This is a genomic window from Lentzea sp. NPDC051208 (genome assembly GCF_040682435.1).
Classification (GTDB): Bacteria; Actinomycetota; Actinomycetes; order Mycobacteriales; family Pseudonocardiaceae; genus Lentzea; species Lentzea kristufekii.
On sequence record NZ_JBFBAW010000002.1, the window covers coordinates 488,694 to 543,159 of the forward strand.

66 protein-coding genes, 1 pseudogene and 2 riboswitches (2 of these 69 only partly in view) are annotated in these 54,466 nt (G+C 69.3%); of the genes and pseudogenes, 32 read left to right on the top strand and 35 right to left on the bottom strand.

Features of this window, described 5'->3' with window-relative positions:
* The 3 genes in view from pnuC to AB0M48_RS06680 are tightly spaced (at most 40 nt apart) and all read left to right on the top strand, a layout consistent with a single transcriptional unit that may run on beyond the window.
* Positions 1–48, top strand: partial view of a nicotinamide riboside transporter PnuC gene (gene pnuC / locus AB0M48_RS06670; RefSeq protein WP_363836410.1) — the 3' portion only. The gene continues 522 nt to the left of window position 1, outside the view; only the last 48 of its 570 coding nucleotides appear in the window; the start codon falls outside the window, past its left edge; the stop codon is at positions 46–48.
* Positions 45–1,106 (top strand): AAA family ATPase, encoded by a 1,062-nt coding sequence (locus AB0M48_RS06675; protein ID WP_363836412.1) that lies wholly within the window; start codon positions 45–47, stop codon positions 1,104–1,106. Before pnuC ends, AB0M48_RS06675 begins: the two co-directional genes overlap by 4 nt.
* A 40-nt stretch (positions 1,107–1,146) precedes the next feature.
* On the top strand, positions 1,147–2,478 hold the full coding sequence (locus AB0M48_RS06680; RefSeq protein ID WP_363836629.1) for a YibE/F family protein: 1,332 nt from the start codon (positions 1,147–1,149) through the stop codon (positions 2,476–2,478).
* On the opposite strand, the gene AB0M48_RS06685 is transcribed toward AB0M48_RS06680, so the two are convergent.
* Positions 2,399–2,752, bottom strand: coding sequence for a DUF1304 domain-containing protein (locus tag AB0M48_RS06685; RefSeq protein ID WP_363836415.1), 354 nt, complete (start codon positions 2,750–2,752; stop codon positions 2,399–2,401). The genes AB0M48_RS06680 and AB0M48_RS06685 overlap by 80 nt on opposite strands.
* Positions 2,753–2,798: 46 nt before the next feature.
* On the opposite strand from AB0M48_RS06685, the gene AB0M48_RS06690 reads away from it, so the two are divergent.
* The gene (locus AB0M48_RS06690) at positions 2,799–3,635 is read left to right on the top strand and encodes a fused MFS/spermidine synthase (protein ID WP_090072466.1); all 837 of its coding nucleotides are present in this window, start codon (positions 2,799–2,801) and stop codon (positions 3,633–3,635) included.
* A gap of 6 nt (positions 3,636–3,641) precedes the next feature.
* Here AB0M48_RS06690 and AB0M48_RS06695 read toward each other — a convergent pair whose 3' ends face one another.
* The 3 genes and pseudogenes from AB0M48_RS06695 to AB0M48_RS06705 form a co-directional block, all read right to left on the bottom strand.
* Entirely contained in the window at positions 3,642–4,268 is a 627-nt protein-coding gene (locus AB0M48_RS06695; protein ID WP_363836418.1) for a hypothetical protein, read from the bottom strand.
* A 92-nt stretch (positions 4,269–4,360) separates the two neighbouring features.
* A pseudogene (hisS, locus tag AB0M48_RS06700) lies at positions 4,361–5,617 on the bottom strand (histidine--tRNA ligase); the annotation flags it as partial.
* Positions 5,614–6,327: an MBL fold metallo-hydrolase gene (locus AB0M48_RS06705; RefSeq protein ID WP_363836420.1), complete on the bottom strand. Its 714-nt coding sequence runs from the start codon at positions 6,325–6,327 to the stop codon at positions 5,614–5,616. The gene AB0M48_RS06705 and the pseudogene hisS, both read right to left, overlap by 4 nt.
* A 114-nt stretch (positions 6,328–6,441) precedes the next feature.
* Between AB0M48_RS06705 and AB0M48_RS06710 the strand changes: the two genes are divergently transcribed.
* Positions 6,442–7,299 carry a peptidylprolyl isomerase gene (locus AB0M48_RS06710; RefSeq protein WP_363836422.1) on the top strand — a complete coding sequence of 286 codons (858 nt, stop codon included), beginning with the start codon at positions 6,442–6,444 and terminating at the stop codon, positions 7,297–7,299.
* A gap of 70 nt (positions 7,300–7,369) precedes the next feature.
* Here AB0M48_RS06710 and AB0M48_RS06715 read toward each other — a convergent pair whose 3' ends face one another.
* The 3 genes from AB0M48_RS06715 to AB0M48_RS06725 all read right to left on the bottom strand — a co-directional run bounded on the left by AB0M48_RS06715 (position 7,370) and on the right by AB0M48_RS06725 (position 12,040).
* Entirely contained in the window at positions 7,370–9,661 is a 2,292-nt protein-coding gene (locus AB0M48_RS06715) for a bifunctional (p)ppGpp synthetase/guanosine-3',5'-bis(diphosphate) 3'-pyrophosphohydrolase (RefSeq protein ID WP_319987020.1), read from the bottom strand.
* A 116-nt stretch (positions 9,662–9,777) separates the two neighbouring features.
* Positions 9,778–9,885 (bottom strand): DUF397 domain-containing protein, encoded by a 108-nt coding sequence (locus tag AB0M48_RS06720; protein WP_363836424.1) that lies wholly within the window; start codon positions 9,883–9,885, stop codon positions 9,778–9,780.
* A 43-nt stretch (positions 9,886–9,928) separates the two neighbouring features.
* Positions 9,929–12,040 (bottom strand): Scr1 family TA system antitoxin-like transcriptional regulator, encoded by a 2,112-nt coding sequence (locus tag AB0M48_RS06725; RefSeq protein WP_363836426.1) that lies wholly within the window; start codon positions 12,038–12,040, stop codon positions 9,929–9,931.
* Between the two features lie 211 nt (positions 12,041–12,251).
* Between AB0M48_RS06725 and AB0M48_RS06730 the strand changes: the two genes are divergently transcribed.
* The 3 genes from AB0M48_RS06730 to AB0M48_RS06740 all read left to right on the top strand — a co-directional run bounded on the left by AB0M48_RS06730 (position 12,252) and on the right by AB0M48_RS06740 (position 13,255).
* Entirely contained in the window at positions 12,252–12,527 is a 276-nt protein-coding gene (locus AB0M48_RS06730; RefSeq protein ID WP_363836428.1) for a hypothetical protein, read from the top strand.
* A 92-nt stretch (positions 12,528–12,619) separates the two neighbouring features.
* A complete protein-coding gene (locus tag AB0M48_RS06735; protein WP_363836430.1) occupies positions 12,620–12,961 on the top strand; it encodes a hypothetical protein in 342 nt (113 codons plus the stop codon).
* 12 nt (positions 12,962–12,973) lie between these two features.
* Positions 12,974–13,255, top strand: coding sequence for a hypothetical protein (locus AB0M48_RS06740; protein WP_363836432.1), 282 nt, complete (start codon positions 12,974–12,976; stop codon positions 13,253–13,255).
* A 55-nt stretch (positions 13,256–13,310) separates the two neighbouring features.
* Here AB0M48_RS06740 and AB0M48_RS06745 read toward each other — a convergent pair whose 3' ends face one another.
* From AB0M48_RS06745 to ruvA, 6 genes are all read right to left on the bottom strand, one after another.
* Complete coding sequence (locus AB0M48_RS06745; protein WP_090072444.1) at positions 13,311–13,802, bottom strand: adenine phosphoribosyltransferase; 492 nt, start codon at positions 13,800–13,802, stop codon at positions 13,311–13,313.
* Between the two features lie 23 nt (positions 13,803–13,825).
* Positions 13,826–14,980 carry a protein translocase subunit SecF gene (gene secF, locus AB0M48_RS06750; protein WP_363836435.1) on the bottom strand — a complete coding sequence of 385 codons (1,155 nt, stop codon included), beginning with the start codon at positions 14,978–14,980 and terminating at the stop codon, positions 13,826–13,828.
* A 1-nt stretch (position 14,981) separates the two neighbouring features.
* Positions 14,982–16,769, bottom strand: coding sequence for a protein translocase subunit SecD (secD, locus tag AB0M48_RS06755; RefSeq protein ID WP_363836437.1), 1,788 nt, complete (start codon positions 16,767–16,769; stop codon positions 14,982–14,984).
* Positions 16,770–16,899: 130 nt separating this feature from the next.
* Positions 16,900–17,244 (bottom strand): preprotein translocase subunit YajC, encoded by a 345-nt coding sequence (yajC, locus tag AB0M48_RS06760; protein ID WP_319987032.1) that lies wholly within the window; start codon positions 17,242–17,244, stop codon positions 16,900–16,902.
* A gap of 93 nt (positions 17,245–17,337) precedes the next feature.
* Positions 17,338–18,351 carry a Holliday junction branch migration DNA helicase RuvB gene (gene ruvB / locus AB0M48_RS06765; protein ID WP_363836440.1) on the bottom strand — a complete coding sequence of 338 codons (1,014 nt, stop codon included), beginning with the start codon at positions 18,349–18,351 and terminating at the stop codon, positions 17,338–17,340.
* A complete protein-coding gene (gene ruvA / locus AB0M48_RS06770; protein WP_363836442.1) occupies positions 18,348–18,929 on the bottom strand; it encodes a Holliday junction branch migration protein RuvA in 582 nt (193 codons plus the stop codon). Before ruvA ends, ruvB begins: the two co-directional genes overlap by 4 nt.
* 105 nt (positions 18,930–19,034) lie before the next feature.
* Between ruvA and AB0M48_RS06775 the strand changes: the two genes are divergently transcribed.
* On the top strand, positions 19,035–19,310 hold the full coding sequence (locus AB0M48_RS06775; protein ID WP_363836444.1) for a hypothetical protein: 276 nt from the start codon (positions 19,035–19,037) through the stop codon (positions 19,308–19,310).
* An 88-nt stretch (positions 19,311–19,398) separates the two neighbouring features.
* Here the strand turns inward: AB0M48_RS06775 and ruvC are convergent, their stop codons facing one another.
* Complete coding sequence (gene ruvC, locus AB0M48_RS06780; protein ID WP_266040685.1) at positions 19,399–19,968, bottom strand: crossover junction endodeoxyribonuclease RuvC; 570 nt, start codon at positions 19,966–19,968, stop codon at positions 19,399–19,401.
* Positions 19,969–20,105: 137 nt separating this feature from the next.
* On the opposite strand from ruvC, the gene AB0M48_RS06785 reads away from it, so the two are divergent.
* The 3 genes from AB0M48_RS06785 to AB0M48_RS06795 are packed head-to-tail and all read left to right on the top strand — an operon-like array spanning position 20,106 to position 22,841.
* A complete protein-coding gene (locus tag AB0M48_RS06785; RefSeq protein WP_363836447.1) occupies positions 20,106–21,590 on the top strand; it encodes a GGDEF domain-containing protein in 1,485 nt (494 codons plus the stop codon).
* Positions 21,587–22,018 (top strand): cupin domain-containing protein, encoded by a 432-nt coding sequence (locus AB0M48_RS06790; protein WP_363836449.1) that lies wholly within the window; start codon positions 21,587–21,589, stop codon positions 22,016–22,018. The genes AB0M48_RS06785 and AB0M48_RS06790 overlap by 4 nt, the downstream gene beginning before the upstream one ends.
* A 19-nt stretch (positions 22,019–22,037) precedes the next feature.
* Entirely contained in the window at positions 22,038–22,841 is an 804-nt protein-coding gene (locus AB0M48_RS06795) for an alpha/beta hydrolase (RefSeq protein ID WP_363836451.1), read from the top strand.
* A 176-nt stretch (positions 22,842–23,017) separates the two neighbouring features.
* Here AB0M48_RS06795 and AB0M48_RS06800 read toward each other — a convergent pair whose 3' ends face one another.
* Positions 23,018–23,893, bottom strand: coding sequence for a hypothetical protein (locus tag AB0M48_RS06800; RefSeq protein WP_363836453.1), 876 nt, complete (start codon positions 23,891–23,893; stop codon positions 23,018–23,020).
* 82 nt (positions 23,894–23,975) lie between these two features.
* Between AB0M48_RS06800 and AB0M48_RS06805 the strand changes: the two genes are divergently transcribed.
* Positions 23,976–24,401 (top strand): MarR family transcriptional regulator, encoded by a 426-nt coding sequence (locus AB0M48_RS06805; RefSeq protein WP_363836455.1) that lies wholly within the window; start codon positions 23,976–23,978, stop codon positions 24,399–24,401.
* Here the strand turns inward: AB0M48_RS06805 and AB0M48_RS06810 are convergent.
* Positions 24,388–25,005, bottom strand: coding sequence for an alpha/beta fold hydrolase (locus AB0M48_RS06810; RefSeq protein WP_363836457.1), 618 nt, complete (start codon positions 25,003–25,005; stop codon positions 24,388–24,390). The two genes, AB0M48_RS06805 and AB0M48_RS06810, sit on opposite strands and share 14 nt — an antisense overlap.
* A 9-nt stretch (positions 25,006–25,014) precedes the next feature.
* Complete coding sequence (locus tag AB0M48_RS06815; RefSeq protein ID WP_363836632.1) at positions 25,015–25,698, bottom strand: SDR family NAD(P)-dependent oxidoreductase; 684 nt, start codon at positions 25,696–25,698, stop codon at positions 25,015–25,017.
* 50 nt (positions 25,699–25,748) lie between these two features.
* Here AB0M48_RS06815 and AB0M48_RS06820 point away from each other — a divergent pair, with 50 nt between their 5' ends.
* A complete protein-coding gene (locus AB0M48_RS06820; protein WP_363836459.1) occupies positions 25,749–26,783 on the top strand; it encodes a serine hydrolase in 1,035 nt (344 codons plus the stop codon).
* Positions 26,784–26,896: 113 nt separating this feature from the next.
* Here the strand turns inward: AB0M48_RS06820 and AB0M48_RS06825 are convergent, their stop codons facing one another.
* From AB0M48_RS06825 to AB0M48_RS06835, 3 genes are read right to left on the bottom strand one after another with little or no spacing between them, the layout of a single operon-like run.
* Positions 26,897–27,703: a sugar phosphate isomerase/epimerase family protein gene (locus AB0M48_RS06825; protein WP_363836461.1), complete on the bottom strand. Its 807-nt coding sequence runs from the start codon at positions 27,701–27,703 to the stop codon at positions 26,897–26,899.
* Positions 27,685–28,704: a dihydrodipicolinate synthase family protein gene (locus tag AB0M48_RS06830; protein WP_363836463.1), complete on the bottom strand. Its 1,020-nt coding sequence runs from the start codon at positions 28,702–28,704 to the stop codon at positions 27,685–27,687. The genes AB0M48_RS06825 and AB0M48_RS06830 overlap by 19 nt, the downstream gene beginning before the upstream one ends.
* On the bottom strand, positions 28,697–29,839 hold the full coding sequence (locus tag AB0M48_RS06835; protein WP_363836466.1) for a Gfo/Idh/MocA family oxidoreductase: 1,143 nt from the start codon (positions 29,837–29,839) through the stop codon (positions 28,697–28,699). Before AB0M48_RS06835 ends, AB0M48_RS06830 begins: the two co-directional genes overlap by 8 nt.
* 123 nt (positions 29,840–29,962) lie before the next feature.
* Here AB0M48_RS06835 and AB0M48_RS06840 point away from each other — a divergent pair, with 123 nt between their 5' ends.
* The 3 genes from AB0M48_RS06840 to AB0M48_RS06850 all read left to right on the top strand — a co-directional run bounded on the left by AB0M48_RS06840 (position 29,963) and on the right by AB0M48_RS06850 (position 33,426).
* On the top strand, positions 29,963–30,979 hold the full coding sequence (locus tag AB0M48_RS06840) for a LacI family DNA-binding transcriptional regulator (protein ID WP_363836468.1): 1,017 nt from the start codon (positions 29,963–29,965) through the stop codon (positions 30,977–30,979).
* 114 nt (positions 30,980–31,093) lie between these two features.
* Positions 31,094–32,404 carry a hemolysin family protein gene (locus tag AB0M48_RS06845; RefSeq protein WP_363836470.1) on the top strand — a complete coding sequence of 437 codons (1,311 nt, stop codon included), beginning with the start codon at positions 31,094–31,096 and terminating at the stop codon, positions 32,402–32,404.
* Positions 32,401–33,426 (top strand): hemolysin family protein, encoded by a 1,026-nt coding sequence (locus AB0M48_RS06850; protein WP_363836472.1) that lies wholly within the window; start codon positions 32,401–32,403, stop codon positions 33,424–33,426. Before AB0M48_RS06845 ends, AB0M48_RS06850 begins: the two co-directional genes overlap by 4 nt.
* Here AB0M48_RS06850 and AB0M48_RS06855 read toward each other — a convergent pair.
* Positions 33,423–33,617 (bottom strand): SRPBCC domain-containing protein, encoded by a 195-nt coding sequence (locus AB0M48_RS06855; RefSeq protein ID WP_363836474.1) that lies wholly within the window; start codon positions 33,615–33,617, stop codon positions 33,423–33,425. The genes AB0M48_RS06850 and AB0M48_RS06855 overlap by 4 nt on opposite strands.
* A gap of 1 nt (position 33,618) precedes the next feature.
* On the opposite strand from AB0M48_RS06855, the gene AB0M48_RS06860 reads away from it, so the two are divergent.
* Genes AB0M48_RS06860 through AB0M48_RS06870 form a run of 3 tightly spaced genes read left to right on the top strand, consistent with a single transcriptional unit; the run spans position 33,619 to position 35,208 of the window.
* On the top strand, positions 33,619–33,783 hold the full coding sequence (locus tag AB0M48_RS06860; RefSeq protein ID WP_363836634.1) for a DUF2848 family protein: 165 nt from the start codon (positions 33,619–33,621) through the stop codon (positions 33,781–33,783).
* Positions 33,780–34,589 (top strand): hypothetical protein, encoded by an 810-nt coding sequence (locus tag AB0M48_RS06865; protein ID WP_363836476.1) that lies wholly within the window; start codon positions 33,780–33,782, stop codon positions 34,587–34,589. Before AB0M48_RS06860 ends, AB0M48_RS06865 begins: the two co-directional genes overlap by 4 nt.
* Positions 34,534–35,208, top strand: coding sequence for a hypothetical protein (locus AB0M48_RS06870; protein WP_363836478.1), 675 nt, complete (start codon positions 34,534–34,536; stop codon positions 35,206–35,208). The genes AB0M48_RS06865 and AB0M48_RS06870 overlap by 56 nt, the downstream gene beginning before the upstream one ends.
* A gap of 52 nt (positions 35,209–35,260) precedes the next feature.
* Here the strand turns inward: AB0M48_RS06870 and AB0M48_RS06875 are convergent, their stop codons facing one another.
* Entirely contained in the window at positions 35,261–35,917 is a 657-nt protein-coding gene (locus AB0M48_RS06875; RefSeq protein WP_363836480.1) for an SDR family oxidoreductase, read from the bottom strand.
* An 82-nt stretch (positions 35,918–35,999) separates the two neighbouring features.
* Between AB0M48_RS06875 and AB0M48_RS06880 the strand changes: the two genes are divergently transcribed.
* Together AB0M48_RS06880 and AB0M48_RS06885 are read left to right on the top strand one after the other, a co-directional pair.
* Positions 36,000–36,428, top strand: a complete 429-nt coding sequence (locus AB0M48_RS06880; protein WP_363836482.1) for a helix-turn-helix domain-containing protein — start codon at positions 36,000–36,002, stop codon at positions 36,426–36,428.
* A gap of 10 nt (positions 36,429–36,438) precedes the next feature.
* Entirely contained in the window at positions 36,439–36,684 is a 246-nt protein-coding gene (locus tag AB0M48_RS06885; RefSeq protein WP_084401880.1) for a hypothetical protein, read from the top strand.
* On the opposite strand, the gene AB0M48_RS06890 is transcribed toward AB0M48_RS06885, so the two are convergent.
* Entirely contained in the window at positions 36,681–37,118 is a 438-nt protein-coding gene (locus tag AB0M48_RS06890; RefSeq protein WP_363836485.1) for a DUF1801 domain-containing protein, read from the bottom strand. The genes AB0M48_RS06885 and AB0M48_RS06890 overlap by 4 nt on opposite strands.
* 19 nt (positions 37,119–37,137) lie before the next feature.
* Here AB0M48_RS06890 and AB0M48_RS06895 point away from each other — a divergent pair, with 19 nt between their 5' ends.
* Together AB0M48_RS06895 and AB0M48_RS06900 are read left to right on the top strand one after the other, a co-directional pair.
* Entirely contained in the window at positions 37,138–38,010 is an 873-nt protein-coding gene (locus AB0M48_RS06895) for a 3-methyladenine DNA glycosylase (protein ID WP_363836488.1), read from the top strand.
* A gap of 63 nt (positions 38,011–38,073) precedes the next feature.
* Positions 38,074–39,780 carry a substrate-binding domain-containing protein gene (locus tag AB0M48_RS06900; protein WP_363836492.1) on the top strand — a complete coding sequence of 569 codons (1,707 nt, stop codon included), beginning with the start codon at positions 38,074–38,076 and terminating at the stop codon, positions 39,778–39,780.
* Positions 39,781–39,798: 18 nt separating this feature from the next.
* Here AB0M48_RS06900 and AB0M48_RS06905 read toward each other — a convergent pair whose 3' ends face one another.
* Entirely contained in the window at positions 39,799–40,614 is an 816-nt protein-coding gene (locus tag AB0M48_RS06905; protein ID WP_363836494.1) for an aldo/keto reductase, read from the bottom strand.
* On the bottom strand, positions 40,602–41,573 hold the full coding sequence (locus AB0M48_RS06910; RefSeq protein WP_363836498.1) for a YafY family protein: 972 nt from the start codon (positions 41,571–41,573) through the stop codon (positions 40,602–40,604). The genes AB0M48_RS06905 and AB0M48_RS06910 overlap by 13 nt, the downstream gene beginning before the upstream one ends.
* A gap of 49 nt (positions 41,574–41,622) precedes the next feature.
* On the opposite strand from AB0M48_RS06910, the gene AB0M48_RS06915 reads away from it, so the two are divergent.
* The 4 genes from AB0M48_RS06915 to AB0M48_RS06930 are packed head-to-tail and all read left to right on the top strand — an operon-like array spanning position 41,623 to position 43,473.
* Positions 41,623–42,000 (top strand): DUF3224 domain-containing protein, encoded by a 378-nt coding sequence (locus AB0M48_RS06915; RefSeq protein WP_363836501.1) that lies wholly within the window; start codon positions 41,623–41,625, stop codon positions 41,998–42,000.
* 2 nt (positions 42,001–42,002) lie between these two features.
* Positions 42,003–42,662: a maleylpyruvate isomerase family mycothiol-dependent enzyme gene (locus tag AB0M48_RS06920; RefSeq protein WP_363836504.1), complete on the top strand. Its 660-nt coding sequence runs from the start codon at positions 42,003–42,005 to the stop codon at positions 42,660–42,662.
* Positions 42,663–42,672: 10 nt separating this feature from the next.
* Positions 42,673–43,278 (top strand): class I SAM-dependent methyltransferase, encoded by a 606-nt coding sequence (locus tag AB0M48_RS06925; protein ID WP_363836506.1) that lies wholly within the window; start codon positions 42,673–42,675, stop codon positions 43,276–43,278.
* A 12-nt stretch (positions 43,279–43,290) separates the two neighbouring features.
* A complete protein-coding gene (locus AB0M48_RS06930; RefSeq protein WP_319987067.1) occupies positions 43,291–43,473 on the top strand; it encodes a hypothetical protein in 183 nt (60 codons plus the stop codon).
* A 43-nt stretch (positions 43,474–43,516) separates the two neighbouring features.
* Here AB0M48_RS06930 and gcvP read toward each other — a convergent pair whose 3' ends face one another.
* From gcvP to AB0M48_RS06975, 9 genes are all read right to left on the bottom strand, one after another.
* The gene (gene gcvP / locus AB0M48_RS06935) at positions 43,517–46,450 is read right to left on the bottom strand and encodes an aminomethyl-transferring glycine dehydrogenase (protein WP_363836509.1); all 2,934 of its coding nucleotides are present in this window, start codon (positions 46,448–46,450) and stop codon (positions 43,517–43,519) included.
* 47 nt (positions 46,451–46,497) lie between these two features.
* Positions 46,498–46,604, bottom strand: a riboswitch (glycine riboswitch).
* 3 nt (positions 46,605–46,607) lie between these two features.
* Positions 46,608–46,703: riboswitch (glycine riboswitch) on the bottom strand.
* Positions 46,704–46,759: 56 nt separating this feature from the next.
* Positions 46,760–47,731, bottom strand: coding sequence for a Clp protease N-terminal domain-containing protein (locus AB0M48_RS06940; protein WP_363836511.1), 972 nt, complete (start codon positions 47,729–47,731; stop codon positions 46,760–46,762).
* Between the two features lie 87 nt (positions 47,732–47,818).
* On the bottom strand, positions 47,819–48,385 hold the full coding sequence (locus AB0M48_RS06945) for a MerR family transcriptional regulator (RefSeq protein WP_323055945.1): 567 nt from the start codon (positions 48,383–48,385) through the stop codon (positions 47,819–47,821).
* Between the two features lie 330 nt (positions 48,386–48,715).
* Positions 48,716–49,189 carry a bifunctional nuclease family protein gene (locus AB0M48_RS06950; RefSeq protein WP_030468959.1) on the bottom strand — a complete coding sequence of 158 codons (474 nt, stop codon included), beginning with the start codon at positions 49,187–49,189 and terminating at the stop codon, positions 48,716–48,718.
* 152 nt (positions 49,190–49,341) lie between these two features.
* Complete coding sequence (locus tag AB0M48_RS06955) at positions 49,342–49,881, bottom strand: MerR family transcriptional regulator (RefSeq protein WP_363836513.1); 540 nt, start codon at positions 49,879–49,881, stop codon at positions 49,342–49,344.
* A 48-nt stretch (positions 49,882–49,929) separates the two neighbouring features.
* Complete coding sequence (garA, locus tag AB0M48_RS06960; protein ID WP_030476302.1) at positions 49,930–50,388, bottom strand: glycogen accumulation regulator GarA; 459 nt, start codon at positions 50,386–50,388, stop codon at positions 49,930–49,932.
* Between the two features lie 113 nt (positions 50,389–50,501).
* Positions 50,502–50,885, bottom strand: coding sequence for a glycine cleavage system protein GcvH (gene gcvH, locus AB0M48_RS06965; RefSeq protein ID WP_319987071.1), 384 nt, complete (start codon positions 50,883–50,885; stop codon positions 50,502–50,504).
* 42 nt (positions 50,886–50,927) lie between these two features.
* A complete protein-coding gene (locus tag AB0M48_RS06970; protein ID WP_363836516.1) occupies positions 50,928–51,509 on the bottom strand; it encodes a CDP-alcohol phosphatidyltransferase family protein in 582 nt (193 codons plus the stop codon).
* A 107-nt stretch (positions 51,510–51,616) separates the two neighbouring features.
* Positions 51,617–51,832, bottom strand: a complete 216-nt coding sequence (locus AB0M48_RS06975; protein WP_363836518.1) for a hypothetical protein — start codon at positions 51,830–51,832, stop codon at positions 51,617–51,619.
* A 253-nt stretch (positions 51,833–52,085) separates the two neighbouring features.
* Between AB0M48_RS06975 and AB0M48_RS06980 the strand changes: the two genes are divergently transcribed.
* Both AB0M48_RS06980 and AB0M48_RS06985 read left to right on the top strand, forming a co-directional pair.
* Complete coding sequence (locus tag AB0M48_RS06980) at positions 52,086–52,754, top strand: ANTAR domain-containing protein (RefSeq protein WP_363836520.1); 669 nt, start codon at positions 52,086–52,088, stop codon at positions 52,752–52,754.
* 142 nt (positions 52,755–52,896) lie between these two features.
* On the top strand, positions 52,897–53,253 hold the full coding sequence (locus AB0M48_RS06985) for an STAS domain-containing protein (protein ID WP_363836522.1): 357 nt from the start codon (positions 52,897–52,899) through the stop codon (positions 53,251–53,253).
* Here the strand turns inward: AB0M48_RS06985 and AB0M48_RS06990 are convergent.
* Positions 53,250–53,912: an ATP-binding protein gene (locus AB0M48_RS06990; RefSeq protein WP_363836525.1), complete on the bottom strand. Its 663-nt coding sequence runs from the start codon at positions 53,910–53,912 to the stop codon at positions 53,250–53,252. The genes AB0M48_RS06985 and AB0M48_RS06990 overlap by 4 nt on opposite strands.
* A 137-nt stretch (positions 53,913–54,049) precedes the next feature.
* On the opposite strand from AB0M48_RS06990, the gene AB0M48_RS06995 reads away from it, so the two are divergent.
* Positions 54,050–54,448, top strand: coding sequence for an ATP-binding protein (locus AB0M48_RS06995; RefSeq protein ID WP_363836527.1), 399 nt, complete (start codon positions 54,050–54,052; stop codon positions 54,446–54,448).
* Positions 54,445–54,466 carry the 5' portion of a SigB/SigF/SigG family RNA polymerase sigma factor gene (locus tag AB0M48_RS07000; RefSeq protein ID WP_363836529.1) on the top strand. 776 nt of this gene lie beyond the right edge of the window, so the window shows 22 of its 798 coding nt (coding positions 1–22); it begins with the start codon at positions 54,445–54,447; its stop codon lies off the right edge, out of view. The genes AB0M48_RS06995 and AB0M48_RS07000 overlap by 4 nt, the downstream gene beginning before the upstream one ends.

Here is a 54,466-nt window from a genome sequence, read left to right on the forward strand (position 1 = left end):
GGGTTGCGCAACTGGACCAAGGACATCAAGAACGAGGTGCCCGCGTGAAGGAGTTCGGCCACGCGCTCGTGCTCGGCAAGTTCTACCCACCGCACAACGGCCACCACCACCTCATCGAGACGGCGGCTTCGCGCAGCGAACGCACGACCGTCACAGTGCTGGCGGCCTCGCACGAGACGATCCCTCTCGAACACCGCGTGCGCTGGCTGACCGAGACCCACCGCGACACTCCCGGTGTCCGCATCATCGGCGACCTCGACGACCACCCGATGGACTTCGACTCCGACGAGATCTGGACCCTGCACGTCGACCTGACCCGCGCGGTCCTGGCGCGGCGTGCGATCGCGGACGGTCAGCCGGGCGCGGCTCCTGTCGACGTCGTGTTCTCCAGCGAGAAGTACGGCGACGAACTGGCCCGGCGGCTCGGCGCGCAGCACGTGCTCGTCGACCTCGACCGCCTGACGCACCAGATCTCCGGCACGGCGATGCGCACCGACCCGGTCGCGAACTGGCACCACCTCGCGCCCGCGACCCAGCGCGGCCTGGGCTGGAAGGTCGTGGTCGTCGGCGCGGAGAGCACCGGGACGACGACGCTGTCCAGGCAGCTGGCAGCCCACTTCGGCGCGCCCTGGATCCCCGAGTACGGCCGCGAGCACACCGAGCACAAGCTGACGGCCGCACGCGCGTTCGATCCGGACGCCACGGTGGACCGTCTGGTGTGGACCCTGGGCGATTTCGAAGACGTTGCGCACGAGCAGGAACGCCGCATCCAGGCCGAGACCGCACCACTGGTCGTCGCGGACAACGACGCGTTCGCCGCGACCGTCTGGGGCGAGCGCTACCTCGGTTTCCGGCCGGAACTCCCCCTCGGCTCCGAACCGGACCTGTACCTGCTGACCGACCACACCGGCGTTCCGTTCGAACAGGACGGCTGGCGTGACGGCGAACACCTGCGGGAGTGGATGACGGGCCTGTTCGAACGCGAGCTCGCGCAGCGCGGCGTGCCTTGGTTGAAGCTCACTGAGGACAGGTTCGCGACGGCCGTAACGGCGGTCGAACATCTAATGGGGCAGGATGTCGCGCGTGGGTCACGGTCACGGGCATAGCCATGCGCTGAACGAAGAACCGGCATCGCAGCGCGTGCGCATGTTGCTGATGTGGCTGCTGGTGCCGTTGGCGCTGGCCACCGTCGTCGGCGCGGCACTGCTGTACCCGTTCGGGCACGAGCAGAAGACCGGCGCGGAGATCGGTCTCCACCAGACGCCGGTCCAGGCCGTCGTCACCGGCGTGGCCGCGAACTGCGGCGAGAAGTGCGTCGCGGTGACCGTGAAGATGACCGACGGAGCCGCGACCGGGCAGAGCGTCACGATCCCGAGCGTGAAGGGGCCCGGAGCGCCGAGCTTCCAGATCGGCGACGAGGTGGTGCTGTCCTACGCGGGCAGCCAGCCGCAGGCCGCCGAGTCGTACCAGATCGTCGACTTCCAGCGCGGCTGGTCACTCGCCGTGCTGGCGCTGCTGTTCGCGGCCGCCGTCCTGCTGCTCGGCAGGTGGCAGGGACTCGCCGCCCTGGGCGCGTTGCTGCTGAGCTTCGTGGTGCTGGTGCTGTTCGTGATGCCGTCGATCCTCGCGGGCGAGAACCCGTTGATGGTCGCGGTGGTCGGCGCCGGGCTGATCATGTTCATGGTGCTGTACCTGACGCACGGCATATCGGCGCGCACGTCGACAGCGGTGCTCGGAACGCTGGTCAGCCTCGCGCTGATCGGCGTGCTGGGCGCGTTGTTCTCGGCCGTGTCGAAGCTGACGGGCCTGGACGAGGACACGACGAACCTCGTCACGCTCCTCGGCACCGACATCGACACCCGCGGACTGCTGCTCGCGGGCACGTTGATCGGCGCGCTGGGCGTGCTGGACGACGTGACGGTCACCCAGACGAGCGCGGTGTGGGAACTGCGCCGGGCCAACGACAAGCTGACGTGGCGCGAGCTCTTCGCGGCGGGCTCGCGGATCGGGCGCGACCACATGTCGTCCGTCGTGAACACGCTCGTGATGGCCTACGCGGGCGCCGCGCTGCCGTTGCTGCTGGCGATCTCGCTGGCCGGGCGGTCGATGGGCGAGATCCTGACGGCGCAGCAGATCGCGCAGGAGATCGTCCGCACGCTCGTGGGCAGCATCGGCCTGGTGGCGGCGATCCCGGTGACCACCGCGCTGGCCGCCCTGATCGCGGTACGCCAAGAGGTCGCCCCCATCGCGGTTCAGGCCCCCGAACCCGAGCCTGAACCCGAGCCGAAGACCGTGAAGCGTGCCGCGAAGCCCGTGAAACCCGAAAAGCCACGGCCCGCGCGCATCGAGGGCGACCTCTTCACCGGCTACGACCCCGACAAGGGGCCGTGGGAACGTCCTAGTGAGCCAAGAGCACCAAGAGCAGCGCCAGCACGCCCGGCACCACCTGCACGAAGAAGATCTTCCGGCTCGCCGTGAACGTGCCGTAGACGCCCGCGACGATCACGAACACCGTGAACAGCACGGACGCGCCGAAGTCCTGGCGGATCAGCGCGTAGACCAGACCGGCGGCGAGGAACCCGTTGTAGAGACCCTGGTTCGCCGCGAGGGCCTTCGACTCCTGCGCGAACTCGGGCGTGAGGCCGAAGGCCTTCTGGCCGCGCGGCGTCGTCCAGAGGAACATCTCCAGCACCACGATGTAGACGTGGATCAGCGCCACGAGGGCGAGCAGTACGTTGGCGATGACCTGCACTTGGGTTCCTCCTCAGAGCTGACACACGCGATGAGACAATAGAGCAGTGGGAAGACAGCGGCCCGACACAGAGGCGATCACCGAGTCGATCGACTCCGGTGTCGCCGAACTGGTCCCCGATCTCGGTGGACGGAACTCCTGGACGTTGCGGGTCAACGGAACCCCACAGTCGCATGTGGACCTCGACGACCCGACCTACCTGGAGTTCGAGTACGTCCGCCGGCTGGGTCACATCGTCGATCTCACCGCGCCTTCGCGTGTGCTCCACCTGGGTGGTGGCGCTCTCACGCTAGCGCGCTACGTGGCCGATCTACTCCCTCGAGCGTCTCAGCAGGTGGCCGAGATCGACGCGGGGCTGATCGCGTTCATCCGCCGCGAACTCCCGCCACCCCCGCGGGTGAAGATCACCACAGGCGACGCCCGGGCCGTGCTCGTCAAAGCACGGCCCGGCTCGTTCGACCTGATCATCACCGACTGCTTCGCCGGAGCCCGCACGCCCGCGCACCTGACGTCGGTCGAGTTCGTGGAGCAGGCGTCGGCCGCGCTGGCCGGCGACGGCATCTACGCGGCGAACATCGGCGACGGCAACGGCCTGCAGTTCGCCCGCGCCCAGTGCGCGACCGTGCGCTCGGTGTTCGAACACGTCTGCGTGATGGCCGAACCGGGAGTGTTCCGCGGCAGGCGCTTCGGCAACTTCGTGATCATGGCCTCGCACAACGGTCTGCCGATGCAGCAGCTGACCCGCGCGACCGCCGGGGACCCGTTCCCCGGCCGGGTCGAGCACGGGACGGGGCTGACGAAGTTCATCGGTGGCGCACCGGTCACCACCGATGCGACCGCGACCCTCTCCCCCGCCCCGCCCTCGGGCCTCTGGGGCACCTGAGCCGTTTCAGTCGAGCGACGTGACGAACTTCGAGACGGCGTCCGGATGGAGCTTCTGCGCCATCCGCCCGGCCGGCGCGAGTGAGCCGAGCCGGTACAGCGGCCGTTCCGCCGCCGCCATGCCGCGCGCCTCGGACCGCAGCTGGGCCACGAGCAGCTCCGAGAACACCAAGCCAGGCGTGTCCCCGCGTGCGGCCAGCGCGTCCGCGAGCCTGCGGAGCTGGTAGACGCCCAGCTCACGGCCGCCCACTCCTGAGTACATCGACAGGGCGATGTTGATCGCCTTCTTGCCGCCGCGCACGAACAGGCCGACCGTCCGGGCACCGCGCAGGTCCGTGACCAGCAGGTCCAGGCCGTCCGCCACCGCCAGGTCGACCTTGCGCGTGCCGAACGCCCGCACGTACACGGTCGTGCCCTGCAGCCACACCGTGCGGCGCGCCTCGGACATCGCCAGCAGGATCACCGGCACCGACACGATCGCCCCGGCGATGACACCGGGCCAGCGGCCACCGATCAGGCCCACGATCGCGCCGAAGGCGAGGGCGACCATGATGCCGCCGATCGCCACCATGCGCGCACGCTTGCGGACCGTCACCTTGTCGAGCAGGTCGAGAACGAGCTTGTCGTCGCTCACGGGGTCTCACGCACCGCCTCGGCCACGACCGCTCCGGCGTCCGACGCCATGCCCTCGACACCGCCTGGCACAGCGGCCACGAGTGCGGCCGCCTTCAGCGCACCGCGCACCTCTTCGACCACGTCCGCCAGCGGCACGGTGACCTGCTCGCCGGTCGCGAGGGTCTTGACGCCGACGTTGCCGGCCTCCAGGTCGCGCTCACCGAGCACCAGCGCCAGCTTCGCGCCCGACTTGTCGGCGGCCTTGAAGCCCGCCTTCATCGAACGGCCGCCGTAGACCAGGTCGGTCCGCACGCCCGCGGCACGCAGCTCACCGGCGATCGCGACCAGGCGCGCCCGCGCGGCCTCGCCCAGCGGCACACCGATCACGTCGACGCGGCTGAACTCCGGCAGCACGCCCTCGGCCTGCGCCGCGAGCAGCGCCCGGTCGACGCCGAGGCCGAAGCCGACACCGGACAGCTCCTGACCGCCGAGCTGCGCCATCAGGCCGTCGTAGCGACCGCCGCCCCCGATGCCCGACTGGGCACCGAGACCGTCGTGGACGAACTCGAACGTCGTCTTCGTGTAGTAGTCGAGACCTCGGACCATGCGCGGATTCTCGACGAACTTCACGCCCAGCTCGGTCAAGTACCCCTTGACGAGCTCGTAGTGCTCACGGCACGCGTCGCACAGGTGGTCCACCATCAGCGGCGCCTCGGCGACCAGCGCGCGCACCTCGGGGCGCTTGTCGTCCAGCACGCGCAGCGGGTTCAGCTCGGCCCGCTTCTGCGTCGCCTCGTCGAGCGGCAGCTTCGCGAGGAACTCCTGCAGCAGCGCGCGGTACGCGGGACGGCAGTTCGCGTCGCCCAGCGACGTCAGCTCCAGGCGGTAGCCGGTCAGGCCGATCGCGCGGAACCCCGCGTCGCCGACGGCGATGACCTCGGCGTCCAGGGCCGGGTCGTCGATGCCGATGGCCTCGATGCCGACCTGGTGGAACTGCCGGTACCGGCCGGCCTGCGGCGCCTCGGCGCGGAAGAACTGGCCCGCGTAGTACAGCTTCGCCGGCAACGAGCCCCGGTCGAGGCTGTGCTCGATCACGGCCCGCATCACGCCCGCGGTGCCCTCGGGGCGCAGGGTGATGGAGCGGTCACCGCGGTCGAGGAAGGTGTACATCTCCTTCGTCACGACGTCGGTCGACTCGCCGACACCGCGCGAGAACAACGCCGTGTCCTCGAAGACGGGCAACTCGATGTAGCCGTAGCCCGCGAGCTCGGCGGCACGGGTCAGCGTCGACCGGACGTGCGCGAACGCGGCGGACGTCGGCGGGATGTAGTCGGGAACGCCTTTGGGTGCGGAAAACACGTCTCTCAAAGTCCTCGGTGCGGGGCGGCCGGCGCGTCGTTCGTCTGAACAGCGTCCTGCAGCTGGAGCAGGTACGGGTTCGTCGCTCGTTCGCGGCCTATGGTCGTCGTCGGGCCGTGGCCGGGCAGCACCACCGTGTCGTCGGGCAAGGTCATGACCTTGTTCTGCAGAGACGACAGCATTCGGGAGTGGTCACCGCCGGGCAGGTCGGTGCGTCCGATGGAACCGGCGAAGAGCGTGTCACCCGAGATCACCAGGCGACCGCCTTCCTGCACACCGGATCGGAACATCACCGACCCGCCGGTATGGCCCGGCGTGTGGTCGACGGTGATCTGCAGCCCGGCGAGGTCGAGCGCGGCGCCGTCGGCGAGCTCGCGGACCTCGGACGGCTCCCGCATCTCCAGGTTGCCCCCGAAGAACGCGGCGGACTCGCGGCTGATGCCCTTCAACGGGTCGGCGAGCATCTCCACGTCATCGGGGTGGATGTACGCGGGGATGTCGTTGCCGTCGCAGACGGGGGTCACGGAGAACGTGTGGTCGAAGTGCCCGTGCGTGAGCAGCACGGCGACAGGCGCGAGACGGTGCCGGCGCAGGGCCTGCTCGATCGGCTCGACCGCGTCCTGACCGGGATCGATGATCACGCAGGGCTCGCCCTCACCGGCAGCCAGGACGAAGCAGTTCGCCTGGAGCGCACCAGTGGGGAACCCGATCACGAGCACGAAAATGACCTCCCTGTTCAACGACAGCCTAACCACCACACAAAGCTCATATGCCCAGGCCCTAGACTGCCGAGCCGACCGCCCTATTCGCATGAGTCCCTGGGGAGGGAGCACGTGCCCACCAACGAGCAGCGACGCGCGGCAGCCAAGCGCAAGCTTGAGCGTCAGATGGTCTACCGCAACGAGCGGGCCAAGAAGCGTCGCATCATCGCCGTCGTCTCGACGGTCGTCGTTGTTGCGCTCGTCGGAGGTGGCGTGTGGTTCCTCGCGACCAACGACGTCTTCGGCAATGGTGACGCCGCCGCGTCGGAGACTCCCACCCAGGAGTCGGTGGACAAGGCGGAGAACATCCCCACCGCGATGCACCAGATCGCGAAGCGCCCGACCGCGCTTCCGGCGAAGGTGAATTGTGAATACACGAAGGGCCAGGAGCCGGCGGCCAAGGAGAACACCCCTCCCGCGAATGGCGAGCAGCCCACCACCGGCACGGTCGGCGTCACGCTCGGCACCTCCATCGGTGACCTGAAGCTGAACCTGGACCGCTCGCTCGCGCCGTGCACCGTCCACAACTTCGTGGAGCTGGCGAAGCAGAAGTACTTCGACAACACGACCTGCCACCGCCTCACCGTGACCGGCATCCAGGTGCTGCAGTGCGGCGACCCCGGCGGCAACGGCATGGGCGGCCCCGGCTACTCGTTCAAGGACGAGGTCTACCCGGAGCTCACCTACGGCCGCGGCGTGCTCGCCATGGCGAACTCGGGCCCCGACACCAACGGCTCGCAGTTCTTCATCGTCTACGGCGACGCCTCGAACCTGCAGGCGAAGTACAACGTCTTCGGCACGGTCGACGAGGAGTCGCTGAAGAAGGTCGACGAGGTCGCGAAGACCGGCACGATCTCCCAGCAGCCCGGCCAGGGCGACGGCAAGCCGAAGACCCCGGTCGACATCAAGTCGGCACTGGTCGCGAACTAGTCGCCACCCGCACCTGAAAGGGCCCCCGGAGCAACTCGCTCCGGGGGCCCTTTCGTGCGACCTGCCCCAGTTACGAGGCCGACGTCACGCGGTACACGTCGTAGACGCCCTCAATGCCGCGCACGGCCTTCAGAACGTGGCCGAGGTGCTTCGGGTCGCCCATCTCGAACGAGAACCGGCTGACGGCCACCCTGTCGCGTGACGTCGTCACCGACGCCGACAGGATGTTCACGCGCTCGTCGGCCAGCACCTTCGTGACGTCCGAGAGCAGCCGGTGCCGGTCGAGCGCCTCCACCTGGATGGCGACCAGGAAGACGCTGGAGGACGACGGCGCCCACTCGACGTCGAGGAGCCGTTCCGGCGACTTCAGCAGCTCCTCCGCGTTCGTGCAGTCGGTGCGGTGCACCGACACGCCGCCACCGCGCGTGACGAAGCCGAGGATGTCGTCGCCCGGCACCGGAGTGCAGCAACGGGCGAGCTTGACCCACACGTCGCCCGCGTCCTTGACGATCACACCCGCGTCGCCGGTGGGGCGGCGCCGGGTGACCGTGGACGGGGTGGCGCGGTCGGCCAGTTCCTCCTCGGCGTGGTCGACACCGCCGAGCTGCGCCACGAGCCGTTGCACGACGTGGCGGGCCGAGGTGTGCCCCTCGCCGACCGCCGCGTACAGCGCGCTCATGTCCGGGTAGTGCAGTTCCTTCGCGAGGGCCTGCATCGAGTCGACGCTGACGAGGCGCTGGATCGGAAGCCCGACACGCCGGACCTCCTTGGTGATCGCGTCCTTGCCCTGCTCGATCGCCTCTTCCTTGCGCTCCTTGGCGAACCACTGCTTGATCTTCGCCTTGGCGCGCGGGGACGCCACGAAGCTCAGCCAGTCGCGGGACGGGCCCGCACCCTCCGCCTTGGAGGTGAAGATCTCGACGACCTCGCCGTTCTCGAGCTTGCGCTCCAGAGCGACGAGACGACCGTTCACACGGGCGCCGATGCAGCGGTGACCGACCTCGGTGTGCACCGAGTAGGCGAAGTCGACCGGCGTGGAGCCCGTCGGCAACGTCTCGACGTCACCCTTGGGGGTGAACACGAAGATCTCGCGCGCGGCGAGGTCCCAGCGCAGCCCCTCGAGGAACTCACCGGGGTCCGCGGCTTCCCGCTGCCAGTCGAGGAGCTGACGCATCCACGCCATCTCGTCGATCTCGACGGACTTGCCGTTGTGCGTGCCCTTGGTCTCCTTGTAGCGCCAGTGCGCCGCGATGCCGTACTCGGCCCTCTGGTGCATCTCCTGGGTGCGGATCTGCACTTCCAGAGGCTTGCCGTCGGGACCGATGACGGTCGTGTGCAGCGACTGGTACACGCCGAACCGGGGCTGCGCGATGTAGTCCTTGAACCGCCCCGGCATGGGCTGCCAGGCGGCGTGCACGACACCCATCGCGGCGTAGCAGTCGCGCACCTCGTCCACGAGGATCCGGACGCCCACGAGGTCGTGGATGTCGTCGAAGTCCCGGCCGCGGACGATCATCTTCTGGTTGATCGAGTAGTAGTGCTTCGGCCGGCCCTCGACCTTCGCGACGATCCGCGCGCTCTCCAGCTGGGTGTTCAGCTCGGAGACGACGGACCTCAGGTACGTGTCGCGACTCGGCGCGCGCTTCGCGACCAGGCGCACGATCTCGTCGTACTTCTTCGGCTGCAGGATCGCGAACGCGAGATCCTCCAGCTCCCACTTGACCGTCGCCATGCCCAGCCGGTGGGCGAGCGGCGCGAGCACTTCGAGCGTTTCACGGGCCTTGCGGGCCTGCTTCTCCGGCGGCAGGAACCGCATCGTGCGCATGTTGTGCAGCCGGTCGGCGAGCTTGATGACCAGAACCCGCGGGTCCTTCGCCATCGCGATGACCATCTTGCGGATGGTCTCGGCCTCGGCCGCTGCCCCCAGCTTGACCTTGTCGAGCTTCGTGACCCCGTCGACCAGCCGGGCGACTTCTTCTCCGAAGTCCTCCTTGAGCTGGTTGAGCGAGTAGTCCGTGTCTTCCACGGTGTCGTGCAGCAGCGCTGCCACCAGCGTCGTGGTGTCCATGCCCAGCTCGGCGAGGATGGTCGCCACGGCGAGCGGATGCGTGATGTACGGGTCGCCGGACTTGCGGCGCTGCGGGCGGTGCTTCTCCTCGGCAACGTCGTACGCGTGCTGCAGAAGCGCCAGATCGGCCTTGGGATGGAGGTCACGGTGCACGGCGGCGAGAGGTTCGAGGACCTGCTTCACCGGGGCCGCACGTTGGGCGGTGATGCGCCGCGCAAGGCGGGCGCGCACACGCCGGGTCGCCGACGGTTGAACAACCGTCGCAGCGGGTTCGGTGTCTTGACTCAACCCCACGCTCCTCGGGTCTCGCGAGTACCGAGGATAACGCGTTTACGATGGGGAAACTTCCGGTGGCGCGCTGAGCGGCACAGCTCACACGGTGAACGCCGCGCAAACTACCGCTGGGCCGATCAGGCGACGCTCACCACGAACGCCCGCCAGGCGGAGACCGAGAACGCCAGGACGGCACCGCCGGCGGCCTTCGAATCACGCACGAGAGCGTCCCCGGCGAGCGACACCTCGACGCAGGCGCTATCACCTTCAGGACCGCTGTAGGAGCTCTTACGCCAACTCCGCCTGTGGGTCATGGGAGTCCTTCCGGAGTCCGCTGACGTAGCTCGCCAGCAAGCTCCGAGATTGTCCCTCATCCAAGGCAATGGCATCCAACCACTTGAAGAACTCACGACTGTCCGCGATGGCGGCGCCGTCGTGCGCGAAGACCCTGGCCATGTCGGTCTCGCTGTATGCCAGCGGCACCAGCTTCTCAAAGCTGATGAGCATCCGCGGGGACATTCTGATCGGTCCTGGACCTGCGGACATCGGCACAATCCGAAGCATGTGCGTGTGGAAGAGCATGCGCAGGTATTGCTCCTCCATGATCCTGTCGTCGCCCACGCGCAGCTGCAGGGCAAGCTCATGCACGTAGAAGAAACACTCCGGACGGTTCGGCCGCCTCATGATCGCCTGTCGGTCCATCCGCCATCGGAAGCTCTTCTCGACGTCAGCTGGCATCTTGCGACCAGCTTCGAGCAGCGCCCGTGCGTATTCGGGGATCTGGATGAGGCCAGGTACTGACAGCACGTCGAAGCTGATGATCTTCTTGGCTTGCGCCTCCGCCAAGGCGAGCGTGCGCAGGTTGTCCGGGACGATGAGGACATACGGGTCGAACGCGTAGCGGTAGCGCTCGCGGAACGCCTCGAAGTGGTGGCTGTCGCGGCCGCACGTCATCAGGTACTGGACGAGGTCGATCTCGCTCGCGCGCGCCTTGCCCTTCTCGATGTTGGAGACCTTGCTCGGGTCCCAGCCGAGTTGTTCCGCGAAGGCGTGGCCGGTCAGGCCGGTGAACTTCTCGCGGAGGCGGCGCAGTTCGTCGCCCAGGTCGCGGCTGTAGGCGGTGGAGGTGATCGCAGTCATTCGTCCGACGGTAGGCATTGGCCCTCCTCCACGAACCAGCTCGTTCGGATGAAAACGGGTGCGTTGCCAGGCGACGTGGCGGCCGGTCCGGAGGCTGGTGTTGGTTCTCGGAACGCGGGCGGGGTCGAGCCATGCCGGCGGGATGAAGGTCGGGGTTCCATCGTGGAGCTTCACCTCCCAATCGCTCTGGTGGATCAAGGTGTGGTGGTGGCGGCACAGCAGGGCCGCGTTGCCGACCGACGTCTCGCCGCCCTCCGACCAGAATCTGACGTGGTGGGCGTCGCAGTGCTTCGGCGGGCGGTCGCAGCCGGGGAAGGTGCAGCCCTGGTCTCTGGCGACCAGCAGGCGGCGGATGGCCGCGGGGAAGGTTCTGGTCTTGCGGCCCACGTCCATCGGTTCGGAGCGGCCGCCCAGGACCACCGGGATCACGCCCGCGTTGCAGGCGAGGCGGCGGACCAGCGGGGCGGGGACGCGGACTCGGTTGTCGAGCACGCCCAAGCCCGTCCGCGCGGCCAGGTCGGCGTACGACATCGTCAGGGTGAGCGTCGCCGGCTCGCCGCCGTGCTCGGGAAGGCCGTCGGCGCGCAGCACGAGGTCGATCAGGTCGGCGAAGGCGTCGCCCTCGCGTTCGGCCCGCGAGCGGGCGTCCGGGCCTTCTTCCGGGGTGGTCGGGCGGGGTGCGGCCAGCGGATCGATCAGCGCCTCGAACTTCGCGCCGGTGATCTTGTCGAGCCTCGCCCACACCTCCAGCTGCTCGCCCTTCCACTCCGTGCGCAGCCGGTTGGCCGACTGCTCCGCCCAGGGGTCGCCCGACTCCTCGTCGCGCTGGTAGAGCCGGTAGGCCAGCTCCCTGCCGAACGCACGCACCGCGCTGGGCTCGTGCGCCAGGGCGAACTCGACCACGGACCGTTCGGCCTCGGGCGGCAACTCCTTCATCACCTCGGCCACCGCCGAGATGTGGTCGCCGGAGAGAGCGCCCTCCGTCACCGCGGCGGCGGTGACCGGGAGCTCCAGCAGCGGGCCGGACAGGAGCTCGGCGCGGGCGACCCACTGACGGGCGGTCCTCAGGTCCCAGCGCACGGCATGGCGCAGCACGTGCGCCACATTCCTGTACCCCAGCTCGGCGGCGGCCCCGCGGCGGGACAATTCAGCGATCTTCCGCATCATCCGATTCTCGAGAACGCGAATTTCCGCCACGTCTCCGACGACTGCGGCGAGCAGCTCGTCGGTGGACAGAAGGTGGAGTTCCGGTTCGCTCATGCGTTCGACCGTACCGCAAGATCACAGCATAAACGCACGTCAACCGCCACTCGTTCGAGTGAACAGAGTGGACAGATGGCTATAGGCACCGTTAGTGCACATCTCTCTAGATGCGATGCACCGACCATTAACGACGCACGCAACAAAACATGAAAAGCACACATCGACCCGCGCCGGAAAGGCCAAGCTGGACGCCTGGGAGAATCGGGTCGTGAGGACTCTGATCTGGTGCGCCGCCATGACGTTGGTGTGGCTGGGCACGATGGCGTACCTCGCCCTCGACGACCCCAGCTACGTCGACCCGAGGTCGATCATCGGCTCGTCGGTCGGCTGGGTGGTCGCGACCACCCTGAGCTGGCTGGTGCTGCGCCGCGCGAAGGCGCCGAAGCTGTGGGAGATCGCGGTCGTGACGGCGCCCGCCTCGTTGGTGACGCTGGTGTTCGTGAGCATCGGGGCCGCCTTCGTGGCGCCGCCGCCGATCGCCTGAAACGCGACATCTGTTCGCAATCGCCGTGACTGGTGGTCGCGGAGCTGGCATGATCGGTCACTCGACGTGAACGAGGTCTGGGGGGACCGCTCATGTTTCCTGCTCCGCCACCGCCCGCGCCGGCCGTGCGGCGCGGCACGCCGTTCCTGCACTGCTTGGCGGGTGCTGCGGTCTGGTACGTCGCCAGCATCACGGTCCAGGTCATCGTCGCGCACAGGACCGGTCACAGCGCAGGCGGGCTGAGGGGCGCGCTCGTCGGCGGTGGGATCATCTGGCTGCTCACGGCATTGGTCACGTGGCTGATCGCGCTGAGGGTCAGGATCAAGCCGTGGGTGCTCATCTTCCTGACGCTGCCGTTCTACTTCGTGCTGTCGTTCCTCGTCGCGATGCTCTTCGTAGTCGTGGGCGTCGCGTTCCAGCTGTTGGTCCGCTGAGAGACTGGGCACGTGCACTCACATCGGCCGATCTGGCACTGCCTGGCGTTCGCGGGCATCTGGTACGCCGCGATCGTCCTCCTCAACCTCGTCACCAACGGCGGCGACGAGGCCGCCCGCGCGGCCCTGCTGGGGGTGGTGCCGTGGCTCGGTGCCTCCGCCGCCCTGACGCGGGTCGGGCACGGTGACATGAAGGCCTGGCGGCTGATCCTGCTGGGGCTGCCGATCTTCTACTTCCTGTGGGCGATCACCGTCGTGGTCTCCTACCGGTTCATCGTGCCGGTCACGGGCTGACACACGAGAAAGGGGGACGAGGCGTCCGCCCCGTCCCCCTTCACCGCTCAGAACGTCACACGGTCATCAGTGCCTGCACGTCGCGGCCCGCGAGGCGCGAACGGCCACCGAGAGCCTGGATCTCCAGGACCACCGACACACCCGTCACGATGCCGCCGGCCCGTTCGACGAGCGTGCACGCGGCTTCGGCGGTGCCGCCCGTGGCGAGCACGTCGTCCACCACGACCACGCGCTGGCCCGGCTGGATGGCGTCCGCGGGAAGCTCCAGCGACGCCTCGCCGTACTCGAGCGCGTAGGACACCGAGTCGGCGACGACCGGGAGCTTGCCCGGCTTGCGCAGCGGCACGACGCCGTAGCGCCAGCCGTAGCCCAGGGCAGCGCCCAGGAGGAAGCCGCGCGACTCGATGGCGGCGATCACCTGGGTGCTGTCGTCGATCTTGTCCTGAAGGGCGTCGACCACGGCGCGCAGGGCGTCGGGGTCGGTGAGGACCGGCGTGAAGTCCCGGAAGACGACCCCCGGCTGGGGGAAGTCCGGGACTTCACGCATCAGTCCCAGTGCACGATCCAGTTTCAACGCTGGCGCTTTCCGGTCGGACGACGGCGGGCGTCGCCTGCCTTGGCGGTGCGGTGGGGCACCGACGCGGCGGCGGCGTACGCCTCCTCCTTGCGCAGGTCGGCGGACAGAGCTTCGTCGTCCACCGACTCGATGCCCTCGGCGACCTGCGGGCCCGTGGCCTTGGCGCGGCGGGTGGCCACGCGTCGGGCCTGCGCGATGTACTTCGGGTCGCGCATCTTCAGGTCCACCAGCACCGGGGTGGCGATGAAGATCGAGGACAGGGCGCCGATGAACATGCCGACGAGCTGCACGAGCGCCAGGTCCTGCAGCGTGCCGACGCCCAGGATGCCGACGCCGACGACCAGCAGGCCGATGACCGGGAGCAACGCGATCAGCGAGGTGTTGATCGAGCGCATCAGGGTCTGGTTCAGCGCCAGGTTCGCCGCCTCGGCGTACGTGCGGCGGGTCAGGCCCAGCAGGCCCCGGGTGTTCTCCTTGACCTTGTCGAACACGACGACCGTGTCGTACAGGGAGAAGCCGAGGATCGTGAGCAGGCCGATCACCGTCGCCGGCGTCACCTCGAAGCCGACGATCGAGTACACGCCGGCGGTGATGATGACGTCGTGGAACACGGCGACGAGCGCGCCGACGGCCATCTGCCACTCGAAGTAGAGCACCAGGAAGATCGTCACCGCGATGAAGAACCAGAACAGGGCCCACAGGGCCTTGCCGCTGATCTCACCGCCCCAGGACGCGGAGACGGCGCTGTCGGAGATCGCTCCCGCACCGCCCTGCGGCTGGGTGTCCTGCGCCAGCCCCGCCTTCAGGGTGGCGACCTCGGCGATCGTCAGCGCGGGCGACTTGAGCTGGATCGACGCGCTGGCACCGGAACCGACGGACTGCACGGCGTTCGGCTTCTTGCCGGGCAGGGCCTTCGCGTAGGCGTCCTCGACTGCGGACGTCGTGATCGGCTGGCCGCTGGCCGACACCGACGGCATCGAGATCTTGGTGCCGCCCTTGAAGTCGATGCCGAAGTTGAAGCCGTTGAACACCATCGAGCCGATGCAGATCAGCAGGATGATGCTGGAGGCGATGTACCAGCGGATGCGCTTGCCGACGATGTCGAAGGCGCCGTTGCCCACGTAGAGGCGCGAGAACACGCTGCTCACGTCAGGCCTCCTTCACGGCGGTGGTCTTGCCGGTCGTGGTCGCGCGGTGCGCGGCGCCCTCGCGGGCGGCACCACCCAGACCGGACAGGCTCGAGTTGGACAGGAACTTGGACTTCGACGCCATCGCGACCAGCGGGTGCGTCACGAGGAACACGACCACGAGGTCGAGGACCGTCGACATGCCGAGGGTGAACGCGAAGCCCTTCACCTGGCCGACCGCGATGATGTACAGCACGGCGGCGGCGATGAAGCTGACCGCGTCGGCGGAGAGGATCGTGCGGCGGGAACGAACCCACGCACGCGGCACCGCCGAACGGAACGTGCGGCCCTCACGCACCTCGTCCTTCAGTCGTTCGAAGAAGACGATGAACGAGTCCGCGGTGATACCGATCGCGACGATGAACCCCGCGATGCCGGCGAGGTCGAGCGTGAAGCCGATGACACGGCCGAGCAGGACCAGCACGGCGTAGATGACGACCGCGGACAGGGCCAGCGACAGGATCGTCAGGATGCCGAGCAGGCGGTAGTAGAACATGCAGTAGACGAAGACCAGCGCGAGGCCGATGCCGCCGGCGATGAGACCCGCCTTGAGAGACTGCAGGCCGAGCGTCGGGGAGACCGTCTGCGCCTCGGACGCGTCGAAGGACAGCGGCAGTGCGCCGTACTTCAGCGTGTTCGCGAGGTTCTGGGCTTCCTTCAGCGTGAACTTGCCGCTGATCTCGGTGGAACCACCCGAGATGGCCGACTGGATGGTCGGCGCGGACATGACCTCGCCGTCGAGCACGACCGCGACGGCCTGCTGGACGTTGGCCGCGGTGAACGCGCCCCACTTCGTGCCGCCCTCGGACTTGAAGTCGAGGTTGACGACGTAGCCGGTGCCGTTCGGGTTGTTGTTGGCGGCGGCGTTGCTGATGTCCTCACCGGTCAGGCGGGAGTAGTTCGTGTAGTCGTCGGCCTTGGTCTGGGTGTCCTCCTTGGGAGGGTTGACCGGGGCCAGCGTGTACTTGAACTCGCCCTTCTCGTCACAGGTGACGAGAGGCTTGTCCAGGTCGTCGTTGCCGCGCAGCGGGTCGGGCTTCGAGCAGTCGAGCAGGAGCGCGGCCTGCTGCAGGACCTGCGGGTCCGTGGACTGGCGGAGCGCCTTCGCCTCCTGGATCTCCTTCGCGACCCTGGGGTCGACGTTGGAGGGAGCGGCCGGCGTGCTCGGCGCGGCGCTGCTCGACGGCGCGGTGCTGCTCGACGGCGGCGTGCTGGAGGGCTGCGCGGCCAGGTTCGGCGCGGGACGGCCCTGCGGGGCACCACTCGACGGCGGCGGGCTGCCGGCGCTCTGGCTCGGCGGCGCCGACGGAGGCGTGCTCGCGGTGCCGGACGGCGGCGTGCTCGTCTCGGGCTGCGGTGCGGCGGCTGCCGGCACCGGCTGGCCGATGACCTTGCGGAACGCGAGGCGAGCGGTCTGGCCGAGGCCCTTCGCGCCTTCGCTGTCCGCGCCCGGGACCGTGATCACCAGGTTGTTGCCGTCTCGCACGACCTCGGCACCGGAGACGCCGAGACCGTTCACGCGGACCTCGATGAGGTCACGTGCCCGGTTGAGCGCTTCCTCGCTCGGCTGTGCGCCGTCTTCCTGCCGAGCCGTCAGGGTGACGAGCGTGCCGCCCTGGAGGTCGATTCCGAGCTTGGGTTTGGCCGAACCGTTCCCGGTCAAGAACACCAGGGCGTAGAGCGCGACCACGATGAGGACAAAACTCGCCAAATACTTCGCAGGGCGAATTTGCCCGGCCGGAGGTGCCACGATCCGTCCGTCTCCTAGTAGCGATGGTTTCCGAGCGCGCAGCGTAACGCGCGCCGCGTGAGCTGCGCGTCACTACCTGGAGTCGGCGGTGTTCACAGTTGCCAACTCCAGGTGTCACGGCATTACTTCTTTACTTCTTGGCGTTGTGGTCCAAGGGCTCGGCGACCTGTGCGGTGGTCACCTCGGCCTCGTCGTCGTCCGCCTTGTCCTCGATCACGGCCTCGTCGGTCTCCGCGACCTTCTCGCGGATCGCGGCGCGCAGCCAGCGGGTGACGACGCCCTCGGAGATCTCGATGTCGATGGTGGTTTCGTGGCTCGCGTCGGCGACGGTGCCGTACAGGCCCGACGTCGTCATCACCTTGTCGCCGGGTGCGAGCGAGTTCTGCAGAGCCTGCTGCTCGGCCATCGCCCGCTTCTGCTTGCGGGCGCTGAGGAACAGCGGCACCGCCAGCAGAACCAGAAGCAACGGGAACATCAAAGAGCCAAGGTTGCCCATCATTCTCCGATCAAGTGGACATGCCTCGACGCACGTCCGATATGTCCAGGTGCTTTCACCGATTGTGCCAGGTCACCACAGTTGATCACCGGCGGGCGGTTCCAGTCCCAGGTGGTACCACGCCGCAGGTGTCGCCACTCTGCCGCGCGGTGTCCGGGCCAGCATGCCAGCCCGCACCAAATACGGTTCGCACACCTCTTCCACCGTGGTCGGTTCCTCACCGACGGCGACCGCGAGGGTGGAGACGCCGACCGGGCCGCCGTTGAAGGTCTTGACCAGGGCGTTCAGCACGGCGCGGTCGAGCCGGTCGAGGCCGAGCTGGTCGACGTCGTAGACCTCCAGCGCCTGCTTGGCGATCTCCTCGGTGACCCTGCCGTCGGCCCTGACCTCGGCGAAGTCGCGGACGCGGCGCAGCAGCCGGTTCGCGATGCGGGGCGTGCCCCTGGACCGGCCGGCGATCTCGATGGCGGCGTCCACGGCGATGTCGACGCCGAGGATCTTCGCGCTGCGCTTCACGATGAGGTCGAGCTCGTCGGCGCTGTAGAACTCCATGTGGCCGGTGAAGCCGAAGCGGTCGCGCAACGGGCCGGTCAGCGCTCCCGACCTCGTGGTGGCTCCGACCAGCGTGAACGGCGCGATGTCGAGCGGGATGCTGGTCGCGCCAGGGCCCTTGCCGACCACGACGTCGACGCGGAAGTCCTCCATCGCGAGGTAGAGCATCTCCTCGGCGGGGCGGGCCATGCGGTGGATCTCGTCGATGAACAGCACGTCGCCCTCGACCAGGTTGGACAGCATCGCGGCGAGGTCGCCGGCGCGTTCCAGGGCCGGGCCGCTGGTGATGCGGATGGCCGCGTTGAGCTCCTTCGCGATGATCATGGCGAGGGAGGTCTTTCCCAGGCCGGGCGGGCCGCTGAGCAGGACGTGGTCCGGGGCCGTGCCGCGGCGCATCGCACCGTGCAGGACGAGTTCGAGCTGCTCGCGGACGCGCTGCTGGCCGACGAACTCGTGCAGGTCGGCCGGGCGCAGGCTGGTCTCGAGGTCGCGCTCGGCGGGCGCGACGTACGGGCTGAGCTCGTCCTCGGTCACTTGCGCCCCAGGGACGCGAGCGCACGGCGCAGGACGGCGGACGTGGACTGGTCGGGGTTCGCGGCGAGGACGGCGTCGACCGCGGCCTCCGCGGACTTGGCCGGGAAGCCGAGGCCGAGGAGCGCCTCGACGACGTGGTCGCGCGTCTGGCTGTGCGCGGGCGTCGTGGGCGTGGGCAGCTGACCGACCTTGTCGCGCAGTTCGATGATGAGGCGTTCGGCGCCCTTCTTGCCGATGCCCGGGACCTGCGTGAGCACCGTGATGTTGCCTTCGGCGAGCGCGTGGCGGAGCTTGTCCGGTTCGAGGACGGCGAGGGTGGCCAATGCGATCCGCGGGCCGATGCCGCTGACGGTCTGGAGCAGGCTGAACAGCTCGCGGGCCTCGGCGTCGGCGAACCCGAACAGGGTGAGGCTGTCCTCGCGGACGATCAGGGTGGTGGCGAGGCTCGCCTCCTCGCCGCGGCGCAGGGTGGCGAGCGTGGCCGGGGTCATCTGGACGGCGAACCCGACGCCGCCCACCTCGACGACGGCGTGGTCGAGGCCGACGTGCTGCACCTGGCCGCGCAGTGACGAGATCACCTGTGTCCTCCGGACTTCACGCTCACGCAGGCGTCCCCTCGCGAAGGGGACCCCTTGATTTCATTCTTCCAGCCGACCCTGACAGTTTCAGCGTGCGCTGAAGCCGTGCTCGCCCAGGCCCTGCTCAAGGGCTGCCGGGGTGAGCTCGCGGTCGAACCGGCCGCTGAGGCCGGGGTGGGCGGCGTGCTGGGGCGCCTCGGGGTCACACCAGCCGCCGAGGCCAGCGTGGACGGCGGGCCGGGGCACCTCACGGCCACACCACCCACCGAGGCCGAGGGTGACGCCGCCGAACCAGCCACCGAAGCCGGGGCCGACGGCGCAGTGCCGTGGCGCCTCGCGGTCGAACCGGCTACCGACACCAAAGGCGACGCGATGCCGTGACGTACTGCCCGGTGCGTCAACGAGCGCGAAAACGGTCCGCGCGGCGCCGAAACACCGGGGCGCCGGGTTTCGGCGTGCGCTGAAGCCGTCATGACCCGCTCCGCCGCGCCGCCTCGGCCAGCTTCGCCTTGTGCACGCGGGCCAGTTCCGCGGCGCGGGCCTGCGCCTCCTCCAGCCTGTTGCGCATCGGCGCGCGCCAGTGGTGGCAGATCGCGAGGGCCAGCGCGTCCGCCGCGTCGGCTGGCTTGGGCGCGACCTTCAGGCCGAGCAGCTTGGTCACCATGGCGGTCACCTGGGCCTTGTCCGCGCGGCCCGATCCGGTGACGGCGGCCTTCACCTCGGACGGCGTGTGGAACTCGACGGGCAGGTTTCGTTGCGCGGCGGCCAAAGCGACGACGCCCGATGCCTGCGCGACCCCCATCGCGGTGCGGACGTTGTGCTGCGCGAAGACTCGTTCGATGGCGACGACCTGTGGTTCGTAACGGTCCAGCCACACACAGACGCCGTCGTACAGCTCGTGCAGGCGCACGGACAGCGGAGCGTCGACGGGTGTGCGCAGCACATCGACGGCCACGGCGCGCACGACCCGGCCCGGTCCGCCGTCCACCACGCCGAAGCCGCACCTGGTCAGACCGGGGTCGACCCCGAACACGCGCACAACAGCTCCCCGAATCGCCGAACGAACAACAGTTCGAACCATATCGGGTGCACCTGCGGGTGACAGTCACCGACACGGTTCGACAAGTCCGCACCGCCGTTACTACGGTGGTCGGGTTTCGATCACGGGAGTGACGGGTGAAGAGGTTCTGGGCCGTTGCGGGGTGCGTCGGCGTCTTCATGACGATCGCGATCCTCGCCGCCCTGGCCGCGCCCCGCGATATCGGTATCGCGATCGACAAGGTCGTGCAGCTCGTCTTCGCCGTCGCGGCGGTGATCGTCTACGCGCGGTCGCGGGACCGGTGGATGACGGCGGCGATGATCAGCCTGAGCGTCGGGTTGTCCGCGTGGATCTGGGGCCAGCAGATCATGGGCGTGCAACTGCCGTCGTCCACGATCGCGCCTATCGGCTTCACGATGGTGCCGGTGCTCTGCCTGGCCGCGGTGATCGCGAAGGCGCAGAAGCGCCGCTCCGACGACCTGCTGCCGAGCTACCGCAGCCGCACGGTGATCGTGCTCGACGGGCTGATCGTGATCGGGTCGCTGTTCGTGCTGACGTGGGTGTCGGCGCTGGAGTCGCTGACGCGCGCGTGGGCCACTGAAGGTCCCGGGTTCGCCACGGTCGTCGCGCACCCCGCCGCGTACCTCGTGCTGCTCGTGGCGATCGTGGTGATGTCGTGGACGCATCAGGCCGTGCGTCAGTGGCCGATGCTTTTCGTGGCACTGGCCGGCATCGCGCAGTCGTCGTCGGGCTGGGTGTTCGCGTTCTACATCTCCAAGGGCAACACGGTGATCCCGGCCGCCGCGGACATCGGTTTCATGCTGTGCCCGGCGTTCTTCCTGCTGAGCGCGCTCGCCCCGGTTCGCAACCTCGACCCCACGCCCGGCCGCATGCGCATGGCCGACCTGCTGCACCTGCTCGTGCCGTACCTGCCGCTCGCGATCACCGGGCTGTTCGTCAGCTGGAACACCGCGACGGGCGGCCGGCTGAACCCGGTCGAGATCTACGTCGGGCTTCTGGTCATATGTCTCGTGATCGTGCGTCAGCTGTTGACGATGATGGACAACGTCCGGCTGATGGACCAGCTGCGCGTCTCTCGCGAAGAGCTACGGCACGAGGCGACGCACGACCCGTTGACCGGCGTCGCGAATCGGTCGCTCTTCCGCGAACGGCTGGAGCGCGCGCTTTCGGTCCGTGACCGCTCGACGCCGTTGATCCTGCTGTTCATCGACGTGGACGGGTTCAAGGCGGTCAACGACAACCACGGGCACGCCGAGGGCGACATGGTGCTGCGCAACGTCGCCGCACGGCTGATGAACAGCGTGCGGCCGGAGGACACCGTGGCGCGGCTCGGCGGTGACGAGTTCGGTGTGCTGGTCGACGGCGGCGACGCCGATGAGCTCGGCGACCGCCTGCTGACGGTGCTGAGGCATCCGCACGAGGTGCACGGCCGGGTGCACCGGGTGCACGCCAGCATCGGTGTGGCGCAACGGTTCTCGTACGATCCCATGATCACCGCCGACGACGTGCTCGGGGCCGCGGACGCCGCGATGTACACGGCGAAGCGGCTCGGCAAGGGCATGGTCGTCGTGCACGGTTCACCGCTTCCGGAGATGACGTGACCCCTGAGCAGCTGATCAACGACCTCGGCATGCAGGAGCTGCCCGTCGAGGGCGGGTACTTCGCGCAGACGCACCGGTCCGAAGAGGCGTCCGCGATCGCGTACCTGTTGCGCCGCCCGGACTTCTCCGGCATGCACGTGCTGAAGCACCTGGAGATCTACCACTTCCACGCCGGGGCGCCGTTGCGGATGCTGTTGCTGCACCCGGACGGCACGGCGACCGAGCCGGTGCTGAGCGCGTCGAACCCGCAGGTCGTGGTGCCCGCGGGCGTGTGGCAGGGCAGCACTCCGGCCGGCGACTGGACGTTGGCCGGCACGGTGGTGGTGCCGCCGTACACCGACGACATCGTGGAGTTCGGGCACGCGGACGACCTGTGCGCGCGTTATCCCTCGCACGCCGCTCTCATTCGGCCCCTGTGCAGGTTCTGACGTCTCTAAGATCTTCGGAATGGCCCTTGTCCCGCTCAACGGCATCGAGCTGAACGTCCAGACCGAGGGTTCCGGCGATCTCGTCGTGCTCGTGATGGGCACCGGCAGTCCCGGCAGGGTCTGGCGCACGTACCAGGTGCCCGCGCTGGTCAAAGCCGGTTACCGGGTCGCGTACTTCGACAACCGCGGCATCAGGCCGTCGTCCGAGTGCGCGGAGGGCTTCACGCTCGACGACATGGTCGCCGACACCGCCGCCGTGATCGAGCACCTGGGCGGGCCGGCGCACGTGATCGGCACGTCGCTGGGCGGGCGCATCACCCAGGAACTGGCGCTGACGCGTCCGTCACTGGTGCGGTCGGCGGTGATGATGGCGACCTCCGGCCGGCCCGAACCGGTGTCGCAGGCGTGGTCGCAGGCGTTGTGCGACCTGCACGACAAGGGAGTCGAGATCCCGCTGCAGTTCTACGCGGTGGCGTCGGTGGTCAGGAACCTGTCGCAGACGACGCTGGCCGACCCGGTGGTCGCCCGCGACTGGCTGCAGATGTACGAGTTCGCCGGCTCGTCGCTCGGTGCGGGCGAACGGATCCAGCTCGGCCTCGGCGAGTACGACACGCGCCTGCGGGCCTACCGCGACATCGCCGTGCGGTCGCTGGTGATCGGGTTCGCCGACGACATCGTCCTGCCGCCGCGGTTGTCGCGCGAGGTGGCGGACGCGATCCCCGGCGCGCGGTACGCCGAGGTGTCGGGTGCCGGGCACGTCGGGTACCTGGAGCGACCGGACGAGGTGAACCGGCTGCTGGTCGAGTTCCTGGGCGGCGCTTGAACCCGCGCGACCACGCGGAACTCTGGACGACGGCCCCGCACACCCGTCGTTGCCCGGAGTCGGCTTCGTGACGGTCAGTGGGCCCGCACGCCCGGCTGTCGCTGAAAGCGCTGCAGCCGGACCCCTTCCAGACGCTTGCCCGCACCATCGCCGGGAGCGGCGCCGGGTGGTCCTGGCTAGCGGTCGAGGCTGAACTCGTCCGTCGTCTCCCCCTTCACCAGCAGGTCGACGCGGCCGCTGAGCACGTAGGTGCCGTGCGGTGTGCGGGCGGCCGTGGTCGGGGCGGTCTTCCAGTCCCGCTGGGACTTCACCTGCCACGTGCGGGTGTCCAGGAGCGTCACGGCGTTCTTGCCGGGGGCGGCCAGGCCGTTCGTCACGACGACCAGGCCCTGCGGGGTGAGGGTGAGGCCGTCCGCGCCCGGCAGCTTCGGTGCGGGCAGTTGCTCCACGTGGTTCTGCGTGACCTTGAACAGGGTGCCGTCGGTGTAGTGGCCGGTGACGAGGAATCCCCTGGGGTCCCAGACGATGCCGTTGTTGCCGAACGACGTCCCGCCCAGCCGGGGGTCCCGGGCGAACGGGGTCACGGTGCCGTCGCGGCCTACCTTCCAGATCGTGTCGCCCAGCGTGCCGGTGACGTAGGCGTTGCCGCGCGGGTCGACGGCGACGTCGTTGGCTCCGTTGGGGATGTCGGCGTACTTCAGTGCACGGCCGGTGCGCAGGTCGAAGATGCCGAGGCCGGACTGGCCGGGTACCGATCGTTCGCCGAAACCGATGTCGCCGTAGGTGACCAGCAGCCGGCCGCCGTCCACCTTGAGGCCGAACGTGGACACCATGGGGGTTCCGGTGACGAGCGGGCGGACCCGGCCGTTCGTGCCGACCAGCGACACCGTGCCGTGGCGCAGCGAGCTGACGAGGAACTGGCCTCGGCTCGGGTCCCAGGCCACGCCCTCGGGGTGCAGCGACGGTGAGCGTGCCTCGATGTGCCTCGGCGTGGCCTGGGCCGTGCCCGTGAGCAGTACGAACACCGCCATGACGGCGAGCAGGACGCGCATTGCTTCCCTCCAGTACGAGCACTGATGAGTATCAGAGTTCTGATATTCATCCATACTCTTACCACACTCCTATGCTGGAGGGATGCGCAGCGGCGATCGGATCGGCGGAGACATCAAGCGCGCCGAGCAGGACCTGGTGGCCGCGAAGTCGGCGGCCGTGAAGCCCGCGGGGCTGACCGTGCCGCAGTACGCGGCGTTGCTGGCCCTGAGCGAGCATCCCGGCGCGCCCGCGGCGACGCTCGCGCGGTTGTGCCTGACCACGCCTCAGACGATGACGACGATCCTGCAGAACCTGGTCGCGCTCGGTTTCGTGGAGCGCACGTCGAACCAGTGGCAGCGCAACGTCCTGGAGAACCGGCTGACCGAGGCGGGGCAGGCGAGGTTCCGCGAGGCGGACAAGGCCGCGGTGGCGGTGGAGCAGAAGCTGGCGGACGCGTTCACCGACGAGGAGCGCGCGCAGTTGCGCGCACTCCTGCAGCGGTGTTCGGACGTGCTCAGCGAGAAGTGACGAACTCGTAGGTCTCGTCGACCATCCGCGCCAGGAAACCGTCGCGGTCGAACTCCGGGTCGTCCTCCACGCCCGGTGGCGGCACGTGGACGAAGCCGAAGTGGCCCGCCTTCGGCACGACCCGCAGGTCCACTTCGGCCGGTGCGGTCCTCAGCACCTCGACCTCCGAGGCCGGCACGAAGGTGTCCAGTTCGCCGACGTAGGCGAGCACCGGCGTCTTCACGGCGTCGAGCGCGCCGGGAGCCGCGAACCAGCTCGCGGGCGGGGTGTAGAGCACCAGGCGGCGGACGCGGGAATCCCTTGGCACCTCAAGGGGCTCGCCCTCCTTGCTCCACGGCGTCGCGCCCGCCAGGCACAGCGCCGCCCAGGCGCCGATCGAATGGCCGATCACAGCCACCTCTGCGTCCGGGGCGACGTCGCACAGGGCCTCCACCAGGCCGAGCGGGCGGGCGAGGTAGTCGTCCCAGGTGGCCTGCTGCGGGTGCAGGCGCGGGAACGACGGCGCGATCACCCGGTGGCCGCGGGTGGTGAAGTGGTCCAGCAGCGGGCGGTGCCGCTCCGGGTCGCCGCCGCCACCTACGGCGAAGAGCACTACTTGTTCCACAGTTCCCCCTCAGCGATGCGCGGCCTGTCCGGTGGGCCGCAGCAGGATCTCGTTCACGTCCACAGTGGATGGCTGGGACACGGCGTAGAGCACCGCCCTGCCAACGTCTTCCGGTTCCAGCTTCGGGTCATCCACACGCGACGGCGGGATGGCGTCGGTGTCGACCAGTCCCGGCTGCACCACCGTCACCCTGACCCCGGTGCCCACCGCCTCGGCGCGGATCGCCTGCGCCAGACCGGTGATCGCCCACTTCGTCGCCGAGTACAGGTTGCCGGGACGGACACCGCGGCCGGCCGCGGACCCGGTCATCACCAGGTGGCCGCCGGAGCGGATGAGCGCGGGCATCGCGGCACGGGCCGTGAAGGCCGGTCCGCAGACGTTCGTGACCACCATGTCCGTCCATTCGGAAGGCTCGGCACCCGCCGAAGAGACGAACGACGTGTCCACCGAAACGCCCGCGTTGGCGAAGACGACGTCGATCCGGCCCCACCGGGACTCCACGCGGGACATGAGATCCTGCACGGAATTCCAGGAAGAAACGTCGCATCGAGCGTCCCAGCCGCGATCACCGACAGATTCTTCGGCCGAACGCGAGGCCCTGACCACGCGATAGCCCGCCTGGGCGGCCAGGGAGGCGGTCGCCGCCCCGATTCCGCGGGAAGCACCGGTCACCACGAAGACGTTTTCCATGATCCGGAACCCTAGTCAGGGAAACGTCAGTGCCGCCTGTTTTGATGTCGCTCATGACTTTGAACCGCAGGTCCGTGTTCGGGCTGGGAACCGTCGCGGCCGCGACGGCCGTGCTCGGCTCCAACGGTGCAGCGCAAGCACAGGAAGACGCGGAGGTAGAGATCGAACGCTCCCCGGCGACGGCCGACCGGTCGCGCAGGCGCGTGGCCCAGATCTACAGGCGGCAGACCCGCAAGGCGCGGGGCACCTGGTCGTCGCTGATCACCGTCGCCGACCTCGACGGCACGACGAAGCCCGCGGTCGACGAGAACGCGGACGTGGTCGTCGAGGCCTACAGCGTCAACAAGATCGCCGTCGCCGTCGCCGTGCTGGACAAGGTGGACCGCGGGCTGATCAAGCTCGAGCAGACGGTCACGGTGTCGTCCGCGATCGTCATCCAGGACACCGACGGGATCTTCGCGCTCGACGGCGCGTACCCGAGCGAGGTCACGGTCGGCCACGCGCTCGCGAACCTGCTGACCGTCTCGGACAACACCGCGGTCCGCCTGTGCGGCCTGGTCGTGCCGGCGCTGGAGCTCAACGAGATCCTGCGGTCCAAGGGCTTCGTGCACACCCAGGTCGTCCCGGTCGCGAACCCGAACCGGTTCTTCCTCGGCACCACGACGGCGCGCGAGACGCACACGTTGCTGCAGAAGCTGGTCGACGGGCAGCTGCTCTCGGCCGCGTCCACCGCCTACCTGCTGAACATCCTGCGCGCCACGGCCAGCTTCACCGATGGCGTGCGGCTCAACCTCACGACGAACGAGCGCCTGCGCGTCGCCACGAAGGCAGGCTGGTTCTCCGACGGCCGCAACGAGGCCGGCATCATGTTCAGCGCGGACGACCGGGCGATCCTGATCTACTCGATGTTCGCGTCCGGCGAGTTCTCTGGCGACAAGGCCGTGAACGACGAGGACTTCAGCACCACGCACCCGGCCGTCGCGGCCCGCGCGGAGCTCGGCCGGTCCATGTTCGACGCCGTCATCAAGATCACGACCACGCGCCCGAAGCACCGCGCAAAGGTTTACCGGTTCTTCAACGGCGGCTGATTTTCCTGAGATTTATCTGAAACCTCGACCAAAGAGCACTGCTTTTCGGATATACAGACAGCTTCGCCGGGGTCGGTCGTCGCCGCCGTCGACGACCGGCTTCCCCGCGCGGGTCAGAGCGCCGGTTCCACAACGTCGTGGTACCTGCGCGTCACCTCCTCGATCACCTCGTCGAAGTCCGCCGCCCAGATGGCCGCGTTGAAGATCTCCACCTCGACGTCACCCGAGTACCCGGTCGCCGCGACCTGCCGGGTCAGCCGGCCCAGGTCGATGTCACCGTCACCGGGATAACCGCGCCCGAGCAGGACGTCCGCGGGCACGGGCGTGAGCCAGTCGCAGACCTGGTACGACGCGATGAGTCGTCCCGCGCGGGCGATCTGCTCGTCCACGGCCGGGTCCCACCAGACGTGCAGCGCGTCCACGACGACGCCGACCGACTCGTGCCGTTCGGCGATGTCCAGCGCCTGCGACAACGTCGACAGCACGCCGCGATCCGCGCAGAACACCGGGTGCATCGGTTCCAGCGCCAGCACCACACCCGCCTGCGCCGCGTGCACCGACAGCTCCGCGATGGCGTCGGCAACGCGCTGACGTGCGCCGGCGAGGTCCTTGTCGCCCGCCACTCCCCCGACGACCATGACCAGCGTGTCCGTCCGCAACGCCGCCGCCTCGTCGATGGCGCGGCGGTTGTCGTCGAGTGCGCTCCGGTTGTCGACGGCCGTGAGGAACCCGCCGCGGCACAACGACGACACGCGGAGCCCGGCGTCCCGGACGATCTTGGCGGTGCGTTCCAGGCCGTGGTCGGCGACCGGTTCGCGCCACAGGCCGATCGACTCGACGCCGTGCCGCGCACAGCCGTCGACGGCTTCGGCGACCGTGGCGCGTTTGATCGTGGCCTGGTTCAGCGAGAGGCGAGCCATTGGCGCCACCGCCGTTCCGCGAACTCCGGTTCGATCACGCCGGCGATCTCCGCGAGCCGTTTCGCCTCGGCCAGGTGTTCCACGCTGCGCGCGGTCTCGAGGCCACCGAGGAGCTGGAACCGTTCCTGGTGCCCGGCGAGCCACGCCAGGAACACGACGCCCGTTTTGTAGTAGTAGGTCGGTGCGCTGAACAGGTGGCGGGACAACGGAACCGTCGGCGCCATGATCCGGTGGAACTCGTCGGTGTCCCCTTCCGCCAGCTTCGCGAGCGCCTTCGCCGCCACCGGCGCGATCGGGTCGAAGATGCCGAGCAACGCGTGGCTGTGACCCTGCTCGTCGCCCGCGATCAGCTCCGGGTAGTTGAAGTCGTCGCCGGTGTAGCAGCGGACGTTCTCCGGCAGCGCGCGCCGCAGCCCGATCTCATGGCCGGCGTCGAGCAGCGAGACCTTCACCCCGTCGACCTTGTCCGGCCGCGCGTGGATGATCTCCAGGAAGTTCCGGGTGGCCTGCGGGACGTCGGCCGAGCCCCAGTAGCCCTCCAGTTCCGGGTCGAACGCGGTGCCGAGCCAGTGCAGGATCACCGGTTCGCTGACGCGGTCGAGCAACGTGCCGTAGACCTTCTCGTAGTCCTCCGGGCCCCGTGCCGCAGCCGCGAGCCGGCGTGAGCACATCAGGACGGGCTGGGCGCCGGCCTCCTGGACGACGTCGAGCTGTTCCAGGTAGGCGTTCAGCACGTCGTCGAGGCTCGCGTCCCCGGTCAGCTGGTCGGTCGCGACGCCCGCGCAGATCCGGCCCGTCTTCTCGGCGGCGCTGCGGCGGATGAGCTCGGCGGCCGTCGGCCAGTCCAGGCCCATGCCGCGTTGCGCGGTGTCCATGGCCTCCGCGACGCCCAGGCCGTGCGACCAGAGGTGGTGCCGGAACGCGAGGGTCGCGTCCCAGTCGACCGTGTGTTCGTCCGCGGCCACGACGTGGGCCGCGGCGAACACGATCCGGCTAGACATCGGCGATCTCCACCCGGCGACCCTCCGAAGAGGACTGGAGACCGGCGGCGGCCAGGGCGACGCCCCGTGCCCCTGCGCGGAAGTCGTGCGGGAACGGCGCGCCCTCGTAGACGTGGCGCAGGAACTCCGCCCACTGCACCTTGAAGCCGTTGTCGAACTCCTCGTTGTCCGGCACCTGCTGCCACTGGTCGCGGAACGGGTGCGCGACCGGCAGATCCGGGTTCCACACGGGTTTCGGCGTGGCGGCGCGGGGCTGCGCGAAGCACTCGCGCAGCCCCGCGACCGCACTCCCCTCGGTGCCGTCCACTTGGAACTCGACGAGCTCGTCGCGGCGCACCCGCACGCACCAGGACGAGTTGATCTGGGCGATGACGCCGTTCGCGATCTCGAAGATCCCGTACGCGGCGTCGTCCGCGGTCGCCTCGTAGGCGTTGTCCTGCTCGTCCCACCGGGTTGGAATGTGCGTCACGGCCTTCGCGGTGACGGCCTCGACCCGGCCGAACAGGTTGTGCAGCAGGTAGCTCCAGTGGCAGAACATGTCCGCGACGATGCCGCCGCCGTCCTCGGCCCGGTAGTTCCAGCTCGGGCGTTGCGCGGACTGCCAGTCGCCCTCGAAGACCCAGTAGCCGAACTCGCCGCGCACGCTGAGGATGCGGCCGAAGAAGCCGCCGTCGATCAGCCGCTTGAGCTTGCGGATGCCCGGCAGGTACAGCTTGTCGGCCACCACGCCGTGCCGCACGCCCCTGGCGTCGGCCAGCCGCCCGAGCGCGAGCGCCTCCTCGACGGTCTCGCTGACCGGCTTCTCGGTGTAGACGTGCTTGCCGGCCTCGATCGCCTTGGTGATCGACTCGACGTGCCTCGACGTGACCTGCGAGTCGAAGTAGATCTCGACCGACGGGTCGGCGAGCGCACCGTCGAGGTCCGTCGTCCAGTGCGCGAGGTCGTGGCGCTCGGCGATCTCCTTGAGCTTGTCGGCGTTGCGGCCCACGAGGACCGGTTCCACCTTCAGCACCGTCCCGTCGCGCAACCGCACGCCCTCGTCGCGCAACGGCAGCAGCGAGCGGACCAGGTGCTGGCGGTACCCCATCCGCCCGGTGACGCCGTTGACCGCCACGCCAATGGTCCGAACCGCCATCGCACCTCCCTGGAAAGAGCGCTGGAAAGCGCTTTCCCGCCACGCTAATCGTGGCGCTTGACGGACGTCAACCTCCTCGCGAGTTAGTCTCAGCGCTCACATGCAGGTTTGACGGAGGTGGTCGTGTCCGCCCGACAGGTGACGCTCGCCGAGGTGGCGAAGCAGGCGGGTGTGTCGTTGGCGACCGCTTCTCGCGTGCTCAACGGCAGCACGCGGCAGGTGAGCGAGGACCTGAGCGACCGCGTCCTGCGCACCGCGGAGGAGCTCGGCTACGTGCCGAACGCGTCCGCGCAGGCGCTGGCCCGCAACTCCAGCTCGCTGGTCGGGCTGGTGGTCCACGACATCACCGACCCGTACTTCTCGTGCATCGCGGCGGGGGTGACGCGGGTGGCCGAGGAGGCAGGGCTCGTCGTCGTCCTCGGCACGACCGGGCGCCGTCCCGAGCGTGAGGCGGAGCTGCTGTCCACGTTGCGCGCGCATCGGGCCCGTGCGGTGGTGCTGGCCGGTTCCCGCACCACGGACCGTGCCGCGCAGTCGCGGCTGGCGGCCGAGATCGACGCGTTCACCGAGCAGGGCGGGCGTGTCGCGTGCGTGTCGCAGGCGAAGCTCGGCACCGACACGGTCGTCCCCGGAAACCGTGCGGGTGGTCGCGCCCTGGCCCGTGCGCTGACCGAGTTCGGGCACAAGAAGTTCGCCGTTCTGGGTGGTCCTTCCGACCTCGTGGTGGCCCGCGACCGGCTCGCCGGGTTCAAAGCGGGGCTCGCCGACGCCGGGATCGCGCCGCCCGTGGTGATCAACGGCGCCTTCACCCGTGACGGCGGGTACGCCGCCGCGATGGAGCTGCTGGCGTCGAAGTCGCGCGTCACCTGCGTGTTCGCCGTGACGGACGTCATGGCGATGGGCGCGATGGCCGCGCTGCGCGAGCGCGGCGTGCGCATTCCGGAGGACATCTCGATCGCCGGGTTCGACGACATCCCGACGCTGCGCGACACGGTTCCGGCTTTGTCCACCGTGCGGCTGCCGCTGGAGCAGATGGGCGAGATCGCCGCAGGTCTCGTGCTGGACGCCGGGGGTGACGAGGCCCGCACCGTCCGCGTGGCGGGTGAGGTGGTGCTCAGGGCGTCGACTGCTCACAATTAGACTCGTCTGGCTGTTCACGTACTTAGTCATGAGGAGTTGAGCCGTCCCCATGGGGTCTGGCCCCGGCTGGCATACCAACCCGGTCCCTTGTTCCCGCTGTCGGGGAGCGCGCAGGTGACCGGAATCCTTCTGAGCGTGCTCGGTCTGGTCGCCGTCGTGGCACTGACCGCGGGCACCTTCATCGCGGTCGCGGCGGAGTTCTCGCTGACCGCGCTGGAACGAAGCACCGTCGAACGTCACGTGGCCGAGGTGGGCGACGCCAAGGCGCACACCATCGACCGTGCGCATCGCACTCTCTCGTTCCAGCTCTCCGGCGCCCAGCTCGCCATCACGCTGACGACGCTGATCACCGGTTACATCGCGGAGCCCGCGATCGCGAACCTGATCGAGCCCGGACTCACGGCGCTCGGCGCGTCCGGGCCGCTGGCGGACGGTCTGTCGCTGGCCCTGGCGCTGGCGATCGCCACGTCATTGTCGATGGTGTTCGGCGAGCTCGTGCCCAAGAACCTGGCGATCGCGAAGCCGCTCGAGACCGCGCGCGGCGTGGTCAGCATCCAGGCGGGGTTCTCCACGGTCTTCCGCTGGTTGATCCACTGGATGAACAACTCGGCGAACTGGCTGGTGCGGCGCCTGGGCGTCGAGCCGGTCGAGGAGCTGGCGTCCGCGCGGTCGCCCGAGGAACTGGGCGCGCTGGTGCGCTCGTCCGCCGAGCACGGCACGCTGGACCAGGGCACCGCGGTGCTGCTGGACCGGTCGCTGCGCTTCGGCGACCGGACGGCCGGCGAGCTGATGACGCCGCGCGTGCAGGTCGAGGCGCTGCGGGCCGACGCGACGGTCGCGGACCTCGTGCTGAAGGCGCGGGAGACCGGTTTCTCGCGGTTCCCCGTGCACAACGGCTCGCTGGACGAGGTGAGCGGGATCGTGCACGTGAAGCAGGCCTTCGCGGTGCCCGCCGCCCTGCGCGCGTCCACGCCGCTGTCCGCGGTGACCCGGCCCGTGTACTCGGTGCCGGAGACGCTGGAGGGCGACGCCCTGCTGGACCGGCTGCGGGCGTCCGGGCTGCAGACCGCGCTGGTCGTCGACGAGTACGGCGGCACGGCCGGGATGGTGACGCTGGAGGACGTGGTCGAGGAGATCGTCGGCGACGTGCGCGACGAGCACGACCGCCGCGAGGCGGCGCCGGTGCGGTCGCTCGGTTCGAACAGCTGGATCGTGTCCGGGCTGCTGCGCGACGACGAGGTGGCCGACGCGACCGGGTTCCAGATGCCCGAGGGCGACTACGAGACGCTGGCCGGCCTGGTGCTCGCGCGACTCGGCCGGATCCCGGACGTCGGCGACGAGATCCGCGTCGGCGGCTGGAGGGTGACGGTCATGAGGATGGACAAGCACCGCGTGGCCGAGCTCCGGGTGGTGTCGTCCTCGTGAACTTCCTCATCATCGCCTTCCTGCTGGCGGGCAACGCGTTCTTCGTCGGCGCCGAGTTCGCGGTGATCACCGCGCGCCGGGACCGGCTGGAGGCGTTGGCGGACAAGGGGTCCTCCCGCGCCCGTACCGCGATCAAGGCGTCGCAGCAGCTGCCGTTGCTGATCGCGGGCGCGCAGCTGGGCATCACGCTGTGCTCTCTCGGGCTCGGCGCGATCGCCGAGCCCGCGCTGGCTTCCGTTCTGGAGGGGCCCCTCAAGGCCGTTGGACTGCCGTTGGCCGTGGTGCACGGGGTGGCGTTCGCGGTGGCGTTGGTCATCGTCGTCGCGCTGCACACGATCCTCGGCGAGATGGTGCCGAAGAACCTGGCGATCGCCGGTCCCGAGCGGGCCGCGGTGTGGCTGGTCCCGGTGCACTACGGGTTCTCGCGGATGATCGCGCCGGCGTTGGCCCTGTTCACGGCCGTGGGCCGGTGGGTGCTGCGCCGGTTCGGCGTGGAGCCGGTCGACGAGCTGGAGTCGGCCTACACGCCGGACGAACTGGCGTTGCTGATCGGCCAGTCCCGCTCCGAGGGCCTGCTGGAGGACTCGGAGCACCGGCGGCTCGCGCAGACGTTGTCGTCCGCCGCCCGCACGGTGGCCGACGTGCTGGTCCCGCTGGACCGGCTGACGACGGTGTCCGCGTCGCCGACCGTGGGCGAGATCGAGGCCGCCGTCGCGGAGACTGGGTTCTCGCGGTTCCCCGTGCTCGCCGAGGCCGGGCTGGTCGGGTACCTGCACGTCAAGGACGTTCTGGACCTGGAGGGTGCGGAGACGTCGGTGCCGCGGGACCGGGTGCGCGGGTTGCCCGAGGTGCCTGCCGAGGCCCGGCTGGACGAGGCGCTGGCCGCGTTGCGCCGGGCCCAGTCGCACCTCGCGCGCGCGGTGAGCGCGGACGGCGCCGTGCTCGGTGTCGTGGCGATGGAGGACCTGTTGGAGGAGTACGTGGGCACGGTGCGCGACGGCACGCACGTGCGCTGGGTCTAAAGGCTGTTCGCGAGGGCGTCGAGCAGGGCGTTGGTGCCCTGCTCGCGCCATTCGGGCCTGTCGAGGCCGTCGAAGAAGGCGCCGTGCTCGGTGACCGTCAGCGTGGTCTTGCCGTCGTTCTCCTCGAACTCCATGGTCGCGAGGCTGACGCTGGTGCGCTTGTCGTTCTGGTGCATCGTGTACGTGGACACGATGCGTTCGTGGGGCTGGATGTCCCAGGTAGCGCGCGTTGTAGTGCCGACGCCGTCCGTGACGCCGAGCCTCTACCCCGTCTCGCCGCACCTCGCGCAGCAGACCTCGACCGCTCCCGCGCAGCACGGCAGGACGTCCGGCGAGGCCGAGGGACGCTCGTCGTGACCTCGGACGACGTCCTGCTGTCCGAGGCCACGGACCGGGTCGACTCGATCGAGCTGACCGCGTGGGCCCATCGGTTGAGCCCCGGTATGTGCCCCCCGGACCCGTGTCGATCGGGGACGGCCGCGTTCGACGTCCCTGCGAAGGACCACAACAGGGAGGCACAGAAGATGAGCAAGGTCTACACGGGCGCCAGCACCTCGATCGACGGCTACGTCTCGGGCCCGGACTTCTCCGGCTTCGACAAGCTGTTCGCCTGGTACGAGGCGGGCGACGTGGCGTTCACGGTCCCGACGGGCGCGATGACCGTCCACCTCACGCCCGCCAGCGCCGCCTACTTCGGCGGGCTGATCCAGGCGACCGGCGCGTTGGTGGTGGGGCGCAAGCTCTACGACTTCACCAACGGCTGGGGCGGCCAGCACCCGATGGGCGTGCACACCGTCGTGCTCACCCATCGGCCGCTGGAGGACAACGAGCACTTCACGTTCGTCAGCGGTGGCATCGAGGAAGCCGTTGCGGTGGCCCAGAAGCACGCCGGCGACAAGGGCGTGGGCCTGAACTCGGGCGAGATCGCGCGGCAGGCCATCGACGCGGGCCTGGTGGACGAGATCTTCCTCGACCTGGTGCCGGTGATCCTCGGCGGAGGCACGCCGTTCTTCGCACCCGGCAAGGGATACGAGCTGGAGGGGCCGATCTCGGTCGTCGAGAGCAGTTCGGTCACCCACCTGCGCTACAAGGTGAGGTATGGGGTGGATGCGCAGGACGGCACTGCTGCCGCTGGTCTTCGTGGCGGCGTGCACGAGTCATGACCCGCGCGCGGAGGCGGAACGGCTCGTGAAGCCGCCGGAGCTGGGGGCGGAGCGGGCCGCGCTGCCCGGCTCCGCCGCGCCGACACTCGCCGCGACCGACGCCCTGACGTGGCTCGAACGCGGACCCGACGCGACCGAGGACGCCTGCGGCATGCAGGCGGAGGAGTGGAAGGGCTTCTTCCCCACCCAGGTGTGGAGGGTCAGCTGCACCTGGCGGACGACGCGGTACTACGGCTTCGACGGCGATTTCCCCGAGCGCGCGCAAGCGGTCGACGACGCGCTCGTCGCCGCCGGCTGGCCGAAGCCGGACGAAGCCCTGTCCTCGGCGATCCGCTATTTCCGGCAGACGCACAAACCTGGCTACGACGTGTCGCACGTGCCGCCCGTCGCGTACCACAGGTACATCGGCGACCAGCCGTGGACGGTGCAGCTGAGCTGGGCCGAGGCGGGCCGGGTCCCAGCGGGGTTCCGCACCACGCGCACGCCCGTGGAGCCCCTGCACCGCGAGGCCGCGGAGGTGGACCCCGAGCAGGTCCACCGCGACCTCACGAGCAGGCACCAGTTCGTGCTCGTCTTCTCACTCAGTGCCCGCTACTTCGAGCGCACGATCGCCGACTAGCGGGCGGTCTCCAGCTGCGAGCCGCTTCACGCCCGCCGCGGTTCCGCCCGTCTCAAGAAGCGAGTGAGGCTTTCACCGCGCGAGTGCGATCGTCCGCGAGCACTTCCTCGTCACCGTTCTCGATCGCCTGCAGCACCTGGGAGACGACGTCCTGCGGCGCGATCTTGGGCGCGTCGATGCCGTCCGTCATGTCGGTGTCGATGAAGCCCACGTGCACTCCGATGACGTTGGTCCCCTGCTCCCGCAGGTCCTCCCGCGTCGACTTCGTGAGCGACCAGCCCGCCGCCTTCGACGCCGCGTAGCCGCGCCAGGCCGGTCGGCCCACCCACGAGAGGATGCTCAGGACGTTGACGAGGGTGCCGCCGCCGTTCGCCTTCAGGACGGGCGCGAACGCGTCCGTCGTGCGGACGAGGCCGTAGAAGTTGACCTCGAACTCCGCCTTGATGCTGTCCACGTCCTCACCCGCGACGAGCACACCGGCGTTGTTGATGACGATCGAGACGTCGCCGAGCTGCTTCGCCGCGGCGGCGACGGACGCGTCGTCGGTCACGTCGAGCTGGACCGGGACGACGTTCTCGTCCACGACGGACGCCGGATTGCGCGCACCGGCGTAGACCTTCGCCCCGCGCTTGGCGAACTCCTGCGCGAACGCCCGGCCGAGCCCGCGGTTGGCTCCGGTCACCAGTACTGCCACACCGTTGAAGTCCATGACCCCTACCTCCTAAGTTGGCTTTCCCAACTCACGCTAGCGAGGTAAGTTGGATTTTCCAACCTACTGATAGGATGGTCACATGGCACCTCGAAGCTGCTCCATCGCGAACGCACTGGAGGTCGTGGGCGAACGCTGGTCGCTGCTGGCGTTGCGCGAGGTCTTCCTCGGCGTCACGCGCTTCGACCAGATCGCCGCGAACACCGGCGCCTCGCGCGACGTGCTGACCGTGCGGCTGAAGAAACTGGTGGCCGCGGGCGTGCTGGAGAAGCACCAGTACTCCGAACACCCGCCACGGTTCGAATACGTGCTCACGGACTCGGGCCGTGCGCTGCACAACGTGATGCTCATGCTCAAGGAGTGGGGCGACACGTACGCGACGGAGGGCCCCCTCCCCCTCGTGTGGGAGCACTCGTGCGGCGCCGTGCTGGAGTCACGAGTGGTGTGCGCCGCGTGCGGCGAGGAAGCCACATCCGAGTCACTCACTCGCGCGGCGGAGCTGACCCACTAAGTTGGGCGGTATGAGCGAGGACGACGAGGACGAGTTCGCCGAGGACGACGACTTCGAGGACGAGGAAGACCCGGACGACCTCTTCGCCGTCACGCCCGAACCGCGCACGGTCTGCCACCTGTGCGGGGGCGCCAGCTACATCGCCGCGCCGACGCTGGCGATCATCGGCGGTGCGCCGCGGACCGTCGACAACGGCCGGGAGTGCCCGCACTGCAACGGCGCGCGGACGTTCACCGGGCTCGTGCCGCCGCTTTAGCCCTGTTCTCGGCGTGCCGGTCGACGAACTCGGTCACCGGCAGGCGCGCCACCTCGGCGCCGACGACGTCCAGGGCCAGATCTGAGGCCCGCTTGAAGCGCACGCAGGCCTTGCCCATGTCGAGCTTCTTGCCAGAAGCCGCCCACCGGGCGCGGAACGACTCCTCGAACTCCCTCCATCACCGTGGTCAGGTAGACGGAGCAGTAGCGCTTCTGGGCACCGAGGGCGACGTGGAGAAGCGGCTTCTTGTTGTAGGTCGGGCCGCTCACCTCCAGCGGCACCCCGTACGTGATCAGGCCCCAGTCCATGGCCTCGACGTAGCCGCCGGGGAGGTTGGCGAGGATGACGTCGCGCACAGCCTCGACCTCGGCACGCTGCTCATCAGGCAGTTCGGCGAGGTACTGGGCGACCGTGGAGGCCTGGCTCTGCACCATGCGCGTACGGTAATCGCCCGTGGAGGTCCTGTCCCGAGCCGAATGGCACGAACTGCGCGACTCGCACGTCGCGCGCATGCGCCGGTTCACCGGGCCGCATCAGGAGCGGAAGCTTCGCAAAGAGAAGCACCCGGTCATGGACTTCCTCTTCACCTACTACAGCCATCGGCCCGTGCGGCTCGAACGCTGGCATCCGGGTCCGGGCGTCGTTCTCGAGGACGCGGCGGAGTACCTGGAGTTTCCGCACTACAAAGCCACGCCCGAGGGCGTCACGCTCGACGTCGAGAGTTTCGTGGAGCAGCGGGCGAAGACGCTGGAGTTCGTCCAAGGGCTGCTCACGGCGACGCTGAGCAGGCCTGCCCGGCTGGGCTGTTTCGGGCTGCACGAGTGGGCGATGGTCTACCGGCAGCAGCCCGAGGAGGTCCGGCACAACGCGTGGCCGCTCAGGCTGGGCAGCGGCGGCACCGACCAGGTGGTCGAAGCCAGCCGGATCCAGTGCGGGCACTTCGACGCGTTCCGGTTCTTCACCCGACCCGCCCGGCCGCGCAACGCTCTGCAGCCCACTCGTGACGACCAGTTGCTGAACGAACAGCCCGGCTGCCTGCACGCGAACATGGATTTGTTCAAGTGGGCCTATAAACTGGAGCCGGCGACGCCGTCCGATCTCGTCGCCGACTGCTTCGAACTGGCCGCTGACGTGCGCGAACTCGACATGCAGGCCTCCCCGTACGACCTGGCCGGGCTCGGGTACTCCCCGGTGCGGATCGAGACGCCGGAAGGCCGTGCGGAGTACGTGCGACGGCAGGCCGAGTTCGCTGAGCAGGCACGACCGTTGCGAGAACGGCTCATCTTCGTTTGCCAGTCGATACGTGCAGTGACTTCACTTCGCTGACGAAGTTCACCTGTTAGCGTGATTGGCGGTCGTCGGGGGCCGCTGAGTAGTTGTGAGGGATCGATGTCTCGACACCGCGCTCTGCGGGCGAAGGTGAAGCGCGGAATCGCCAAGTGGCCCGTGCTCATCGTGGTGCTCGTGGTGCTGCTCGGCCTCAGCTGGCTCGCCCTGTCGTGGGCAGGTGGCGTGCTCGACAAGCGCTCACAGGCCCTGGCCGAGAACTGCAGCGAGGGTGACTCCGTGCTGCGCATCTCCGTGACGCCCAGCGTCGCGGAGGCCGTGAGGGACGTCGCACACGCGTACAGCGCGACACGGCCCGTTGTGTACGACCACTGCATCGCGATCGAAGTGACTTCCGCGGACTCCTCCGCGGTGCTGGAAGGCCTGACGACGACCTGGGACGAGCAGAAGCTCGGCAAGCGCCCGCACGCGTGGCTGCCCGACTCGACGCTCTGGGCGAACCGGCTGTCCGCGCTGAACGCGAAGCTCGTCGGCTCGGCGCCGAAGTCCGTCGGCACGTCGCCGGTGCTGCTCGCGGCTCCCGAGGCCGCCGCGCCGGTGCTGAAGGACTTCCGCTGGTCGGACCTGCCCGAGGTGACGGACTGGGACGAGTTCGGCCAGCCCTGGGGCCGGTTCAGCGTCGCGATGCCCGACCCGTCCGCGAACACCTCCTCCGCGCTCGCGATCCAGGCGGCGCTGGCCGGCGGCAAGGGCCCGGTCACCGCCGAGTCGCTCGGATCGGACGCTGCGAAGGGCGCGCTGTCCAGGCTCGCCGCCACGGTGCCGCCGGAGGTTCCGCCGACGACGCGGGACGCGTTGCGGCGCCTGGGTGACAGCGCGACGGTCAACGCGGCGGGCTTCTCGGCCACACCGGTGTCCGAAGTGGACCTGTTCAAGCACAACACGGGCAAGGAGGCCCCGTCGAAGCCACTGGTGGGCGTGCTGCCCGCCGGACCGGCTCCGGTGGCGGACTTCCCGTACGTCGCGCTGGGCGGCAGCGAGGTCGGCGAGGCGGAGGTGCGTGCGGCGCAGGCGTTCCGCGACTTCATGACCGAAGCCCCGCAGCAGGCGATCCTGGCGCGCGGCGGGCTGCGGGTGGAGTCCACTCAGGACCGTCCGTCGCCTTCGCCGGGCGTGTCCTGGTCTCCCGTCACGGAGAACCTGGTCGCCGCCGACGCGACGACCACGCAGCAGATCTCCTCGGCCTGGGCGTCGGCGGACCGGGGCGGGCAGGTCGTCACCGTGCTGGCGGACGTCTCGACGTCGATGAAACCCAGGCTGGACAAGGTGAAGGCGGCCCTGCGCGGTCAGGTCGACAGGTCGGTGTCGGGATCGTTCGGGCTGTGGGAGTTCGCTCGCGACCTCGACGGGTCGAAGCCGCACAAGCAACTCGTCGCGACCGGTCCCGTCAGCGAGAAGCGCGACGCGTTGCGCAGGTCGATCGACGCGCTCAAGACGGCGGACGGCTCGCAGCTCTACACCGCGCTGGCGGCCTGCTACGAGACGGCGCACGACGGCTTCGTGGCCGGGCGGGTCAACCGGGTCGTGGTGATCACCGACGGCACCTCGGACGGCGGGATCGACCTGGCGGCGCTCAAGGCGCAGCTGCACGGGACGGACCTGCCGGTCAGCTTCATCGCCATCGGCGGCGAGGTGGACAAGGCGGCGCTGACCGACATCGCGCAGACGACCGGCGGGTCGGTGTCGGTGGTGGAGAGCGTGGACGGCGTGGAGGCGGCGCTCGGTCAGGTGCTGTCGACGAAGGCCTGACCGAGCGCGACCGGTCGCTCAGGCGGCGTTGAAGCGGTCGGGGTCCGGACCGGTGCGGGTCCCGTTGTCGAGCTCGGTGATCACGAGCATGTCGTCGGGGGCCAGCTCGAAGTCGAAGATGTCGATGTTCTCCTTGATCCGGTAGGGCGTGACGGACTTCGGGATCACGACGTTGCCGATCTGGACGTGCCAGCGCAGCACGATCTGGGCCGGGGTCTTGCCGTACTTCTCGGCGAGACCCGCGATGTCGGGCTCTCGCAGCAACGCGCCGCCCTGCGCCAGCGGTGACCACGCCTCGGTGACGATGCGGTGCGTCACGTGCACCTTGCGCATCTCTTCCTGCTGCAGGAACGGATGCAGCTCGATCTGGTTCACCGCCGGGGTGGTCGGGAACTCGTCGAACAGGCGCTGCAGGTGTGGCGTGTGGAAGTTCGAGACGCCGATCGCGCGCACGCGGCCGTCGGCGTAGAGCTTCTCCATGGCGCGCCACGTCTCGGCGTAGAGGTCGCGCCGGGGTGTCGGCCAGTGGATGAGGTAGAGGTCGAGCACGTCGAGGCGCAGGCGGCGCATGCTCTCGTCGAACGCGCGCAGCGTGGCGTCGTGGCCTTGGTCGGCGTTCCACAGCTTGGTCGTGATGAACAAGCCGGGCACGCCGGCGATCGCGTCGCCGACGCCGGACTCGTTGCCGTAGGCCGCGGCGGTGTCGATGCTGCGGTAGCCGGCCTCGATCGCCGTCGTGACGGCACCGGCCACCTGGTCCTCCGGCACCTGGTAGACGCCGAAGCCGAGTTGAGGGATCCGTACTCCGTTGTTCAACGCAATCAGCGGAACCATGCGCGTAGCTTCGCATCGTTGTAGACGTCCTGCATCGCCTCGATCGTCCTGACGAGTTCGTGTCTCAGCTCGTCCGGTGCCAGGACTTCCACGTCCGCACCGAATTTGAGCAGGTCAGCGACAGCGTGCCGGTGCGACTCGGTGGGAAAGCCGAACTGCTGCCCCGGTTCGGGTGCGGCGTCCCGGATGACGCGGGCCTGATAGCCGCTGAGCAGGTACTGGGTCTTGTCCAGGCCGGAGCGCGTCATGCGGACCGTGACGCGCTCGCCGTACATGCGGGCCTCGAACTGCTCCGACCACTCGGCCCAGAACCGGGCGAGGTCGAAGTCGCCCGGCCGTTCGAACGACTCCGCCGTCACCTGGAGCGCGAGCACGCGCGAGACGCGGTAGGTGCGGCCGCTGCCGACGAAGTACCAGGTGCCGGCCTTCAGCACGAGCCCGTACGGGTCGACCTCGCGCTCGACGGTCTGGTTGCCCCAGCGCAGGTAGGTCATGCGGACCCTGCGCTGCTCCCAGACGGCGTCGGCGATCGTGGCGAGGTGCTCGGTGGGTTCGTCGCCGCGGAACCACGTCGGGGTGTCGAGGTGGAAGCGCTGGCGGATCTGCTCGGCACGGGACCGCAGCTCCGTCGGCAGGGCGGCGAGGAGCTTGAGCTGGGCCGCGGCTGCGAACTCCCCCAGCCCCAGCGCCTCGGCGGGTCCGGGAAGGCCCGCGAGGAACAACGACTGCGCCTCGTCGGTCGTCAGGCCGGTCAGCCGGGTGCGGTAGCCGTCGACCAGCTGGTAGCCGCCCGCCGGGCCGCGGTCGGCGTAGATGGGGATGCCGGAGGCGGAGAGGGCCTCGACGTCGCGGTAGATCGTGCGTGGCGAGACCTCCAGTTCGGACGCCAGTTCGTCGGCCGTCATCCGGCCCCTGGACTGCAGGAGCAGGAGGACCTGGAGGAGCCTGCCGGATTTCACAAGATGAACCTGACACGATCTGTCAGGAATTGCCAGCAGAGTGATCCGCATGAAGGCAACCGGAACCATCGAAGTGAAGAGCTGGGACGAGAAGACCTGGGACGGCCGGTCCTACCAGGAGGTCCAGGGACGCAAGCTCACCGAGGCGCACGTCCAGTTCACCTACGCGGGCGACGTCAGCGGCGTCGGGAGCTGCCGGTACCTCATGTACTACGGCGACGAGGTGGCGTGGACGACCGCGATCGAGGAGATCACCGCGGACGGGGGCACGCTGGTGCTGCGCCACGTCGGCGCGTACCGGTCCTCTGTGGAGGCCGCGATCGAGGTCGTCGACGGCACCGGGAAGTACCTGAACGCGCGAGGTGCGGTGACGGTGGACTGGGCGGAGGATGGCAGCGGCACCTACACCCTGGAGTACGAGGTCTGACGATGACCAACGCCCCTCTCTACGACGCGGCCAAGGCACGGATCACCGCGCTGGTGTCCGGCGCCGATCCCCAGACGCCCGTGGCGGCGACGCCCGGCTGGTCGGTCAAGGACGTGGTGGCGCACCTCGCCGGCGGTCTGCGCGACTTCGCGGACCGCCGGTTCGACGGTGTCGAGTCGGGCGAGTGGGGCGAACGGCAGGTGCGCGACCGCCGCGGCAACTCGCTGGCCGACGCCTTCGCCGAGTGGGACGCGAACCTGGAGCTGGCCCAGCCGTTGTTCGACACGCCGATGGGGCCGGTCCTCGTGTCGGAGGTGATCGCGCACGAGCACGACCTCCGCTCCGCGCTGGGGGTGCCGGGCGGGCGGGACGGCGTCGAGGTGCGGGCGGCGCTGGTGCGGCCGTTGCAGCAGCTCGACCAGCGGATGCGGGAGAACGACGTGCCGGCGTTGCGGATCACGCTGGAGCACGGCGACCGCGTGCTCGGGCACGGCGAGCCCGCCGGGACGTTGCGGACCACGTCGTTCGAGCTGATGCGGGCCATCGGCGGGCGGCGGTCGGCCGACCAGATCAAGGCACTGGACTGGGACGGCGATCCGGACACGTGGATCGCCGCGCTGGCGTTGTCCGGACGGCACCGGCCGGAGCCGTTCGAGGAGTAGGTTCCCCGGTGTGAGCGACTGGCTGGCGGACACGCGTGACTCCTACGACACGGTCGCGGTCAGCTACGCCGACCAGACGCGCGACCTCCTGGACGGCCTCCCGCACCTGCGGGCGGCGCTGCGGTTGTTCGCCGAGGAGGTGCGCGGTCCCGTCGCGGACGTCGGCTGCGGGCCGGGCACCATCACCGCGCTCCTGCACGGACTGGGCGTGGACGCGTTCGGCATCGACCTCTCCCCCGCGATGATCGCGCTGGCCCGGCGGAACCACCCCGGGCTGCGGTTCGAGGTCGGGTCGATGACCGAACCGCTCCCCGAGGCGGTCGGCGGGATCATCGCCTGGTGGTCGCTGATCCACGTACCCGATGACGAAGTGCCCTCGGTGTTCGGGCACTTCCGGGAAGCGCTGAGGCCTGACGGGTTGCTGCAGCTGGGTTTCCACGTCGGTGACGAGACACGGCTCAAGACCCAGGGCTACGGCGGGCATCCGATGCGCGTGCACGTCCACCTGCGACGGCCCGAGCGGGTCGCGGAGTGGCTGCGGGCGGCCGGGTTCACCGTCGAGGCGCAGTGGCTGCTCGGCGAGGACGGGGCGATCCTGTTCGCGCGGCGCGGGTGAGACGATCTGACCGTGTCAGATGAACAGACGTGTCAGCGGTGCGGCGAGACGGTGGAGCTGGAGAAGGAAGACTTCGAGCTGTTCGAGCGGATGCACCCCGACTGCTTCCACTTCGCGTTCGAGCACGACCTGAACCAGCCGGGCATCGGCGCCGACGAGAACTGCGGCGACGACGCCTGCCCCGTCGGAGCATGAAACTGGGGCGCACCCCCGAGTGCGCCCCAGTTCCACTGCAGGTCTAGTTGCTGTAGGCCTCGAGCGGCGGGCAGGAGCAGACCAGGTTGCGGTCACCCTTGGCGCCGTCGATGCGGCGGACGGGCGGCCAGATCTTCGGGGTCGCGCTGTGGCCCGCCGGGAAGACGGCCTCTTCGCGGGTGTACGGGTGGTTCCACTCGCCGGCGGTCACGCAGGCCGCGGTGTGCGGGGCGTTGCGCAGCGGGTTGTCCTCGACGGGCCACTCGCCGGCGCCGACGCGGTCGATCTCGCGCTTGATGGCGATCATGGCGTCGATGAACCTGTCGATCTCGGCCAGGTCCTCGGACTCGGTCGGCTCGACCATCAGGGTGCCGGCGACCGGGAACGACATCGTCGGGGCGTGCAGGCCGTAGTCGGCGAGGCGCTTGGCGACGTCGTCCACCGTCACGCCGGTGGCCTTGGTGATCGGGCGCAGGTCGAGGATGCACTCGTGGGCCACGAAGCCGCCCTCACCGGTGTAGAGGACCGGGTAGTGCTCGTCGAGACGACGCGCCACGTAGTTCGCGGCCGCCACGGCGGTCAGGGTGGCGCGGCGCAGGCCGTCGCCGCCCATCATGCGCACGTACGCCCACGAGATCGGCAGGATCGACGCGGAACCCCACGGGGCGCCCGAGATCGGGCCGACACCGGTGGCCGGTCCCGCCGTCGGCTGCAGCGGGTGGTTCGGCAGGAACGGGGCGAGGTGGGACTTCACACCGATCGGGCCGACGCCGGGGCCGCCGCCGCCGTGCGGGATGCAGAACGTCTTGTGCAGGTTCAGGTGCGAGACGTCCGAGCCGAACTTGCCGTAGCGGGCCAGGCCGATCAGCGCGTTGAGGTTCGCGCCGTCGACGTACACCTGGCCGCCCGCGTCGTGGACCAGGCCGCAGACCTCGCGGACGGTGTCCTCGTACACGCCGTGGGTCGACGGGTAGGTGATCATGATCGCGGCGAGGTCGTCGGCGTGCTCGGTGACCGTGGTGCGCAGGTGGCCCATGTCGATGTTGCCCTTGTCGTCGCACTTCACGACGACGACGCGCATGCCGGCCATGACGGCGGACGCGGCGTTGGTGCCGTGGGCGGACGACGGGATCAGGCAGACGTCGCGGGCGGCGTTGCCGTTCGCGCGGTGGTAGGCGCGGATTGCCAGCAGGCCCGCGAACTCACCCTGTGAACCGGCGTTGGGCTGCAGCGACACCGCGTCGTAGCCGGTGACCTCGGCGAGCCAGGCCTCCAGGTCCGACACGATCTTCAGCAGGCCCTGGGCGTCCTCGACCGGCGCGAACGGGTGCAGCGTCGAGAACTCCGGCCACGTGATGGACTCCATCTCCGCGGTGGCGTTCAGCTTCATCGTGCAGGAGCCGAGCGGGATCATGCTGCGGTCCAGGGCGACGTCCTTGTCGGACAACGCGCGCAGGTAGCGCAGCAGCGCGGTCTCGGAGCGGTGCGCGTGGAAGACCGGGTGGGTCAGGTAGTCCGAGGTGCGGCGCAGGTCGGCCGGGATGCCGTCGGCGGTGTCGGCGTCGATGGCGTCCACATCGGACCCGGTGACACCGAAGGCCTCCCACACCGCGACGATGTGCGCGCGGGTCGTCTTCTCGTCGCAAGCGATTGCCACGACGTCGTCGTCGACCTTGCGGAGGTTGATGCCGGCCTCGCGCGCCTTCTCGACGACAGCGGCGGCCCGGCCCTCGACGCGCACCTGGACGGTGTCGAAGAACTCGCCGTGCACGACGTCGATCCCGGCCTCGCACAGGCCCGTGGCGAGCACGGTGGCCAGGCGGTGCACGCGGGTCGCGATCGAACGCAGGCCCTCGGGACCGTGGTAGACGGCGTACATGGACGCGATCACGGCCAGGAGCACCTGCGCGGTGCAGATGTTCGACGTGGCCTTCTCGCGGCGGATGTGCTGCTCGCGCGTCTGCAGGGCCAGGCGGTAGGCCAGCGAGCCGTCGGCGTCGACGGAGACACCGACGAGACGGCCGGGCAGCTGACGCTCCAGACCGGACCGGACGGCCATGTAACCGGCGTGCGGGCCGCCGAAGCCGATCGGCACGCCGAAGCGCTGCGTGGTGCCGATGACGACGTCCGCGCCGATCTCACCGGGCGCGCGCAGCAGCGTCAGCGCCAGCAGGTCGGCGACGACGACGGCCTGGGCGCCGGCGGCGTGGATCTCCTCGATCAACGCGGCCTGGTCGCGCACCACACCGGACGCACCGGGGTACGACAGCAGCACGCCGAAGAAGTCGCCGCCCAGGCCGAGGCCCTCGATGCCCTGCGACAGGTCCGCGACGACGATCTCGATACCCAGCGGCTCGGCGCGCGTCTCGATGACGGCCAGCGTCTGCGGCAGCGTGTCGGCGTCGATGACGAACTTGTTCGACTTGGACTTGCCGGCGCGGCGCACCAGCGTCATCGCCTCGGCGGCGGCGGTCGACTCGTCCAGCATGGACGCGTTCGCGACCGGCAGGCCCGTCAGGTCGCCGACCATGGTCTGGAAGTTCAGCAGCGCTTCGAGGCGGCCCTGCGAGATCTCCGGCTGGTACGGCGTGTACGCGGTGTACCAGGCAGGCGACTCGAGCACGTTGCGCAGGATCACGCCCGGCGTCACGGTGTCGTAGTAGCCGAGGCCGATCATCTGCGTCATCGGGCGGTTCTGCGAGGCGAGCTCACGGAGCTCGGCCAGCGCCTCGGTCTCGGTGGCCGGGGCGGGCAGGTCCAGCACGAGGTCGCGCTCGTGAATGGACGAAGGCACCGCGTGCTGCGCCAGCTCCTCGAGCGAACCGACGCCGATGACGTCGAGGATGCGCGCGAGTTCGGCGGGGCGCGGACCCACGTGCCGGTCGGCGAACGGGGTGCCGTGCTCGAGAGCGGCGAGCGGAATCCGGAGGGGGTGGGCCCCCTGCTGGGGGTCGGTCTTAACAGAGTCCTGCGTCATCAAACGCCTCCGGGGCTGCGGGCACACGTGTCCTGGTGCCCTCCCCGCTCTGTCCGTACCCCGAGGGGCGCCTGAGAGGTTCACCCACCGGTCAGGATGGGCTTTCACCGTCGGCGGGATCGCCAGAAAACACCTGGTGATCCACTTTCCAGAGGCGTCTCGCTCGGCGGTCCTGGATGCCTGAGAGGTTCCCGGGGAGGGACTTGCTCCTTCGGCGCCGGGCTCGGGGCCCGGTCTCTCCCGCCAGAGTTCAGCGACTACCCGAGAAGAATACCCGCAGGCAGCTCAGGTAGTCCCTAGGGACGCGACCTACATCTCAGTCCGAAGACCGGCGAGCGCCCCGGCGACCGGGTCCGCGGGGTCGTCGCGCAACGCCACGAGCAGATGCGCGGTGCCCACGACGGCGTCGCCGCGACGGGCCGCGACGAGCTTCGCCCGTTCCATCGCCCGCTCCACTTCGCCGCCGCTGACGGGCAAAGCGGCCAGGTCGATCCCCGCCTCGCGCAACGCCGCCGCCCCGCCCGACTCGAACTCCGGCTTCAGCTTTTTGCCCGCCACCTCCAGCTGGCGGTCGACGGACACCACCGCCTCCACCAGATCGCGAGAGGACACTTCCCGCCTCGCGGCCACGGCCAGCCGCCCGGCCTCGTTGCGCACGACGGTCAGCACCGGCCCGCCCAGCCCCTGGCCTCGCGCGACCCAGCGCATCAGCCAGCGCACGTACCCGCCGCCGGAGTCCCCTTCCAACGCTCCCGCCTTGCGCAGCAACCGCACGGCGGGCGCTTCCTCGATCTCCGCGTAGCGCCGCGCGGCATCGGCGCGCACCGCGGCGGCCGTCGCCTCGACGTCCACGCCGCGCAGCACGAACAGGTCGGCGGCACGTCCGGAACCCTGCTCCAGCAACGCGAGTGAGAGGTGGGTCGTGGTCAGCACGCCGCCGCCGGCCCGGGCGACCGCCGCGAGCAGACACTCCTCCAGCGCACGGCTGACGGGCAGCACGGTCTCCAGGACGAGGCGGTCGCAGGCGATGTTCATCAACGCCGTGACGTCCGGATGAGCCTCGGGAACGCCGCCGCCGTCGTCGTCCGCCCAGTGCTCGGGCCCTCGCGCCATCGCCTGGGCCCGCAGCGACTTCGCGCCGAGCTTGCGGCCGGGTCCGATGGTGTCGATCAGCGAGATCAGCAGGTTCTCGGTGCCGAGGAAGCCGAACTCCAGCCGGACCGCGCGCCGCGCCGCCGCTTCCAGCACCTTCACGACCTGGTAGGAAGGGGTGATCGTCATGCCGGAAACGCTAGGGGCGAACTGGATCCGGGCGCTTCTGCCGACCGGCCACCCACCAGTGCCAGTCGGCCACGATCAGCAGGCCGGTCAGCCGGTGGCGCGCTCACGCCGCCGGCGGGTCAGCTCGTCCTCGGTCATCGGGGCGATCTCGACGCCGTCCGCACGTTCGGACGGGAACTCGTGGATCGTGCCGGAGATCTCCCGCATCGCCCCGCTGACCGCGATGCCGAACACGCCCTGGCCACCTTGCAGCAGGTCGACGACCTCTTCGGGCGAGGTGCACTCGTAGACGGTGGTGCCGTCGGAGAAGAGCGTGATCTTGGCCAGGTCCTGCACGCCGCGGCGGCGCAGGTGGTCGACCGCGACCCTGATGTTCTGCAGGGAGACACCGGTGTCGAGCAGTCGCTTCACGACCTTGAGCACCAGGATGTCCTTGAAGGAGTACAACCGCTGGCTGCCGGAGCCGTGCGCCATCCTTATCGTCGGCGCGACCAGACCGGTCCTTGCCCAGTAGTCGAGCTGCCGGTACGTGATGCCCGCGATCTGACATGCCGCGGGTCCTCGGTAACCGACGAGCTCGTCCGGCAGCGAGGAGTCCGGGAACAGTTCACCCTGCAGCCCGGATTCGGCCCGCAAGGGCGCTTCCTCGACCACGCCTGCCTCCCCTCGGAACGGCCACGAAACTCATGACCGTCAAGCCGCCGCGTCCACTTCCGCGAAGCAGCGACGTCCACTCGAGTTCGACGGTAAGACCGGTCCGATGGCAGGTCAACGCGACGCGCGGGGAGTTGCGACTCTCAACCTTAGGTAGAGAGTCATACCCTCACCCGAACTAGCACGTTCAGGTGACGTTTAGTGATCGTTTAGCGATCGAAACGACCGTAAGTAGTCCAATCGAGGGACGTCCAAACGAACTGCCCTCACGCCCGCACGAGACGGAGTGCGACACCCGGAAAACTTCAGGCGTCCGCACCCCTGCCGTGTCTACGTGTCCGCGCCGCGGAAGTCCTCGGGGGAGACGGAGTCGAGGAACTCGCGGAACTTCTCCACCTCGTCCTCCTGCTCGTCCGGGATGATCAGGCCCGCCTCGGCCAGCACGGACTCCTCGGCGTGGATCGGCACACCGACGCGCAACGCGAGCGCCACCGAGTCCGAGGGCCGCGCGGAGACCCGCACGTCGCCGTCGAACACGAGCTCCGCGAAGAACGTGCCCTCCTGCAGGTCGGTGATCCGGACCTGTTCGAGGTTGCGCCCCAGCGCCCCGATGACGTCCTTGAGGAGGTCGTGGGTGAGCGGTCGAGCAGGACGAACGCCCTGCTGCTCCAGCGCGATCGCCGTGGCCTCGACGCTGCCGATCCAGATGGGCAGGTACCGCTCGCCCTCGGTTTCGCGCAGAAGAAGGATCGGCTGGTTCTGGGGCAGCTCCACCCGCACGCCGACGACACGCATTTCGCTCATCGGGCCTCGCCTCCCTCTAATCCGTTCGGGGACGACCCGGTTTCACACCCGAGCATCCCCCGGCGTACCTCTCCGACGCTACCCGCCAAGCGGGCCGAGTGCTCAATTGTTGCGGGCAGATCGTGATCAAGAAGGCACACTCCGCCGACTGATCAGGACTGCCGCAAGCCCGCTCGCACCAACAACGAGTGCAACGAGGCGAAGAGGCCGGCCAATTCCCGGACCGTCTCGGTATCTGAGAACGACTTCAGCAGGACCACCTCGTGATCCGCTGCCGCGCGGACCGCGCGCAGGTGCTCGCGCTCGACGCCGAGTCCGGTCATGGCCCGGATCGTGCGGAGCGCGGTGACGTCGTCGGTGGTGAAGCGGCCACCGGGGCCGGGGCGCAGCAGACCGTCGCGTTCCAGCTGGACCAGCTGTTCCGCGCTGAAACCGGTCTGGGCCAGCAGTTCGAGCCGCGAGATCGAGCCCGAGTCCACCGGGGTGGCGTCGAGCTGCTCGCGGATCACCTTGAGCGGCAAGTACCTGTCGCGTTGTGCGGACAGCACGAACCGCAACCTCTCGACGTCCGCCACGCTGAACTGGCGGTAGCCGGAGGCGGTGCGTGCCGGGCGGACCAGCCCCTCCGCTTCCAGGAAGCGGATCTTGGAGATGGTGACGTCGGGGAACTCGGGCCGAAGCTGTGCGAGCACAGCCCCGATGCTCGAGGCCCCGCGTTGTGGCCGCCCGGCCGTCACGCGTCAGGCTCCCGCGGAGCCAGGACCCGTCAGGAAGACGAGGCGGAACTTGCCGATCTGGACCTCGTCGCCGTTCGCGAGGACGGCCTGGTCGACCGGCTCACGGTTGACGTAGGTGCCGTTGAGGCTGCCGACGTCGATGACGACGAACTCGCCGCTCTCCCGGCGGAACTCGGCGTGACGGCGCGAGACCGTCACGTCGTCCAGGAAGATGTCGCTGTCGGGGTGGCGCCCGGCGCTCGTCGTGTCGCGGTCCAGCAAGAACCGGGAACCGGCGTTCGGGCCGCGCTTCACCACGAGCAGCGCGGAACCGGCGGGAAGGGCGTCAACACCGGCAACGGCCGGCTCCTGTGCGGGCGCCTCGGCGCCGCCTTCCATCTCCTGGAGGAAGTCCGCCCGGAAGACGGAGGTCCGCTCCGGGGACTGCTCCGGCGGAACGCCTGGGCCGTCGTTCGTGCTCACCTGAGCTCTCCTCCTGCTGCTGGATCCGTCACTTCCGGTAAAACCTATCGCGTTGGGGTCACCGCCTTCAGCGCGGCTCCCCTTCCGGCCGAAGATCCGGCGAAAGATCGACGTCACTCCTTCTCCACCAACGCCTTGTACGCGTCCGCGTCCAGCAGGCCTTCCAGCGCCTCGGGGTCGTTCAGCCTGATCTCGACCATCCAGCCCTCGCCGTACGGATCGGTGTTGACGGCGTCCGGCGACTGGACCAACGCGTCGTTGATGGCGGTCACCTCGCCGTCGAGCGGAGAGTAGAGGTCGGACACGCTCTTGGTGGACTCCACCTCGCCGAACGTGTCACCCGCCGCTACGGTGTGACCGACCTCGGGCAGCTGGACGAAGACGACGTCACCGAGCTGTTCCTGGGCGTAGTCGGTGATGCCGACGCGCACCGTGTTCTCGCCTGTGCTGGCGATCCACTCGTGCTCCTCGGTGTAACGAAGCTCCTCGGGAATCAACTGACTGCGCTCCTCGTGCCGAACCTGTATGGGGTGATCTTTTCACGCGACCGTGCGAGGTGTGACCCGCAGGGCCAGGAAGAACTGGTAGACGTACAGCAGCGCCGACCACAGGTAGAGGGCGCCGCCCCAGACCGTGAACGCGTAGGCGACCGGCTGCGCGAGCGCCGCCCACCCCGAGTCGCCCTGCGCCAGGAGCAGCAGGGGGAAGGCGTACAGGAGGTTGAAGGTCGCGGCCTTGCCCAGGTACGTCACCTCGAACGTGCCCCAGCCGCGTTGCCGCAGGATCAGCAGGCAGATGCCGACGACGATCTCTCGCCCGACCAGCACGAGGGCGACCCAGAGCGGCACGATGTCCCTGATCACGAACGCCAGCAACGTGCAGAACACGTAGAGGCGGTCGGCGGCGGGATCGAGCAGCGCGCCGAGGTTGCTCATCTGGTTGAGCCAGCGCGCGAGCTTGCCGTCGAGCCAGTCGGAGAACCCCGCGAACATGAGGATGAGCAGCGCCCAGCCGTCTTCGCGAGGTCCGAGCAACAGGTACAGGAAAAGCGGAACACCGGCCAGCCGCAGCACGCTGAGCAGGTTCGGAATCGTCAGCAGGCGATCAGCCGGATCACGCACACCCGCACTCTAAACGAGTGACCGCGCAGGGGCTGCCGGATGGCGTCACGGCGCGCTGTGCGACTGGTCGCGGGTATGCGGAACGTTCGTTCTCGCAGGGGTGGGGCTCAGGCTGTCCGGGTGAACGTCCAGCCGCGGCGCTGCATCTCCGCGCCGCTGATGGCGTGCGGACGGCCCCGGTCGTCGCGGCCCACCCAGCGGGCGCGGAAACCCTCGAGCACGTAGGCGTGACCCCGGCTCCACACCACGCTGCACGGCGTGGTCGGCAGCGCGGAACCGGACTCTGCGTCCTGCTGCGGCTGGGTTTCCATGGCGGTTCTCATTTCAGTCCCTCCGTGACATCAGGGATGTCGCGCACCGGGGCTCCGGCGTTATCCCTGAGAACGAATTCTGACCGACTGTGGTTCAGAACACGTGTCCTGTTTGGGTCCTTAGCGTTAACTGGGTCAAACCGCGCGCCGAGCTGTTCGGGCCCGAAGCGCGACGGATGACGAGATCCTTGCCTGCGCAACCGTTCGTCGTACGCCGATGACCGCACAACGTCCGTTCAGGATCGGCTGGGCCTAATCTCATGGCGTGAACCAGGTGAAATTCGGTGCGGAGCTCATCTCCCGGTTGATGGACCACCTGTGCTCGCGGCTCGACGGCTGCGAGGGCGTCGGCCTGAGCGTGTGGCCGGACGGCACGTTGCTGCGCTCCATCGGGGCCGCGCTCGAACTGGACGCCGAGCAGCTCAACGCCGGTGCCGGGCCGCTCGTCGACGCCTCACGCGACGAACGGCAGGTGTCCGGGGAGGTCGGCGGCACGCACGTCGTCGCCGTGCCGGGCAGCTGGGGCGACAGCGGGCCGGTCGTGCTGACGGTCTACCTGTCGCACGAGCCCCAGGTCGAGGACCTCAAGGCGATCGAGGAGATAGAGCCGCTCGTGGCGACGGCGGCCGCGGTCGTCGAGTTCTGCTCGGGCGAGGTGCTGCGCGCGGACCAGATGGTGCGGATGGTGCAGCACCGCCGTTACATCGAACAGGCGAAGGGCCTGGTCATGGGAGCACGGCCGTGCACGCCAGGAGAGGCGTTCGAACTGCTCGTGCGGGCCAGCCAGCGCGCCAACGTGAAACTGCGGGACGTGGCCACCGCGCTGGTGCTGGTCGTCGGTGGGACGCTGGAGGACGGCGCGAAGGAAGTCGTCGAGCCGCCGCCCGCCGCGTTCGAGGTCGCTCGAAGACTGTGGGACGCGCTACGCGTTTGAACCGACCATTGTCCGGGTATGGACGTCTCGACCTGTCCGGTAGAGCGGGCACTCCCGTACGGTGGTGTCCGCAGCGGTTGAGCCACCAGCCGCATCGGGGCCGCTGCGTGGCGGCTTCCTGTATTCGAGAGGAAGTACTTCGGTGACTGTGCAGGATCCGCGTGCGGAGCAGATCGAGCTGAAGGTGCGGCAGCCGGCGCCCGGAGTCACCGTCCTCGCCGTCTCCGGTGAGGTCGACATGGTGTCCGCGCCGTCGTTGCGCGACGCCCTGATCAACGGTCTCGGCGACGGTGGCGTCTTCATCGTCGACATGACCGGTGTGACGTTCCTCGGTTCCGCCGGACTGGCCGTGCTCGTCGAGGCCGCGAGGCGGGCGCAGCAGCAGGACGCCACGCTCAAGGTCGTGGCCAAGGCACGGGCCGTGACGCGTCCGCTGGAGGCGACCGGGCTCGGTGAGGTCTTCAGCCTGCACGACTCCGTCGACTCCGCCCTGGCCTAGCGCCTGCGGACGACGAGTCGGTTGCCCGCCGCACTGAGCGCCTCGGCGACGTCGTGGAGGGCCTGATCGACCCCGCCCTTCTCCACGCCGAGCCCGCTGAGCTCGACGGTCAACGGCACGGTGCCCCCACGCGCCGCCGTGGTGAGCGTGCGGCGCAGCGACGGACCTGCCTCGACAGGCACGTTCCCGCGCACGACCGCTACTACGCCGGAGGAGGTCTCGTGGATCTGGACGTCGCATTCGGGCGCCGCTCTGGCCACGGGCAGGACGGGCGAACGGGCCCGCCGCAGGCGCACGGTCGTGCCGCTCGCACTGCGGTGGATCTCGACCTCGTCCACGCTTTCACGCATGAGCAGGAAACCCCGGCCGCGCATGGTCATCGCCGGAGGCGGCACGCGCCACTGCCCGTGGTCGGTGACGTCCACCTGGGCGGAGCCGTCCAGATCGCAGTGGGCACGCACCTCCACGGTGCCGCGTGCGGCCCCCGGGTAGGCGTGCTCCACCGAGTTGTTGACCGCCTCGCTCACCGCGAGGACGAGATCACTCGCTTCGTCCTCACCGAAACCGGCACCGTGCAGCCATTCGCGAAGCTGGTGCCGCACAGGCGCCACCTCGTGCGCGTCCGCCGGGAAGCGGAGGGCAAGGAAATCTTCGTGCACCAGCACAGCGCTCCTCCGGTTGGTTGCCTTCAGCAGGTGACTTCCCTGGGCGCCCAGTCAGTACACGTGTGAAATGAGATCGATTCGGGTACGGCAATGACATGCCGTCCCTAAGCAGAACGGACTACGAGGTGGCTGTGACTCAATTGTCAGGCGTCGAGCTCCGGATGGCGGCGGATCCCACGCAGCTGTCCATCGTGCGTGCGGTCGCGGCGGACATCGCGATGCGGCAGGACTTCGACCTCGACTCGATCGAGGACCTGAAGCTCGCCGTGGACGAGACCTGTTCCACGCTGATCACGCTGGCGGCACAGGACGCCGTGCTCAGCTGCCACTTCGCGGTGGACGACAGGGGCGCCGTCCACGTCGCGGCGAAGATCTCCGCGAAGTCCGCGGCGGGTCCCGACGAGGCCAGCTTCGGCTGGCGGGTGCTGACCGCGCTCGTCGACTCCGTGCAGACGCGGGTCGAGGAGAGCGAAGGGTTCCTGGTCCACATCAACCTCGTGAAGTCCACGGCAGGGGCGGTGGATGCGTGACCGGATCGGAAGAGGCGA

Bases quoted from the DNA above. Each gene is read 5' to 3' on its own strand.
- AB0M48_RS06680 (WP_363836629.1), top strand. From the start codon at position 1,147: ATGTTGCTGATGTGGCTGCTGGTGCCGTTGGCGCTGGCCACCGTCGTC.
- AB0M48_RS06725 (WP_363836426.1), bottom strand. From the start codon at position 12,040: ATGAGCGAACCGGAACTCCACCTTCTGTCCACCGACGAGCTGCTCGCC.
- AB0M48_RS06735 (WP_363836430.1), top strand. From the start codon at position 12,620: ATGTTTCCTGCTCCGCCACCGCCCGCGCCGGCCGTGCGGCGCGGCACG.
- AB0M48_RS06745 (WP_090072444.1), bottom strand. From the start codon at position 13,802: ATGCGTGAAGTCCCGGACTTCCCCCAGCCGGGGGTCGTCTTCCGGGAC.
- yajC (WP_319987032.1), bottom strand. From the start codon at position 17,244: ATGTTCCCGTTGCTTCTGGTTCTGCTGGCGGTGCCGCTGTTCCTCAGC.
- AB0M48_RS06795 (WP_363836451.1), top strand. From the start codon at position 22,038: ATGGCCCTTGTCCCGCTCAACGGCATCGAGCTGAACGTCCAGACCGAG.
- AB0M48_RS06800 (WP_363836453.1), bottom strand. From the start codon at position 23,893: ATGCGCGTCCTGCTCGCCGTCATGGCGGTGTTCGTACTGCTCACGGGC.
- AB0M48_RS06805 (WP_363836455.1), top strand. From the start codon at position 23,976: ATGCGCAGCGGCGATCGGATCGGCGGAGACATCAAGCGCGCCGAGCAG.
- AB0M48_RS06820 (WP_363836459.1), top strand. From the start codon at position 25,749: ATGACTTTGAACCGCAGGTCCGTGTTCGGGCTGGGAACCGTCGCGGCC.
- AB0M48_RS06825 (WP_363836461.1), bottom strand. From the start codon at position 27,703: ATGGCTCGCCTCTCGCTGAACCAGGCCACGATCAAACGCGCCACGGTC.
- AB0M48_RS06830 (WP_363836463.1), bottom strand. From the start codon at position 28,704: ATGTCTAGCCGGATCGTGTTCGCCGCGGCCCACGTCGTGGCCGCGGAC.
- AB0M48_RS06835 (WP_363836466.1), bottom strand. From the start codon at position 29,839: ATGGCGGTTCGGACCATTGGCGTGGCGGTCAACGGCGTCACCGGGCGG.
- AB0M48_RS06860 (WP_363836634.1), top strand. From the start codon at position 33,619: ATGCGTTCGTGGGGCTGGATGTCCCAGGTAGCGCGCGTTGTAGTGCCG.
- AB0M48_RS06870 (WP_363836478.1), top strand. From the start codon at position 34,534: ATGCGCAGGACGGCACTGCTGCCGCTGGTCTTCGTGGCGGCGTGCACG.
- AB0M48_RS06875 (WP_363836480.1), bottom strand. From the start codon at position 35,917: ATGGACTTCAACGGTGTGGCAGTACTGGTGACCGGAGCCAACCGCGGG.
- AB0M48_RS06880 (WP_363836482.1), top strand. From the start codon at position 36,000: ATGGCACCTCGAAGCTGCTCCATCGCGAACGCACTGGAGGTCGTGGGC.
- AB0M48_RS06885 (WP_084401880.1), top strand. From the start codon at position 36,439: ATGAGCGAGGACGACGAGGACGAGTTCGCCGAGGACGACGACTTCGAG.
- AB0M48_RS06890 (WP_363836485.1), bottom strand. From the start codon at position 37,118: ATGGTGCAGAGCCAGGCCTCCACGGTCGCCCAGTACCTCGCCGAACTG.
- AB0M48_RS06900 (WP_363836492.1), top strand. From the start codon at position 38,074: ATGTCTCGACACCGCGCTCTGCGGGCGAAGGTGAAGCGCGGAATCGCC.
- AB0M48_RS06905 (WP_363836494.1), bottom strand. From the start codon at position 40,614: ATGGTTCCGCTGATTGCGTTGAACAACGGAGTACGGATCCCTCAACTC.
- AB0M48_RS06915 (WP_363836501.1), top strand. From the start codon at position 41,623: ATGAAGGCAACCGGAACCATCGAAGTGAAGAGCTGGGACGAGAAGACC.
- AB0M48_RS06920 (WP_363836504.1), top strand. From the start codon at position 42,003: ATGACCAACGCCCCTCTCTACGACGCGGCCAAGGCACGGATCACCGCG.
- gcvP (WP_363836509.1), bottom strand. From the start codon at position 46,450: ATGACGCAGGACTCTGTTAAGACCGACCCCCAGCAGGGGGCCCACCCC.
- AB0M48_RS06940 (WP_363836511.1), bottom strand. From the start codon at position 47,731: ATGACGATCACCCCTTCCTACCAGGTCGTGAAGGTGCTGGAAGCGGCG.
- AB0M48_RS06950 (WP_030468959.1), bottom strand. From the start codon at position 49,189: ATGAGCGAAATGCGTGTCGTCGGCGTGCGGGTGGAGCTGCCCCAGAAC.
- AB0M48_RS06975 (WP_363836518.1), bottom strand. From the start codon at position 51,832: ATGAGAACCGCCATGGAAACCCAGCCGCAGCAGGACGCAGAGTCCGGT.